Origin of the sequence: Hymenobacter sp. J193 (assembly GCF_024700075.1) — a bacterium.
Lineage (GTDB): Bacteria > Bacteroidota > Bacteroidia > Cytophagales > Hymenobacteraceae > Hymenobacter.
The window spans coordinates 2,840,166-2,895,694 of sequence record NZ_JAJONE010000001.1 but is presented as its reverse complement, the minus strand read 5'-3'; the positions used below and the strand labels follow the sequence as shown (position 1 = coordinate 2,895,694).

The 55,529-nt window shown below is 56.3% G+C and carries 59 protein-coding genes, 4 tRNA genes and 4 pseudogenes (2 of these 67 cut by a window edge); 4 read left to right on the top strand and 63 right to left on the bottom strand.

Features of this window, described 5'->3' with window-relative positions; translation table 11 throughout:
- Positions 1-381, top strand: partial view of an anhydro-N-acetylmuramic acid kinase gene (locus tag LRS06_RS12725; protein WP_257871816.1) — the 3' portion only. 825 nt of this gene lie to the left of the window's left edge; only the last 381 of its 1,206 coding nucleotides appear in the window; its start codon lies off the left edge, out of view; it ends in the stop codon at positions 379-381.
- On the opposite strand, the gene LRS06_RS12720 is transcribed toward LRS06_RS12725, so the two are convergent.
- The 57 genes and pseudogenes from LRS06_RS12720 to LRS06_RS12440 form a co-directional block, all read right to left on the bottom strand.
- Positions 378-839 carry a hypothetical protein gene (locus LRS06_RS12720; RefSeq protein WP_257871815.1) on the bottom strand — a complete coding sequence of 154 codons (462 nt, stop codon included), beginning with the start codon at positions 837-839 and terminating at the stop codon, positions 378-380. The genes LRS06_RS12725 and LRS06_RS12720 overlap by 4 nt on opposite strands.
- Positions 840-978: 139 nt before the next feature.
- Complete coding sequence (locus LRS06_RS12715) at positions 979-1,695, bottom strand: T9SS type A sorting domain-containing protein (RefSeq protein WP_257871814.1); 717 nt, start codon at positions 1,693-1,695, stop codon at positions 979-981.
- Positions 1,640-5,722, bottom strand: a complete 4,083-nt coding sequence (locus LRS06_RS12710; protein ID WP_257871813.1) for a CARDB domain-containing protein — start codon at positions 5,720-5,722, stop codon at positions 1,640-1,642. Before LRS06_RS12710 ends, LRS06_RS12715 begins: the two co-directional genes overlap by 56 nt.
- 84 nt (positions 5,723-5,806) lie before the next feature.
- Positions 5,807-6,121 (bottom strand): septum formation initiator family protein, encoded by a 315-nt coding sequence (locus LRS06_RS12705; protein ID WP_257871812.1) that lies wholly within the window; start codon positions 6,119-6,121, stop codon positions 5,807-5,809.
- Positions 6,122-6,207: 86 nt separating this feature from the next.
- Positions 6,208-7,479, bottom strand: coding sequence for a phosphopyruvate hydratase (eno, locus tag LRS06_RS12700; RefSeq protein WP_257871811.1), 1,272 nt, complete (start codon positions 7,477-7,479; stop codon positions 6,208-6,210).
- Between the two features lie 174 nt (positions 7,480-7,653).
- Complete coding sequence (locus LRS06_RS12695; RefSeq protein ID WP_257871810.1) at positions 7,654-8,436, bottom strand: LytTR family DNA-binding domain-containing protein; 783 nt, start codon at positions 8,434-8,436, stop codon at positions 7,654-7,656.
- A gap of 15 nt (positions 8,437-8,451) precedes the next feature.
- Positions 8,452-9,483, bottom strand: coding sequence for a sensor histidine kinase (locus tag LRS06_RS12690; RefSeq protein WP_257871809.1), 1,032 nt, complete (start codon positions 9,481-9,483; stop codon positions 8,452-8,454).
- A 68-nt stretch (positions 9,484-9,551) separates the two neighbouring features.
- The gene (locus LRS06_RS12685; protein ID WP_257871808.1) at positions 9,552-10,859 is read right to left on the bottom strand and encodes an erythromycin esterase family protein; all 1,308 of its coding nucleotides are present in this window, start codon (positions 10,857-10,859) and stop codon (positions 9,552-9,554) included.
- A gap of 201 nt (positions 10,860-11,060) precedes the next feature.
- The gene (gene rplQ / locus LRS06_RS12680) at positions 11,061-11,636 is read right to left on the bottom strand and encodes a 50S ribosomal protein L17 (RefSeq protein ID WP_257871807.1); all 576 of its coding nucleotides are present in this window, start codon (positions 11,634-11,636) and stop codon (positions 11,061-11,063) included.
- 213 nt (positions 11,637-11,849) lie between these two features.
- The gene (locus LRS06_RS12675; protein WP_257871806.1) at positions 11,850-12,839 is read right to left on the bottom strand and encodes a DNA-directed RNA polymerase subunit alpha; all 990 of its coding nucleotides are present in this window, start codon (positions 12,837-12,839) and stop codon (positions 11,850-11,852) included.
- Positions 12,840-12,992: 153 nt separating this feature from the next.
- Positions 12,993-13,598, bottom strand: coding sequence for a 30S ribosomal protein S4 (gene rpsD / locus LRS06_RS12670; protein WP_168681475.1), 606 nt, complete (start codon positions 13,596-13,598; stop codon positions 12,993-12,995).
- 115 nt (positions 13,599-13,713) lie between these two features.
- Positions 13,714-14,106 (bottom strand): 30S ribosomal protein S11, encoded by a 393-nt coding sequence (rpsK, locus tag LRS06_RS12665; protein ID WP_022822149.1) that lies wholly within the window; start codon positions 14,104-14,106, stop codon positions 13,714-13,716.
- 81 nt (positions 14,107-14,187) lie between these two features.
- The gene (gene rpsM, locus LRS06_RS12660; RefSeq protein WP_149069415.1) at positions 14,188-14,565 is read right to left on the bottom strand and encodes a 30S ribosomal protein S13; all 378 of its coding nucleotides are present in this window, start codon (positions 14,563-14,565) and stop codon (positions 14,188-14,190) included.
- 26 nt (positions 14,566-14,591) lie between these two features.
- On the bottom strand, positions 14,592-14,708 hold the full coding sequence (gene ykgO / locus LRS06_RS12655) for a type B 50S ribosomal protein L36 (protein WP_034256541.1): 117 nt from the start codon (positions 14,706-14,708) through the stop codon (positions 14,592-14,594).
- 113 nt (positions 14,709-14,821) lie between these two features.
- On the bottom strand, positions 14,822-15,040 hold the full coding sequence (infA, locus tag LRS06_RS12650; RefSeq protein ID WP_022822146.1) for a translation initiation factor IF-1: 219 nt from the start codon (positions 15,038-15,040) through the stop codon (positions 14,822-14,824).
- Between the two features lie 4 nt (positions 15,041-15,044).
- Positions 15,045-15,815, bottom strand: coding sequence for a type I methionyl aminopeptidase (map, locus tag LRS06_RS12645; RefSeq protein WP_257871805.1), 771 nt, complete (start codon positions 15,813-15,815; stop codon positions 15,045-15,047).
- 8 nt (positions 15,816-15,823) lie between these two features.
- The gene (gene secY / locus LRS06_RS12640) at positions 15,824-17,140 is read right to left on the bottom strand and encodes a preprotein translocase subunit SecY (protein WP_257871804.1); all 1,317 of its coding nucleotides are present in this window, start codon (positions 17,138-17,140) and stop codon (positions 15,824-15,826) included.
- A 13-nt stretch (positions 17,141-17,153) separates the two neighbouring features.
- Complete coding sequence (gene rplO, locus LRS06_RS12635) at positions 17,154-17,597, bottom strand: 50S ribosomal protein L15 (protein WP_257871803.1); 444 nt, start codon at positions 17,595-17,597, stop codon at positions 17,154-17,156.
- Positions 17,598-17,611: 14 nt separating this feature from the next.
- Positions 17,612-17,791: a 50S ribosomal protein L30 gene (rpmD, locus tag LRS06_RS12630; RefSeq protein ID WP_149069419.1), complete on the bottom strand. Its 180-nt coding sequence runs from the start codon at positions 17,789-17,791 to the stop codon at positions 17,612-17,614.
- Positions 17,792-17,798: 7 nt separating this feature from the next.
- A complete protein-coding gene (gene rpsE / locus LRS06_RS12625; RefSeq protein WP_232066431.1) occupies positions 17,799-18,392 on the bottom strand; it encodes a 30S ribosomal protein S5 in 594 nt (197 codons plus the stop codon).
- 6 nt (positions 18,393-18,398) lie between these two features.
- Positions 18,399-18,749, bottom strand: a complete 351-nt coding sequence (gene rplR, locus LRS06_RS12620; protein ID WP_168681477.1) for a 50S ribosomal protein L18 — start codon at positions 18,747-18,749, stop codon at positions 18,399-18,401.
- 9 nt (positions 18,750-18,758) lie between these two features.
- Positions 18,759-19,313 carry a 50S ribosomal protein L6 gene (rplF, locus tag LRS06_RS12615; RefSeq protein ID WP_196953959.1) on the bottom strand — a complete coding sequence of 185 codons (555 nt, stop codon included), beginning with the start codon at positions 19,311-19,313 and terminating at the stop codon, positions 18,759-18,761.
- A 20-nt stretch (positions 19,314-19,333) separates the two neighbouring features.
- Positions 19,334-19,732: a 30S ribosomal protein S8 gene (rpsH, locus tag LRS06_RS12610; RefSeq protein WP_149069422.1), complete on the bottom strand. Its 399-nt coding sequence runs from the start codon at positions 19,730-19,732 to the stop codon at positions 19,334-19,336.
- A gap of 199 nt (positions 19,733-19,931) precedes the next feature.
- Positions 19,932-20,201, bottom strand: a complete 270-nt coding sequence (gene rpsN, locus LRS06_RS12605; protein ID WP_196953960.1) for a 30S ribosomal protein S14 — start codon at positions 20,199-20,201, stop codon at positions 19,932-19,934.
- On the bottom strand, positions 20,194-20,754 hold the full coding sequence (gene rplE / locus LRS06_RS12600) for a 50S ribosomal protein L5 (protein WP_196953961.1): 561 nt from the start codon (positions 20,752-20,754) through the stop codon (positions 20,194-20,196). The genes rpsN and rplE overlap by 8 nt, the downstream gene beginning before the upstream one ends.
- Positions 20,755-20,774: 20 nt before the next feature.
- Positions 20,775-21,032, bottom strand: a pseudogene (gene rplX / locus LRS06_RS12595) (50S ribosomal protein L24); the annotation flags it as partial.
- 3 nt (positions 21,033-21,035) lie between these two features.
- A pseudogene (gene rplN / locus LRS06_RS12590) lies at positions 21,036-21,403 on the bottom strand (50S ribosomal protein L14).
- 1 nt (position 21,404) lies between these two features.
- On the bottom strand, positions 21,405-21,695 hold the full coding sequence (gene rpsQ / locus LRS06_RS12585; protein WP_196953963.1) for a 30S ribosomal protein S17: 291 nt from the start codon (positions 21,693-21,695) through the stop codon (positions 21,405-21,407).
- 2 nt (positions 21,696-21,697) lie between these two features.
- A complete protein-coding gene (gene rpmC, locus LRS06_RS12580) occupies positions 21,698-21,910 on the bottom strand; it encodes a 50S ribosomal protein L29 (RefSeq protein ID WP_257871802.1) in 213 nt (70 codons plus the stop codon).
- A gap of 3 nt (positions 21,911-21,913) precedes the next feature.
- Positions 21,914-22,336, bottom strand: coding sequence for a 50S ribosomal protein L16 (rplP, locus tag LRS06_RS12575; protein ID WP_196953965.1), 423 nt, complete (start codon positions 22,334-22,336; stop codon positions 21,914-21,916).
- Between the two features lie 40 nt (positions 22,337-22,376).
- Positions 22,377-23,264 carry a 30S ribosomal protein S3 gene (gene rpsC / locus LRS06_RS12570; protein ID WP_257871801.1) on the bottom strand — a complete coding sequence of 296 codons (888 nt, stop codon included), beginning with the start codon at positions 23,262-23,264 and terminating at the stop codon, positions 22,377-22,379.
- Positions 23,265-23,377: 113 nt separating this feature from the next.
- Positions 23,378-23,749, bottom strand: a pseudogene (gene rplV / locus LRS06_RS12565) (50S ribosomal protein L22); the annotation flags it as partial.
- A 1-nt stretch (position 23,750) separates the two neighbouring features.
- Complete coding sequence (rpsS, locus tag LRS06_RS12560) at positions 23,751-24,029, bottom strand: 30S ribosomal protein S19 (protein ID WP_149069431.1); 279 nt, start codon at positions 24,027-24,029, stop codon at positions 23,751-23,753.
- 3 nt (positions 24,030-24,032) lie between these two features.
- Entirely contained in the window at positions 24,033-24,860 is an 828-nt protein-coding gene (gene rplB / locus LRS06_RS12555) for a 50S ribosomal protein L2 (protein WP_196953967.1), read from the bottom strand.
- 41 nt (positions 24,861-24,901) lie between these two features.
- Positions 24,902-25,189 (bottom strand): 50S ribosomal protein L23, encoded by a 288-nt coding sequence (gene rplW / locus LRS06_RS12550; protein WP_149069433.1) that lies wholly within the window; start codon positions 25,187-25,189, stop codon positions 24,902-24,904.
- Positions 25,189-25,827, bottom strand: coding sequence for a 50S ribosomal protein L4 (gene rplD, locus LRS06_RS12545; protein WP_196953968.1), 639 nt, complete (start codon positions 25,825-25,827; stop codon positions 25,189-25,191). Before rplD ends, rplW begins: the two co-directional genes overlap by 1 nt.
- Before the next feature lie 9 nt (positions 25,828-25,836).
- Positions 25,837-26,451, bottom strand: coding sequence for a 50S ribosomal protein L3 (rplC, locus tag LRS06_RS12540; RefSeq protein ID WP_196953969.1), 615 nt, complete (start codon positions 26,449-26,451; stop codon positions 25,837-25,839).
- 266 nt (positions 26,452-26,717) lie between these two features.
- On the bottom strand, positions 26,718-27,998 hold the full coding sequence (locus LRS06_RS12535) for an O-antigen ligase (RefSeq protein WP_257871799.1): 1,281 nt from the start codon (positions 27,996-27,998) through the stop codon (positions 26,718-26,720).
- A gap of 151 nt (positions 27,999-28,149) precedes the next feature.
- Positions 28,150-28,455, bottom strand: coding sequence for a 30S ribosomal protein S10 (rpsJ, locus tag LRS06_RS12530; RefSeq protein ID WP_044016018.1), 306 nt, complete (start codon positions 28,453-28,455; stop codon positions 28,150-28,152).
- A 21-nt stretch (positions 28,456-28,476) separates the two neighbouring features.
- Entirely contained in the window at positions 28,477-30,621 is a 2,145-nt protein-coding gene (gene fusA / locus LRS06_RS12525) for an elongation factor G (protein WP_257871798.1), read from the bottom strand.
- 109 nt (positions 30,622-30,730) lie between these two features.
- Complete coding sequence (gene rpsG, locus LRS06_RS12520; protein WP_149069438.1) at positions 30,731-31,198, bottom strand: 30S ribosomal protein S7; 468 nt, start codon at positions 31,196-31,198, stop codon at positions 30,731-30,733.
- Between the two features lie 85 nt (positions 31,199-31,283).
- Entirely contained in the window at positions 31,284-31,712 is a 429-nt protein-coding gene (gene rpsL, locus LRS06_RS12515) for a 30S ribosomal protein S12 (protein ID WP_054410986.1), read from the bottom strand.
- A gap of 216 nt (positions 31,713-31,928) precedes the next feature.
- Complete coding sequence (locus LRS06_RS12510) at positions 31,929-32,258, bottom strand: DUF3467 domain-containing protein (RefSeq protein ID WP_257871797.1); 330 nt, start codon at positions 32,256-32,258, stop codon at positions 31,929-31,931.
- Between the two features lie 346 nt (positions 32,259-32,604).
- The gene (rpoC, locus tag LRS06_RS12505) at positions 32,605-36,951 is read right to left on the bottom strand and encodes a DNA-directed RNA polymerase subunit beta' (RefSeq protein WP_257871796.1); all 4,347 of its coding nucleotides are present in this window, start codon (positions 36,949-36,951) and stop codon (positions 32,605-32,607) included.
- Between the two features lie 347 nt (positions 36,952-37,298).
- Complete coding sequence (rpoB, locus tag LRS06_RS12500) at positions 37,299-41,174, bottom strand: DNA-directed RNA polymerase subunit beta (RefSeq protein WP_257873408.1); 3,876 nt, start codon at positions 41,172-41,174, stop codon at positions 37,299-37,301.
- 324 nt (positions 41,175-41,498) lie between these two features.
- Complete coding sequence (gene rplL / locus LRS06_RS12495) at positions 41,499-41,873, bottom strand: 50S ribosomal protein L7/L12 (protein ID WP_257871795.1); 375 nt, start codon at positions 41,871-41,873, stop codon at positions 41,499-41,501.
- 64 nt (positions 41,874-41,937) lie between these two features.
- A complete protein-coding gene (gene rplJ, locus LRS06_RS12490; RefSeq protein ID WP_257871794.1) occupies positions 41,938-42,492 on the bottom strand; it encodes a 50S ribosomal protein L10 in 555 nt (184 codons plus the stop codon).
- A 19-nt stretch (positions 42,493-42,511) separates the two neighbouring features.
- The gene (gene rplA, locus LRS06_RS12485; protein WP_257871793.1) at positions 42,512-43,207 is read right to left on the bottom strand and encodes a 50S ribosomal protein L1; all 696 of its coding nucleotides are present in this window, start codon (positions 43,205-43,207) and stop codon (positions 42,512-42,514) included.
- A gap of 20 nt (positions 43,208-43,227) precedes the next feature.
- Positions 43,228-43,670, bottom strand: a pseudogene (gene rplK / locus LRS06_RS12480) (50S ribosomal protein L11).
- A 191-nt stretch (positions 43,671-43,861) separates the two neighbouring features.
- Entirely contained in the window at positions 43,862-44,428 is a 567-nt protein-coding gene (nusG, locus tag LRS06_RS12475) for a transcription termination/antitermination protein NusG (protein WP_149069445.1), read from the bottom strand.
- A gap of 13 nt (positions 44,429-44,441) precedes the next feature.
- Positions 44,442-44,636, bottom strand: coding sequence for a preprotein translocase subunit SecE (secE, locus tag LRS06_RS12470; protein WP_196953976.1), 195 nt, complete (start codon positions 44,634-44,636; stop codon positions 44,442-44,444).
- Between the two features lie 47 nt (positions 44,637-44,683).
- Positions 44,684-44,757 (bottom strand) — tRNA-Trp (locus tag LRS06_RS12465).
- A gap of 117 nt (positions 44,758-44,874) precedes the next feature.
- Positions 44,875-46,062, bottom strand: coding sequence for an elongation factor Tu (tuf, locus tag LRS06_RS12460; RefSeq protein ID WP_257871792.1), 1,188 nt, complete (start codon positions 46,060-46,062; stop codon positions 44,875-44,877).
- Between the two features lie 167 nt (positions 46,063-46,229).
- Positions 46,230-46,301: transfer RNA gene (locus LRS06_RS12455), tRNA-Thr, on the bottom strand.
- 54 nt (positions 46,302-46,355) lie between these two features.
- Positions 46,356-46,428: transfer RNA gene (locus LRS06_RS12450), tRNA-Gly, on the bottom strand.
- 65 nt (positions 46,429-46,493) lie between these two features.
- A tRNA-Tyr gene (locus tag LRS06_RS12445) sits at positions 46,494-46,573 on the bottom strand.
- A 232-nt stretch (positions 46,574-46,805) separates the two neighbouring features.
- Complete coding sequence (locus LRS06_RS12440; protein WP_257871791.1) at positions 46,806-49,388, bottom strand: M1 family metallopeptidase; 2,583 nt, start codon at positions 49,386-49,388, stop codon at positions 46,806-46,808.
- A 96-nt stretch (positions 49,389-49,484) separates the two neighbouring features.
- Between LRS06_RS12440 and LRS06_RS25395 the strand changes: the two genes are divergently transcribed.
- The 3 genes from LRS06_RS25395 to frr all read left to right on the top strand — a co-directional run bounded on the left by LRS06_RS25395 (position 49,485) and on the right by frr (position 51,479).
- Positions 49,485-49,985 (top strand): biotin/lipoyl-containing protein, encoded by a 501-nt coding sequence (locus LRS06_RS25395; RefSeq protein WP_308239902.1) that lies wholly within the window; start codon positions 49,485-49,487, stop codon positions 49,983-49,985.
- Positions 49,986-50,039: 54 nt separating this feature from the next.
- The gene (gene pyrH / locus LRS06_RS12430; RefSeq protein WP_257871790.1) at positions 50,040-50,807 is read left to right on the top strand and encodes a UMP kinase; all 768 of its coding nucleotides are present in this window, start codon (positions 50,040-50,042) and stop codon (positions 50,805-50,807) included.
- A gap of 108 nt (positions 50,808-50,915) precedes the next feature.
- Positions 50,916-51,479, top strand: coding sequence for a ribosome recycling factor (frr, locus tag LRS06_RS12425; RefSeq protein ID WP_257871789.1), 564 nt, complete (start codon positions 50,916-50,918; stop codon positions 51,477-51,479).
- A 77-nt stretch (positions 51,480-51,556) separates the two neighbouring features.
- Here frr and nadD read toward each other — a convergent pair whose 3' ends face one another.
- The 6 genes from nadD to LRS06_RS12395 all read right to left on the bottom strand — a co-directional run.
- Positions 51,557-52,135: a nicotinate (nicotinamide) nucleotide adenylyltransferase gene (gene nadD / locus LRS06_RS12420; protein WP_257871788.1), complete on the bottom strand. Its 579-nt coding sequence runs from the start codon at positions 52,133-52,135 to the stop codon at positions 51,557-51,559.
- Positions 52,132-52,716: a guanylate kinase gene (gmk, locus tag LRS06_RS12415; protein WP_257871787.1), complete on the bottom strand. Its 585-nt coding sequence runs from the start codon at positions 52,714-52,716 to the stop codon at positions 52,132-52,134. Before gmk ends, nadD begins: the two co-directional genes overlap by 4 nt.
- Positions 52,717-52,725: 9 nt before the next feature.
- Positions 52,726-53,010: a hypothetical protein gene (locus tag LRS06_RS12410; protein WP_196953983.1), complete on the bottom strand. Its 285-nt coding sequence runs from the start codon at positions 53,008-53,010 to the stop codon at positions 52,726-52,728.
- Positions 53,011-53,030: 20 nt separating this feature from the next.
- Entirely contained in the window at positions 53,031-53,669 is a 639-nt protein-coding gene (locus LRS06_RS12405) for a sigma-70 family RNA polymerase sigma factor (protein WP_257871786.1), read from the bottom strand.
- An 82-nt stretch (positions 53,670-53,751) separates the two neighbouring features.
- Complete coding sequence (locus tag LRS06_RS12400) at positions 53,752-55,032, bottom strand: O-antigen ligase (RefSeq protein ID WP_257871785.1); 1,281 nt, start codon at positions 55,030-55,032, stop codon at positions 53,752-53,754.
- Between the two features lie 5 nt (positions 55,033-55,037).
- Positions 55,038-55,529, bottom strand: the 3' end of a protein-coding gene (locus LRS06_RS12395; protein ID WP_257871784.1) for a glycosyltransferase family 9 protein. 564 nt of this gene lie beyond the right edge of the window; 492 of the gene's 1,056 nt are visible here — the last part of the coding sequence; its start codon lies off the right edge, out of view — the gene reads right to left on this strand; it ends in the stop codon at positions 55,038-55,040.

Below are 55,529 nucleotides of genomic sequence, written 5' to 3'. Positions count from 1 at the left end.
TTCAGTGCCGCTTACCTGCGCCGGGCCCAGGAACGAAGCGAAACACCAACAATGGGCCTTGAGGATTTACTGGCTACCCTCACCGAGCTTAGCGCCACGAGCGTAGCCCGGGCCTTGCAACTGGCATTCGGGCCGATGCCGGCGTTGGCTGTATATGTAAGTGGTGGAGGCGCGCATAATGCTACGCTGCTGGCGGCGCTGCAACGAAAGCTGCCCTCCTGCAGGCTGGCCAGTACTGATTTGCTGGGAGTATCTCCCGATGCGAAAGAAGCCGTTCTGTTCGCGCTGCTGGCCAATGAGAGTGTGGCTGGCACGCCTACGCAGCTGCACGCGGCCGGCACCCCGGCGGTATTGTGCGGCAAAATTTCCCTGCCGGCCTAAGGCAGCGGCAGGCTGGGCTGACCGGGCCGGGCCGGCACCGGCGTAAAATACAGCACCCGCGTAGCCACCGAGTCCCGGAAGGAAACGTCCAATTGCAGGTGGGGCGCTCCTGCCAGGGTGTCTTTCTTGAACGTGAAGGCGCAGAAATAGCGTACACTCCCGCCTTCGCCCAGCCGCAGCCCCAGCTTATATAGGTCGAAGCCGGGGCCAAAGTGCTGGGCCTGCGCATGCACCGGCCGCATCACCTCCGCAAACCGGGCTGCCGTTATCCGCTGCGTCACGCTGGCATCCAGCAAGCCGTACGCCGCCGGGTAATCGGCCCGCAATACCGCCTGCAGAAACTGCCGTGCCACCTGCACCTGCGTGGGCGGGGTGGTTTGCGTTTGCGCCTGTGTAGCCGGCAGCGCAGTGCCCAGTAGCAGAGCCAGCGCACTCAAAGAAATTTTCTGTAGCATCATTAAGACAGCGCGAAGGCTAGAGCCGCTACAACAGGCCGCCGGTGAAAATAACTCAGCGGGCGCACAAAAAATCGGCGGTACCTAGCCGGCCTGTCTGCCTAAGCTACGTACCGCCGATTCGAGCGGAAGGTTTTTTAGTTTATTCTACCACTATCCGCTGCACAACGTGCAGATTATTACCCGTGATGTGCAGCAGATAAACTCCCTGGCTGAGCGTCTGTGTGTCAAACCGGCTAACTCCTGTGCGGCCCGGCACCTGGCGTTGTGCTACTCGCTGCCCAAGGGTGTTGAAGAGCGTGAGTGTGGCATCGTCGGCAGCCGCTTTGGCCCCCGACAGGGAAACCAGGAAATAGCCCGTACGCGCCGGATTGGGGTACACCCCAATGGTGAGGCCTGCGGTTTGCTGCTGTCCGGCGGTGGCTACGGTTACCGTGAAGGCCAGGCTGGTCGTGTTGTTGTCGTTGCTGCTTTCGGTTAGGGAGTTGTCGGGGTTCAGCACCACCAGAATGTAGTAGCTGCCCGAAGCCGTAGCCGCCGGAATGGTTGCGCTGAGCTGCAGGGGGCTCGTCTGGCTGCTGGCCAGCGTAGCGCCCGTGGCGCTGCCCAGCTGTACGTCGCCGGCATCGAAGCTCTGGTCGGCCGAGAGGTAAACGGCGTAGGGCTGGCTACTGGCCGGGCCCGTGCCGGTATTGCTGATGGTGCTGCTCACCGTTATGGCTGCCCCGGCGCTACCGCTGCTGGCCGAGAGGCTGGTCGACGAAGCCACAAACGTGAGGTCGGGCATCAGTGTGGCTACCGGGTCAGTTACCGTCAGGGCTAGGCTGGCCAGGTTGTTGGTTTCGCTGCTCTCGGCCACGGCGCTGGAGTGGGTCGGCTACGAACAGCACGTAGTAGCCGCCTGCTACCGTAGCGGCCGGCATGGTGAGCGTAGCTGTGCGCGTAGCCGTGGCACTGGCCGCGAGGCTGCCGCCGGTAGCCTGCCCCAGGCTCACGTCGGTGGCATCCAGCGTCATATTTTTTGACAGGTAGAAGCCTACGGTGCTGGTTGTAGCCGCCGTGTTGCCGCCGTTGCTGATTTTCACGCTGGCCGTTACTGAGGCGCCTTGCTGTACCGATGTTGTCTGCAGTTCGGCCGCGCTCAGCGTCAGGTCGGCTATCGCCGGAACGGTTACCGACAGCGCTACGCTGGCGACGTTGTTCGTTTCACTGCTTTCGGCTATGGCCGCGGCCGCATCGGCCACGAACAGCACGTAGTAGCTGCCCGCCGCAGTAGCGGCCGGAACCGTGAGCGTAGTGGTGCGCGTGTCGGATGCCGAGGCATTCAGCGCCGCGCCCGTCACGGTTTTCAGCAGGGCGTCATTCGCGTCCCAGATGGTGTTCGACGACAGGTAGTAGCTGATGGTGCTGCTGACCGCCGAGGCCTGGCCCTGGTTTTTGACGGTAATGGAGCTGGTTACGGTATTGCCCGCCAGCACGGAAGAGCTGCCCAGCGTAGCCGCTGACAGGGCCAGGTCAGCCTGCGCGGCTTTCACCGTCAGAGCCACGCTGGCTACGTTATCGGTTTCGTCGCTTTCCGCCACAGCCGCCGCGGCATCGGCCACGAACAGTACGTAGTAGCTGCCGGCCGTGGTGCTAGCCGGAACGGTAAACGAGCCGTTGCGCGTGGCGGTGCTGCCCGCAGCCAGGCTGCTGCCGGTAGTCTGGCTCAGGCTCACGTCACTGGCATCATAAGTAGCGTCTTTCGACAGGTAGTAGCCCACTGTGCTGGCCGTGGCACTAGCCGTGCCCGCATTTTTGATGCTGACGCTGCTGGTGAGTGCCCCGCCATTGGTAACCGACGTGGCCGACAGCGTAGCCGATGCCAGCGTCAGATTGGGCTGGGGCTTGGTCACCTTCAGCGCCAGGGAAGCCAGGTTATTGGTTTCGTTGGATTCCGCCAAGGCTTCCGAGGGGTCGGCTACGAACAGCACGTAGTAGCTACCTACGGCCGTGCCCGAAGGAATGCTGAGCGTAGCGCTGCGGGTAGCATTGGCGTCGGCCGCCAGCGTGCCACCGGTGGTGGTAGCCAGCGGCACGTCGCTGGTGCTGAACTTGGTATCGGTAGAAAGGTAGTAGCCTACGGTGCTGGCGCTGGCGCTGCCCTTGCCGGAGTTAGTAACCTTCACCGACGACGTGAGGGAGTTGCCGGCATCTACGGTGCTGCCACTTAGCGTAGCGCCCGATAACGTCAGGTCTGGGTTATCGGCCACACCAATACACGATACGGTAGCTTCAAAACCGGTGGAAACGTAGTAGTCGGTGGCAAAAACGATGGTAATGGCCCCGGTGCTGCCCGTCGCCTTCACCGTACCCGGCGAGGCGTTGAAGTACGTGTAGGAGCCCAGCAGCGGAGAAGACGTGTCCGGCCCGTTGTAGATGTACAGGTAGGAGTAGTAGTTCAGGGTGAACTGCGTGAAGTCGAGCTGCACCTTGGCCCCGCTGGTAGCCGGGTAAATCGTCAGCGTGCCATTGGCGTAGGAAGTGTAGTTGTCCGTGCCGCCGTTGTCATAGATTTTGGTGCCGCAGGTGGTAATGCTGGCCATGCCCGATGTAGGCACCACAGTACCGTTGAACGGCTCCGTTATGGTAATGCCAATGGCCGTGGCGTTGTTCTGCTCGTTGGTTTCCGAAACCAGGTTGGTTGCATCGGCCACCACCAGAATGTAGTAGGCGCCCGGCGTGGCATCCGTAGGAATGGTGTTGCTGAACGAGCGGTATGAATAATCATAGGCCGACACGTAGCCGCCGGTAGATGTGGTCAGCAGCTCATCGTTGCTGTCGAGCGTGGCATCCTTCGACAGATACACCTGGGCATTGCTGGACGCGGTAGCCGTATTGCCGCCATTGTACACAGAGAACGTCGTGTTCAGGCTGCCGCCCGCTGCTACCGAGTAGCGCGACAGGGAGGCCGAGTAAATAGCCAGGTCTATGCCCGGCGTAATCACTGAGATGGTGTAAGCTGTGACGTTATTCTGCTCATTGCTTTCGGCTACCTGATTCTGGTAGTCGGCCGCAAACAGAATGTAATAGGTGCCTGCCTCGGTACCGGCCGGAATCTGCACGGACGCATACGGGTAGGCATAATAGCCTGCGCTGATGCTATTGACAGTGCTGGACGTCAGCAGCACGTCGTTGCCATCGAGCGTGGAGTTCTTGGAAAGGTAGTACCCCAGGCTCGACGCGCTGGCGGTAGAGTTGCCCTGGTTGTACACGTAGGCCGAAACCGAAACGCTGCTCCCGCTGGCTACCGACGAAGGGCTGACCCCAGTGGACTGCACCGTCAAATCCACGTAGGGGTCCACTACCTGCAGCGTAACGCTGCTGACGTTGTTGTTTTCGTTGGATTCCGCTACCTGGTCTTTATAGTCGGCCACGAACAGCACGTAGTAGGTGCCCGCCGTGGCAGTAGCCGGCACGGTAAGGTAGGAGCCGCGGTAGTCACTGGCATTGGCCGCCAGAGCCGAGCCGTTCACCGAGTTCAGCAGCACGTCTTTGCTGTCGAGCTTGGTATCCGTGGACAGGTAGTAGCCCACGTTGGAGCTGCTGGCCGATGTATTGCCCTGATTGTAGATGTAGGTGGTGCCGGTGATGGTGGTGCCGGCCGTGACGGACGTGGCGCTCAGCTGCGACTGGGTAGGCACCAGGTCGATGCTGGCTTTGGCCACGGTAATGGCTACGGCCGTCACGTTGTTGTCCTCGTTGGTTTCGGTTACCAGATCCTGATAATCGGCTGCGAACAGCACGTAGTAAGTGCCCGGTACCACGGAGGATGGGATGTTGGTGTAGGCGTTGGCGTAGTTGGAGTAGCTGGCGTAGAGCGTGCCGCCGAACGTAGACGTCAGCAGTTGGTCTTTGCTGTCGAGCTTGGTATCGGTGGACAGGTAGTAGCCCACGCTGCTGGAGCTGGCGTTGGTGTTGCCGGTATTCTGGATGTAGGAAGTCAGGCTGATGGCATTGCCGGGCGCGGTGGAAGTTGGCGTCACATTGGCCTGCGTCATCACCAGGTCCACCGCCGCCGGAATAACGTTGACGGATACGGTAGCAATGTTGTTATCCTCGTTGCTTTCCGCCACGGCATCCTGGTAGTCGCCCACAAACAGCAGGTAGTAGTTGCCGGTGTTGGTAATGGACGGAATCTGCACGGAGGCTTCGCGGTAGCTGGAGGCGCCTACGGCCAGGTTGCTGCCCGTGCTGTTGCCAATCAGAATGTCGCTGCCGTCCAGCTTCGCGTCTTTCGACAGGTAGTAGCCCACCGAGCTGCTGGTAGCTGTGGTGCCCGTGAGGTTGTAGATGGAGGACGTCACGTACACGTTGTTGCCGGCCACTACCGACAGCGGCTGCACGGAGGCGCCCTGAACGGCCAGGTCGGGCTTGGGCACCGTCGTCACGCAGCTGATGCTGGCGGCGAAGCCGGCGTAGTTGTAGTAGCTGGTGGCAAACCGCACCGTTACTGCGCCGGTGGAGCCGGTACCATACACCGTGCCGGGGTTGGAGGAATACGAGTTGGTGTACTCACCAATCAGCGGCGACGAGGTGGATGGCCCGTCGTAGATGCGCAGCACATCGTAGTAGTAAGTTGAAACGGCCGAAAAGTCCAGCTTGATTTTGCTGCCCGCAGTGGCCGGATAAATGGTAATGGTACCGTCGGCATAGGTGGTGTAGTTGCCGTTGGCGCCACCGTTATCATACAGCATGCCTTCGCACGTGGTAATGGAGGTGGTGCCCGAGGCCGGAATGGTATAGGACTGCGCGGTGGCCGAGTAGCTTAGCACCACACTGGCCAGCAGAAGAAGCAATAAAGGAAGCCCTTTAAACAGCGGGGCTGAGGCGTAGCGTTTGGTCATATAGTCAGCAAGTAAAAAGCAGGGAGCAGGCCAGTCGGCACCACGCACTGGGGCAGGCTGGCGGGCAAAAAGGAAAAGGCAAGGTTATTCTTCTTCCTGGGGCACAAGCAGGAATACGTCTTCGCCGGGGCGCTTCATAATGTATTTTTCCCGGGCAAACTTTTCGAGCAGCTCCGGGCTGCTGAGCAGCTCGGCGCGGTCTTTCTTTACTTTATCAATTTCACTTAGATAATACTCCTTTTCGGTATTGAGCTCCCGCCATTTCGAATACACATCGTACTGTTTGATCAGGTCATTGGCATCGAACAGGAACATCCAGGCCAGGAAAGCTACTCCGGCCAGAAAGTAAAAGCTGCGCAGAAAACCGGGCACCCGCTCCAGCATCGTAGTCAAATACATAGGTTTCAAAGGTAAAGCAAAGGAGCCGATCTGTTGGCAGACCGGCTCCTGAAAATTTTACGCGTAAGGTTGTACTATTCTGTGCCCTACATCTTGCGGCCGGGGAAGTAGGCCACTTCGCCCAGCTCTTCCTCAATGCGCAGCAGTTGGTTATACTTGGCCATGCGGTCGGAGCGGGAGGCCGAGCCGGTTTTGATCTGGCCGGTGTTCAGGGCCACGGCCAGGTCGGCAATGGTGTTATCCTCGGTTTCGCCCGAGCGGTGGCTCATGATGCTCTTGTAGCCGTTGCGGCGGCCCAGGTTGATGGCGTCAATGGTTTCCGACAGCGTACCAATCTGGTTTACCTTGATGAGGATGGCGTTGGCAATCTTCTCATCGATGCCGCGCTGCAGGCGGTTTACGTTGGTCACGAACAGGTCGTCGCCTACCAGCTGGGTGGTGCTGCCGATGCTGTCGGTGAGGGCCTTCCAGCCGGTCCAGTCGTCCTCATCCATGCCATCCTCAATGCTGATGATGGGGTATTTCTTCGTCCAGTCGGTCCAGTACGACACCATTTCCGAGGACGTGAGCTTGTCGCCGGTGCTTTTCTTGAAGTGGTAGTGACCATCCTCGTAGAACTCCGACACGGCCGCATCCATGGCAATCATCACGTCGTCGCCGGGCTTGTAGCCGGCCTTCTCGATGGCCTGGATGACAATCTTGATGGCGTCTTCGTTGCTCTTGATGTTGGGGGCAAAGCCGCCTTCGTCGCCCACGTTCGTGCTGAAGCCCTGCTTCTTGAGCACGTCTTTCAGGTGATGGAAGATTTCAGTCCCCCAGCGCAGCGCCTCCGAGAAGGTAGGTGCGCCCACCGGCATAATCATGAATTCCTGGAAGTCGATGCTGTTGTCGGCATGCGAGCCGCCATTCAGGATGTTCATCATGGGCACGGGCAGCGTGGTGGCATTTACGCCGCCCACGTAGCGGTACAGCGGCATGCCTGCCTCAGCAGCGGCAGCGCGGGCAGCAGCCAGCGAAACGCCCAGAATGGCATTGGCACCCAGGTTGGCCTTGTTGGGCGTGCCGTCCATTTCCAGCATGATCTTGTCGAGCCAACCCTGCTCGTATACCGAGAAGCCCACCAGCTCTTCGGCAATCTTGCTGTTCACATTCTCTACCGCCTTCAGCACTCCCTTTCCCATGTACTTCGACTTGTCGTCGTCGCGCAGCTCCACGGCTTCGTGCTTGCCGGTACTGGCCCCCGAGGGCACGGCAGCACGGCCTACGGTGCCGTTTTCGGTGGTCACGTCAACTTCCACGGTGGGGTTGCCGCGCGAATCAAAAATCTGACGGGCGTGGATTTCGGTGATAATGCTCATAAGAAGAAGTTTGGGTTGAGAAATGAAAACGCTCCGAGCAACGCCGCGCCAAACCGAGCCCGGCCGCCGCGTTGCGGCAGCAAGGTACTCAATCAGGTCTTTTAGCCCAGCGCAATTTCCGGCACTTGCAAAGCCAGCACCGAAAAATGCGCACGCAAGCGTAGCTGGCCGCCCCTACCCTTCCAGCCACCGCCGGAACTCGGGCGTCTGTGCGGCGCTGGTAGTGAGTACCACATCGGCTTTGCCGCGCAGCTTCACGGCCAGCCGGTTGTTGAAGTACGGCTCCACTTTCTCCACGAAGCCAATGTTGACCAGCTCCGAGCGGTTCAGCCGTCCGAAGTGCGCAGGGTTTAGCTGGCGCTCTACCTCCGTAAGCGTACCACTAAGCGGGTAGCGCGTCCCCGCAACATCCACCGCGAAGGTCACGCCCTCGTCGGCTTGTACGTAAGCCACGTCCTCTACCTGCAGAATGTAGAGGCCATTGCGCATGCGCACCGAAAAGCGCTGCCGGTACTGCGGCTGACCTCCCTGCCGCAGAGCATGGCTTAGCTCGCGCACCACCTCCGGACTAAGCACTGGCGCGGTGGGTTGCGCAAAGCTCCCCTGCAGCCGCTGGTACTTGGTCAGCGCCTCCTGAAACTGCTCGTAGGTGAAAGGCTTGAGCAGGTAAGCAATGCCGTTGCCCCGGAAGGCAGGTAGCAGAAACTGGTCGTAGGCCGTGGTGAAGATAATGGGGCAGGTGACTTGGAACCGCTCATATAGCAAAAACACGTTGCCATCAAGCAGCTCAATGTCTGAGAAAATAAGATCGGGCATGGGGTGCGTTTGCAGCCAATCCAAGGCCTTGCCCACACTGCGCACCACCGGCGGGGCTGGGGGTGCTAGGCCGGCCTGCGTCAAAAACTGCAGGGTTTGGCGGGCGGCGGGCTCTTCGTCTTCCAGAATCAGGATACGCACAACACTGATATTATTTTATGCTGCCGAGTATGCCCGCGCCGCTGCCACCAGCGGCACCATCACGGCGAAGGTAGCGGCCGTATCCGTCACCGCAATTTCCCGGTTGCCGAGCAGCCGGTACCGCTCCCGCAGGTTGGCCAGGCCGGTGCCAGTCGAGTCGACTGCGGTGAGCTTGGGCCGGCGCGGGTGCGTCACGGTCAGGGTATTTTCAGTGACGTCGATAGTTATCAGCAGGGGCGCGTCATCGTTGCCAGCGTTGTGCTTGATGGCGTTTTCGACCAGCAGCTGCAGCGTGCCCGGCACCACCAGCAGCCGGTCCAGGTCTACGTTTTCGGGTAGCGTCTGCCGGAAGTCGTAGGCCGTGCCGAAGCGGTGGCGAAGCAGGTAGATGTATTCTTCCACGAAACGCAGCTCCTCCGTCAGCGGCACAAAGTCCTCGTCCTTGTAGCGAATCAGGAAGCGGTATAGTGCCGCAAAACGATTCAGGTATTCGTTGGCCTCGGCTGGGTCGTGCTGGATGAGGGCGCGCAGCACGTTAAGGTTATTGAAGAGGAAGTGCGGGTCCAATTGCGCTTTAAGATTGCGCAACTCGCTTTCTGTTTGCGCCTGGCGCACCTGCAGCAGCTTTTGCTGCAGATCGAAGTAGCGCTTGGCCGTGAGCAGTACCGCCAGCAGGCCGTAGCTTTTGGCGTGGGCTACGGCTCCCAGCACAATGCGCATACCCGACAGATCGATACGGTGCCCGAGCAGGCTGCCGTACACAATCAGGTATAGTCCCCCGCTCAGCAGCAAAAACACCGGCACCTGCCCCAGCCGCGACCAGTGCTTACGCTCCAGAAACAGCGGCAGAAATTGCCCTACGATTACCGCCACCGTGGTGGTATCGAACAGCACCGTTACCATTACCACCGGCAGAACCCGCCACCAGCTCCAGCCGGTATCCGATATGTACTGGAGCAGAAGCACCGGCGCCACCACGGCCCAATATGCCAGAATCAGCCGGACGTCGGAGCGCGTGAGGCGGTGCTTAAGCAGAAATGAGGTCATACTGCGAATGTAAGGCAAGGGGCGGGCCAGGCAAATATGCTTTTCGGGAGCTGAATGCAGGAGCATGCTCATGGCTGCAGGGCCTGCACGGCGGCCGAGTTGCGTACCAGAATCAGGTATTGCACATAAGCCGTAGCCGGCAGCTCCGGCCGGAAGTGGATCTGCTGGCCCCTGGGCACGCCCGGCGCATAGCTTACCTGAATGGGTTGCTGGGTGGTAGCGGCAGCCGGGGCATTCAGCTGAAACAGAGTAGTACTGCCCGGCTGGGTCTGAGCTGTCAGCTCCGCCATCCCATTAATGAGGGTCAGGGGGCCGTCGTGGTTGAATTTATCGGATTGAACGTAGCGCTGGGCGGGGCCGGCCGTGGGCAGGAAGTTGCCCGGCAGCAGCATCTGGCAATCGGCAAACACGCACATCAACGACACCACTTTGTTGTGCACCGGCAGAGTGCTCTGGCGCACCATCCCCGCAAACAGGGTGGCGCCGCTTTGCAGGGGACTTTGCAGCACGTGCGCCAGTCCCCAGAAGCCGTATAGCTTCTGCCCGGCCAGGTGCTGCGCCTCATACAGCGCCTGGAAGTTGGCGAAGATATTCTTTTCCCGCACCAGCATGTTGCTGCGGTTCTGCGTAGCGCCTACCAGCAGGTGCCGCACATCCTCATACCGACTGCCAAGAGCGGTTCGGTGGTTTCCTTCGGGCTGCTGCAGGGTGCGCAAAGCGCGTTGAGCTACGGCCGCCAGCACCGCCCCGGCTTGCTGCGGCTGCCGGAGCAGCATTGTTACCGAGTCCAGCTGCCCGCGCAGGGTCGGGTTCAGACCTTTCAGCGGTAGCAACTCCGTGAGATAATCTGCCGCCAAAGGCAGGTCCTGCAGCTGGTCGAGGCCCAGGAACCGAACCTGCCGCTTTTTGGGCAGCGTCTGGTTCCAGCTGCGAATCTGCTGGAACTTGGCCCGCAGCTCCTGGTTGGCCCACTGCGAAGTTTCAGCATTCCAGCTGCGGAAGATCAGGTCCAGCGTAGCCTCCTGCCCGGTGCGCAGGTACTCGTTCAGGTAGTATGCTTTGGCGCAGTCCACTTCGGCGACATAGGTTCGCACGCCGGCCCGCTCGTTCAGGTGCTTGAGCAGCGCGAGGTCAATTTCCTGCGGCCGCTGCACCCCGTGGGCTTCCCCCAGCAAAAACAGCTCGTTCCGGTAAAAGGCCGCATCGAAAGCCGGAAACGCGTCTTTGCTCCCAAGCTTTATGGTTGATGCTGGCACGTTCGCAAAACGCGCCGTCGGCTGCACGGCTTCTGCCGATTGAGCGTGAGCTTGGGCGGCTCCCAGCCAGATGCTGGCGGCACAAACCAAGGTTTTCAGGGAAAAGCGGGTTGTAGTCATGACGACGAAAGGATTAGCGTGAAGGAATGCCTCAAAGCACGCCGTTCAGGCCGCTGCTACCGCCACCTATCCTGCCAAGCCGCTGAAACTATCGGTGAACTGCGGGAAAAATCCATTGAACAGCCCGTACGCTCCGGGCAAAAAAGGGACGCACCTTGCGGCACGTCCCTTTTCAGTTGTAAGCTCAGCTTATCAATTCAACTACTCAGCGGCTTTTTCCTCGCGGGTTTCGGCGTTGTGCAGCGTTTCAGTAGCCGTATCTTCCGGAGCCGATACCTCGGTGGTAGCAGCGGCAGCAACCGGAGCAGCTTCAGCAGCCGGAGCAGCGGCTTCAGCACCAGCAGCCTTCTTCTTGCCACGCGAACGACGAGTCGTCGTCTTGGCTTCGCCGGCCGATTTGGCTTCCAGCAGGGCTTCGTTGTAGTCAACCAGTTCAATCACGCACATTTCGGCGTTGTCGCCCAGGCGCGAGTCGCTCAGCTTGATGATGCGGGTATAGCCACCGGGACGGTTGGCAATCTTGCCGGCTACCGCGTCGAACAGTTCCTTAATGGATTCTTTGTTCTGCAGGGTCGAGAAGACGGTACGACGCGAGTGCGTAGTGTCGCTCTTGGCCTTGGTGAGCAGGGGCTCGATGAACTTACGCAATGCTTTGGCTTTGGCCACCGTGGTGGTGATGCGCTTGCTCACGATCAGCGAGGATGCCATGTTCGACAGCATCGCGTTGCGGTGAGAGGCCGTGCGGCCGAGGTGGTTGAAGGTTTTACCGTGACGCATAAAAAGAGAAAATGTACGCTTGCGGGCAGCAACCACGGCGGAGAGCAAACTTGTTGCCCTCACATTAGAACCGCTGCCCCTGGGGCGTACTGGTGAAAAAAGTTGAATGTGAAAAATGTGCTGATGTGCAGAATGTGCTAAAATGAAAAAATGTGCTGATGTGAGTTGTGCGGGTAGCACATGCATCACATTAGCACATTTTCACAGTAACAACTATTCTTCGTCGAGCTTGTACTTGCCCAGGTCCATCCCGAAGGTCAGACCTTTTTCCTCCACGAGGTTTTCCAGCTCCGTCAACGACTTCTTACCGAAGTTGCGGAACTTCATCATGTCGGCCATGTCCAGCTGCACCAGGTCGCCGAGGGTTTTGATATCGGCGGCTTTCAGGCAGTTGTAAGCCCGCACGCTCAGGTCCATATCCGCCAGCGGCGTCTTCAGCACCTTGCGCATGTGCAGGGTTTCTTCATCAACCGTCTCTTCTTCTTCGGCTTTGGCCGTTTCGAAGGTCATGGTGCTGTCGGAGAACAGCATGAAGTGCTGAATCAGGATGTGGGCAGCGCCCTTCAGCGCGTCTTCCGGATGAATAGAACCGTCCGTGTGAATCTCGATGAGGAGACGCTCGTAGTCGGTTTTCTGCTCCACGCGGGTGTTTTCGATGCTGTACTTCACGTTCTTGATGGGCGTGAAGATGGCGTCGATGGCAATCTGGCCAAATACCTGATCGGCGGGCTTGTTATCCTCGGCAGGAACGTAGCCACGGCCTTTCTGGATGGTAAACTCAAACTCCAGTTCGGTAGCCGAGTCAATGTTGCAGATCACCAGGTCCGGGTTCAGCACCTGGAAACCGTTGGTGAACTTGTTGATGTCGCCGGCCGTGAAGGTTTCCTGGTTCTTGATGCGAACCGTGATTTTGTCCTCAATGGCGTCGCTCACCTTTTTGAAGCGCACCTGCTTCAGGTTGAGGATGATTTCGGACATGTCCTCAATCACGCCTTCGATGGTCATGAACTCGTGCAGTACGCTGCTGGTCCGAACCGACGTAATAGCGTAGCCCTCCAGCGACGACAGCAGGATACGGCGCAATGCGTTGCCGATCGTGACGCCGTAGCCTTTCTCAAGCGGTTTAAATTCAAACGTTCCGTAGAAGTCGTCGGATTTCTCCATCACTACCTTCTCCGGCATTTGAAAAGCTAAGATTGACATAAGTGGGGCGTTTTTTAGTATGGAGCAATGGGTATCAAGTAAAAAGCGCTTCTAGCTAGCTGCTTTGTACTCAATACCCAAACGCAATTCCAGTTTGTAACAAGGAAAAAAATCGAAGTAGTAGCCGGCCCAGCCGTAGCTGAGCCGCCAATATTACTTCGAGTACAACTCAACGATGAGCTGCTCCGTGATTTTCTCCGGAATCAGGTCACGCGAGGGGGCGCTGATGAACTTGCCCACCATTTCCTTGCCGTCCCACTCCAGCCACGAGAAAGCACGGGCGTTGCGGGCGCTGAGGCTGGTCGTAATGGCTTCCAGCGACTTCGATTTTTCACGTACGGCAACTACGTCGCCGGCGCGCAGCTTGTAGGAAGCAATGTTCACTACTTCGCCATTCACGGTGATGTGCTTGTGCAGAACGAGCTGACGAGCAGCGCGGCGCGTGGGCGCAATACCCAAACGGTACACCGTGTTGTCGAGGCGCGACTCCAGCAAAGCCAGCAGGTTGTCACCGGTAATGCCGGGCAGCGTAGCAGCTTTGTGGAACAGGTTCTCGAATTGCTTTTCCAGGACGCCGTACATGTACTTCACTTTCTGCTTTTCCATCAGCTGGACAGCGTACTCGCTCTGCTTCTTACGACGACCACGGCCGTGCTGGCCGGGGGGATATGCTTTCTTGGTGAGTGCCTTGCTCGGGCCGAAAATCGGCTCATTGAAGCGACGGGCAATCTTGGTTTTAGGACCAGTATAACGTGCCATTTCGGGGTTGTTGTGTGTTGAGGGGGTTGAACCGCGCGCGTTGGGTAATTACTCTAAGCCAAAGGGCTTCAACTAATCTCCAGCACCGCTGGCCAATAAAGGCCAGTTCGCTAAATCAAACGCGACGACGTTTGGGAGGACGGCAGCCGTTGTGGGGCAGCGGCGTCACGTCCTTGATGGTCGTTACCTCAATACCCACGTTACCCAGCGTGCGGATAGCCGACTCACGGCCAGCACCCGGACCCTTTACGAACACCTCGGCTTTGCGCATGCCCAGATCGTGGGCTACTTTGCCGCAATCCGTGGCAGCCATCTGAGCTGCGTAGGGGGTGTTCTTTTTAGAACCCCGGAAGCCCATCTTACCAGCCGACGCCCAGGAAATAACCTGACCATTGTTGTTGGTGATGGAGATGATGATGTTGTTGAACGAGGCTTTGATGTGTACCTGGCCTACGGGCTCAACAACAACAACGCGCTTCTTGGCTTTGTCTTTTCTCTTTTGTGCCATTTGGTTATCGCGAAAAACTGCGGAAGGTGTTGAAACCGGCTAGCCAATTTGGAAAGCCTGTGCTTCGATTCCCGCTACAGATTATTTAGTAGCCTTCTTCTTGCCAGCAACGGTCTTACGCTTGCCCTTGCGGGTACGCGAGTTGTTCTTGGTACGCTGACCACGAACCGGCAGACCTTTGCGGTGACGCAGACCCCGGTAGCAACCGATGTCCATCAGGCGCTTAATGTTCAGCTGCACTTCTGAGCGCAGCACACCTTCGGTTTTGAACTCAGCAGCAATGATGCTACGAATTTCACCGGCCTCTGCTTCCGTCCAGTCTTTCACCTTCTTGTTCAGGTCGATGCCTGCTTTGGTAAGGATCTGCTGGGCCGAAGGACGACCAATGCCGAAAATGTAGGTCAGCGCGATTTCACCGCGCTTGTTGTCTGGGATATCTACCCCTGCAATACGAGCCATGTGCTTTTTTAAAAAGTCTGGTGCTACTACCCCTGACGCTGTTTGTAGCGGGGGTTCTTTTTGTTGATGACGTAAAGCTTGCCTTTGCGGCGAATTACCTTACAGTCGGCGCTGCGCTTCTTAACGGACGCTTTGACTTTCATGGGAATGGAATTGTTAGGAGCTTAGGGTCTTGGGGTCTTGGCTAAGGAACCGAAGTCTGATTGTCCGGCTGAGTTTCAACCAAGACTCTAAGACCCCAAGTCCCTAAGACCCGCTACTTGTAACGGTACACAATTCGTCCCTTCGACAAGTCGTAGGGCGACATTTCCAGTTTTACCTTATCTCCCGGCAGAATCTTGATGTAGTGCATCCGCATCTTGCCCGAAATGTGGGCAATCAGTTGGTGACCGTTCTCCAGCTCCACGCGGAACATGGCGTTGGAAAGGGCTTCCAGGATGACTCCGTCCTGCTCAATGGAAGTTTGTTTGGCCATAAGGCTACTGTAAGGCTTTTTCTATGTATTCGAAGGAGGTAAGGATTTCCGCCTTGTCTTTTCTGACTACTACTGTATGCTCAAAGTGCGCCGAAGGCTTAAGGTCCTTGGTTCGGATGGTCCAGCCATCTTTCTCCTGAACCACACTCTTGGTACCGAGATTTACCATCGGCTCGATGGCCAGCACCAGGCCCGTCTGCAGCTTCAGCCCCGAACCACGCTTTCCGTAGTTCGGCACATCCGGCCGCTCGTGCAGCTTTTGGCCAATACCATGACCAACTAGTTCCCGAACGACCCCGTAGCCACGCTTTTCCACGTGATTCTGGATAGCGTAGCCCACGTCGCCCATTCGGTTGCCAGCCACTGCCTGCTCGATGCCGAGATACAGCGACTTTTTGGTTTCAGCCAGCAACTCCAGCACTTCCGGCGCCACTTCCCCTACTGGGTAGGTATAGGCACTGTCAGCATGGTAACCATTGAGCTCTACTCCACAGTCTACCGAGATAATATCGCCACTTTTCAGCACTACGTCACTCGGAAAACCATGCACCACTACCGAGTTAGGAGAGATGCATAGGCTGAAGGGAAAGTCCCTATAGCCCTTGAACGAAGGCTTCCCGCCATGATCCTTGATGAACTCCTCCGCGCGACGGTCTAGTTCCCGCGTTGTAATTCCTTCTCGAATCATGCCCGCAACCTCTCCGTGGGCCTGAGCCAGCACTCGCGCGCTGGCCCGGATCAGTTCTATTTCTTCTTCGGTCTTGTAGAAGATCATGACCGAATTTAGGATGCCAAGGCAATAGGCGTCGACCGACCGCGCACTTTACCTGATTTCATCATGCCATCGTAATGACGCATCAGCAGATAGCTCTGAATCTGGTTGAGCGTATCCAGCACCACACCTACCATGATGATAAGCGAAGTTCCGCCGTAGAAGGCTGAGAACGGACGCGTCACCCCAAACAGTAGAGCAATAGCTGGGAAGATGGCAATCAGGGCCAGGGCCAGCGCACCCGGTAGGGTAATTCGGGTCAGTACTTCGTCGATGTACTCCGAGGTATCAGCTCCGGGCTTTACACCCGGCACGAAACCACCGCTCCGTTTTAGGTCGTCGGCAATCTGGTTGGGGTTCACGCTGATGGCCGTGTAGAAATACGTGAACAGCAGAATGAGCGTCCCAAACACCAGATTATATTCCCACGAGGTATAGTCCGAGAACTTCACACCGATGGTATTTGCCAGGTCGCTTTCGCTCTGCCATACCGACGCTACAATAGCAGGCACGAACATAAGCGACTGCGCGAAGATGATAGGCATTACCCCGGCGGCATTCACCTTCATAGGGATAAACTGCCGCTGCGAGTTCAACTGCGCCGTACCACCAATCTGCTTGGCATACTGCACCGGAATCTGACGTACTGCCTGGGTTAGCACGATTACGGCCATTACCACGAAGAACAGCACCACCAGCTCCAGCAGGAATATTAACGCTCCGTTCAGGCCTTTAGCTGCTGCTTCGCCGATAATAGCACCGGGGAAACGCGACACAATCCCGATCATGATGATCATGGAAATGCCATTGCCAATACCCTTGTCCGTAATCTTCTCCCCCAGCCACATGCAGAACAGCGTGCCAGCCGTGATGATTATCATCGATGACACGGTGAACAGCGCCCCTGGGTTGACAATAGCGTCAGCGTTGATGGTAGCAATAAAGCCTACCGACTGCGCCAGTACAATTGGAATGGTAAGGAAACGGGTGTATTGGTTGATCTTCTTCCGGCCAGATTCGCCTTCCTTCTGCAGCTTCTGAAAGTACGGTACTGCAATTGTCAGCAGTTGCAGTACAATAGAAGCCGAGATATAGGGCATGATGCCCAGGGCGAAGATCGAAGCGTTGCTGAAAGCACCACCAAGCAGCGTATCCAAGATGCCGAAGATGCCTGCGGCGCCATCTTTCAGACGAGTAGCATCAACACCGGGCAGCACCACAAAGGAGCCTAGCCGATAGATGGCAATGAAAAAAAGCGTATTGAAGATCCGCGTACGCAGATCTTCAATCGCAAAAATGTTCTTTATCGTTTCGATAAACTTTTTCATCGCCGAAAAGACGTTACAGCGTCACTGCTTTACCGCCGGCCTTCTCAATAGCTTCAACAGCCGATTTCGAGAAAGCGTGGGCATGAACTTCCAAGGCGGTGGCAATTTCGCCGCGGCCGAGGATTTTAATCTTGGCGCTTTTCGAAGCCAGACCAGCGTTTACAAAGAAAGCGGAGTCCAGGGTGGTAGCACCACCTTCGGCGAGGCCAGCCAGCACATCTAAGTTGATGGCTTTGTACTCCACGCGGTTCAGGCTCTTAAAGCCGAACTTAGGTACACGGCGCTGCAGGGGCATCTGGCCACCTTCGAAGCCCGACTTTTTGGAGTAGCCCGAACGGGACTTGGCACCTTTATGACCGCGCGTTGACGTGCCGCCACGGCCGGAACCCGTACCACGACCTACGCGCTTTTCATTGCGGGTAGCACCAATGGCGGGTTTGAGATTGCTGAGATTCATAATCGAGATACTTCCTACAGTTCGGTTACTTCCAACAGGTGTTTCACGGCGTTTACCATGCCAGCAACCTGAGGCGTATTTTCCACGCTTTTGGTGCTACCCATTTTGCCGAGGCCAAGGGCCTTCACCGTGCGTTTCTGACGCTCTGGGCGGTCGATAACGCTTTTCACGAGTTTAATTTGGATCTGCGCCATCTGACTCTTAACCGTTAAATACTTGGGCGAGTGTGATACCGCGGGCCTGAGCAATCTGCATCGGGTCACGCATTTTCAGCAGCGCATCGAAAGTTGCCTTTACCACGTTGTGGGGGTTCGACGAGCCTTTCGACTTAGCCAGTACGTCTTTAATACCGGCGCTTTCGAATACGGCACGCATAGCACCACCAGCAATTACACCGGTACCAGCAGCAGCTGGCTGAACTAGTACGAAGCCACCGGAGTACTTGCCTTCCATTACGTGAGGAACGGTGTGCTTGTACAGCGGCACCTTCACCAGGTTTTTCTTGGCGTCGTCAATGCCTTTGGCAATGGCGTCAGTTACTTCGTTGGCTTTGCCAAGGCCGTAGCCTACGGTGCCGTTGCCGTCGCCTACTACCACGATAGCAGAGAAGCTGAAGCGACGACCGCCTTTTACCACTTTCGCTACGCGGTTGATGGCAACCACTTTTTCTTTCAGGTCGGACTCGGCCGCGCGGGGAGCCTGGTCACGGTTACCGCCTCGGTCGTTTCCACCACCACGACGGTCATTGCCGCCCCGGTCATTACCGCCACCACGGTTGTTGTTGAATTCTGCCATGATGCGTTAGAAATTAAGGCCGCCTTCGCGGGCTCCTTCTGCCAATGATTTTACACGGCCGTGGTAGAGGTAACCCGAACGGTCAAATACCACTTTCGTAATGCCTTTTTCCTGAGCACGGGCGGCAAGCTCTTTGCCGACTGCGGCGGCGAGGGCGACTCCGTTGCCCCCTTCCACCGAAACGTGCTTCGAGGAAGCAGCTGCCAGCGTGCGGCCAATGGTGTCGTCAATAATCTGGGCATAAATGCCCGTATTGCTGCGAAACACCGACAGACGCGGGCGCTCGGACGTGCCAGCCACCTTAGTGCGGATGATGCGCTGGATCCGTTTTCTTCTAGTTGCTTTATCGAAAGCCATGGTGTGATGTTATTTCGAAGCCGTTTTACCAGCCTTACGACGAATCTGCTCGCCCACGAAGCGTACGCCTTTGCCTTTGTAGGGCTCAACTTTACGCAGCGAACGAATTTTGGCGGCTACCTGTCCCAGCAACTGCTTATCAATGCTGGTGAGGGTTACGATGGGGTTCTTGCCTTTTTCGGTAACAGCAGTAGCCGTTACTTCCTTCGGCAGCGCCAGGAAGATATTGTGCGAGTAGCCCAGAGCCAGCTCCAAGGTGGTACCAGCCATGGAGGCTTTGTAACCTACACCTACCAACTCCAGTTTCTCTTCCAGACCGTTGCTAACACCGCTTACCGCGTTGTTCAGCAAAGAGCGGTAGAGGCCGTGCATAGCTTTGTGACGCTTCTGCTCCGTAGGGCGGGTTACCACCAGCTGGCCGTCTTCCTGCGCCACGATGATGTCGCGGTCTACCGGAACAACCAGCGTGCCTTTTGGGCCCTTTACGGTTACCGTATTTTCGTTGCTCACTTCAACCTGCACGTTGGCGGGCAGGCTGATGGGCAGTTTACCAATGCGTGACATAGTCTCGTTTTCCTTTCAGATTAGTAGACGTAGCACAGCACTTCGCCGCCCACGTTTTCGGCTTTTGCCTCTTTCTCCGTCATCACGCCTTTCGACGTCGACAGAATTGCAATACCCAGACCGCTCAATACGCGGGGCAGGTTCTCCACGTGAGCATACGTACGCAGACCAGGCGAGCTGATGCGCTCCAGCTTGGTGATGGCAGGAGCCTTCGTGGTTGGGTTGTACTTCAGCGCGATTTTGATCGTGCCTTGTACTGCTGCATCATCAAAGCGGTAGCTCTGAATGTACCCTTTCTTGTAGAGCACTTTCGTGATTTCCTTTTTGATGTTGCTGGCCGGAATCTCTACTACCCGGTGGTTTGCCTTGATGGCATTGCGTACCCGGGTCAGGTAGTCGGCAATTGGATCTGTATTCATTGAGAATGTAGAAAAGAAGCTCCTAATTCTAGGGGCCGCAAAGATAGGAAAATTTCGCCGCCACGGAAAGCGGCGACGAAATTTTCAGTTAAGACTACTCGGCTCGGCTTGTTAAGGCTCGGCCAATGGTTTCTTTTGGCAACCTGCCATGTATCATTGTCTTGCGCAGGCGAACTGCTTTAAGACAATAGCAGTGGTACTACCAGCTGGACTTGGTCACGCCGGGAATTTTGCCGGCGAGGGCCATTTCGCGGAAACGCACCCGGCTGATGCCGAACTTGCGCATGTATCCACGGGGGCGGCCGTCAATTTTGTCGCGGTTGTGCAAACGCACGGGCGAGGCATTGCGGGGCAGTTTGTCCAGGCCTTCGTAGTCGCCGGCCGCTTTCAGGGCTTTGCGCTTCTCGGCGTAGCGGGCAACGACAGCAATGCGCTTCCGCTCCCGGGCTTTCATCGATTCCTTAGCCATTGTTTTGTTTCTTGGCGTTAGCGAATGGCATACCGAAGGCGCGCAGCAGCTCGTAGCTCTGTTCGTCGTTTTCGGCCGTCGTTACGAAGGTGATATCCATACCGGCAATCGACTTGATCTTGTCAATCGAAATTTCCGGGAAGATGATTTGCTCTTTGATGCCCAGGGTATAATTACCGCGGCCATCGAAGCCTTTGTCGTTGATGCCTTTGAAGTCACGCACGCGGGGCAGCGCTACGGTCAGCAGACGGTCGAGAAACTCGTACATCTGATTGCCACGCAGGGTAACGCGGGCACCGATTGGCATACCTTCACGCAGTTTGAAGTTCGACACCGAACGCTTGGCAATGGTAGGAACAGCCTTCTGACCAGTTATGGTCGTCAGTTCATCCACACCGTTGTCCACCAGCTTCTTGTCGGCTACCGCCGCGCCAATGCCGCGGTTGATGCAGATCTTGGTGATGCGTGGTACCTGCATGATGCTCTTGAACTGGAATTTCTCCTGGAGCGCCGGTACTACTTCTTTTTGATATTTCTCTTTGAGTCGAGCCATTGTGGTAGGGCAGGTTAGCGGGTGGTCGATTCCACCGCCTTCACGTTGCTCACGTGAATGCCGGCTTCAATCTTCGTGATGCCGCCCTGGGGGTTCTTCGCACTGGGTTTGTTGTGCTTGGTTGCCAGGTTCAGGCCTTCCACGATAACACGCTGCGTCGAGCGGTTCACCGATTTGATAACACCGGTTTTGCCTTTCTCGTCGCCGGCAATTACCAATACGGTATCACCAGTTTTTACGTGCAGTTTCGCGGGCGTTGCTTTCGTTTTCGTTGCCATTGCTTAGAGAACTTCAGGAGCCAGCGAAACAATCTTCATGAACTGCTTTTCGCGCAGTTCGCGGGCCACGGGGCCGAAGATACGCGTGCCGCGGGGCTCGTCGTTGTTGTTGAGCAGTACGGCCGCGTTGTCGTCGAAGCGGATATAGGAACCGTCCTTGCGGCGGATTTCCTTCTTCGTGCGAACTACCACGGCTTTGGATACAGCGCCTTTTTGGCGTTGCCGGACGGAATAGCCGATTTGATGGCTACTACGATCTTGTCGCCTACGCTGGCGTATTTCTTGCCCGTGCCACCGAGGACACGGATGCAGAGAACTTCTTTGGCGCCGCTGTTATCAGCGACGGTCAGACGGGATTCTTGCTGTATCATCTTACTTGGCGCGTTCTACGATTTCTACCAGTCTCCAGCGTTTGTTCTTGCTCAGCGGACGGGTCGACATGATACGCACGGTATCACCTTCGCCGCATTCGTTATTCTCGTCGTGGGCCATGAACTTGGTCGACTTGGTAACGAACTTACCGTAGATCGGGTGCTTCATTTTGCTTTCCACAATCACCGTAATGGACTTGTCCATTTTGGAGGAGGAAACGCGCCCGATGATTTCTTTGCGCAGGTTCCGCTCTTCGGCGGCAGGGGCCTGCTGTGCTTCGTTGCTTGCCATCGTTAGTTAGCAGTGTTAGTTGCCTGCTCGTTCTCGCGACGCTTGAGCTCGGTCAGCAGACGGGCGACATTCTTGCGGCTTTGGTTCAGGCGGAGCGGGTTTTCCAGGGGCGAAATAGCGTGCGCGAAACGCAGGCTCTGGCCATTGGCTTGCTCGGTCTTGATCTGGTTTTTGAGGTCCTCTAGGGAGAGGGCGCGGATATCGGCGTTCTTCATGGTTTATGCTTCTTGATAGTCGCGACGAACAATGAATTGCGTACGAACCGGCAGTTTCTGCGCGGCCAGACGCAGCGACTCCTGCGCTACTTCCAGGGTTACCCCGTCCGACTCGAACATGATGGTACCAGGCTTCACAACGGCTACCCAGTACTCGGGCGAACCTTTACCCTTACCCATCCGCACTTCGGCTGGCTTCTTGGTAATTGGCTTGTCGGGGAAAATTCGGATCCACACCTGGCCTTCACGCTTCATAGCGCGGGTCATGGCGATACGGGCCGCTTCGATCTGTCGTGCCGTAATCCAAGCCGTTTCGAGCGACTTGATAGCAAACGAACCGAAGTCAATGGAGCTGCCGCGGTAGGCTAGGCCATGCACGCGACCCTTTTGCATCTTGCGATACTTGGTCCTTTTCGGCTGTAACATGAGTTATTCTTGAATTGAGATTCGAGAGAAAGGAAAAGGACTAGCGGCGGGGGCCGCCACCCTGACCACCACGGTTCTGACCACCGGGACCTCCACCGCTACGGCGAGGAGCGCCACCACCAGCACCCTGACCACCGCCGCGGTTGTCACCGCCACGATTGTCGCCACCCCGGTCATTCCGGTCGCGACGCGGGCCACGGTCACCACCACGGTCACCACGCTCACCGCGTGGGCCACGGTCATTGCCACCACGGGTGTCGTTGCCTTGGTTGGCAGGAACCTGGTTGGGCGACAGGTCGGGCTTGCCGAATACCTCACCGCGCATGATCCACACCTTGATGCCGATCTTGCCATACACGGTCTGAGCTTCCGACAGGGCGTAGTCGATATCGGCGCGCAGTGTGTGTAACGGCGTACGACCTTCCTTGTACTGCTCGGAGCGGGCAATTTCAGCACCACCCAAACGGCCACCGCACTGGATTTTGATGCCTTCGGCACCAACGCGGATAGCAGCCTGGATAGACATCTTCATGGCGCGACGGAACGAGATACGCGCCTGCAGCTGCTGGGCAATGCTCTCCCCTACCAGCTTGGCGTCGAGTTCCGGACGCTTAATTTCGAAGATGTTGATCTGAACGTCTTTGCCGGTAATCTGCTTCAGCTCGTCCTTGATCTTATCCACCTCAGCGCCACCTTTACCGATTACCACGCCCGGACGGGCCGTGTTGATGGTGATGGTGATACGCTTCAGGGTACGCTCAATCACGATGCGGCTAATGCCACCTTTCGGGATACGAGCCATGATATACTTGCGGATCTTTTCGTCCTCCACCAGTTTGTCGGCAAAGTCCTTGCCGCCGTACCAGTTCGAGTCCCATCCTTTGATGACGCCCAGACGGAAGCCAACCGGATTTACTTTCTGTCCCATAGTGCTTATGCGGAGGCTTCTGCCTTGGTTTCGGTGGATTTCTTAGCCGAGCTGCGACGAGTGGTTTTCTTCGGAGCGGCGGCGTTATCGGCAGACGTAGTTTCGGAAGCTTGCTGGGCGGCAGCTTTGCTACCGAGCGGTTCTACCTTCGAATCCAGGATCAGCGTCACGTGGTTGCTGCGCTTGCGGATGCGGTGGCCACGGCCTTGGGGGGCGGGGCGCAGACGCTTCAACTGGCGGCCTTCATCCACGAAAATCTCTTTGATGTAGAGGTTCGCGTCTTCGATACGCTCGTCCTCGTTCTTCTGCTGCCAGTTGGCCAGAGCCGACAGGAGCAGTTTTTCAACGCGGGCGGCACCGGAGTTTGCCTCGAATTTCAGCAAGCCCAGAGCACGGGTCACTTTCTGACCGCGTACCAGGTTGGCCACCAAGCGCATTTTGCGCGGCGAGGTGGGCACATTACGGAGTTTAGCTACTGCTTCCATCTTAGCGCTTGCCTTTATCTTTCTTGGCGATGTGGCCACGGAAGTTACGGGTGGGGGCAAACTCACCGAGCTTATGGCCAACCATGTTTTCCGTCACATACACCGGAATGAACTTATTGCCGTTGTGAACGGCGAAGGTGTGGCCTACGAAGTCTGGCGAAATCATCGAGCGGCGAGACCAGGTCTTCACCACCGACTTTTTGCCGGAGTCTTCCATTGCCGAAACTTTCTTCTCGAGCCGGAAGTCAATGTACGGCCCTTTTTTTAGCGAACGTGCCATTGCTTACTTCTTGCCTTTACGGTTAACGATGAGCTGCTCAGAGTACTTGTTCTTGTTGCGCGTCTTCTGACCCTTAGCGAAGATGCCGTTACGGCTGCGGGGGTGACCACCCGACGAACGACCTTCACCACCACCCATGGGGTGATCTACAGGGTTCATAGCCACACCACGTACGCGCGGACGACGGCCCAACCAACGGTTACGACCAGCCTTGCCGAGACGTACGTTCATATGGTCGCCATTCGAAACGGTACCAACCGTAGCCATGCAGGTAACGAGTACCATGCGCATCTCGCCGGAAGGCAGCTTCAGGGTAGCGTAGCGGTCTTCGCGGGCTACCAACTGAGCGTACGTACCAGCCGAGCGGGCCATAGCGGCGCCGTTGCCGGGGTGCAGCTCGATGTTGTGAACGATAGTACCCAGGGGGATTTCGCGCAGCGGAAGAGCATTACCTACTTCTGGGGCTACACCCGTACCCGATACCACCGTGGCTCCTACCTCGATGCCAGCGGGCGCTACGATGTAGCGCTTCTCGCCATCGGCGTAGTTGAGCAGGGCGATACGCGCCGTGCGGTTTGGATCGTATTCAATTGTCTTCACCGTGGCCGGAACACCGGCTTTGTCACGCTTGAAGTCAACAACACGATACTTTTGCTTGTGTCCACCACCGATGTAACGGTTGGACATTTTACCCGCTGCATTGCGGCCACCGGATTTTTTCAGGGGTGCCAACAGCGACTTCTCCGGCTCCGACGTCGTAATCTCGTCGAAGGCCGGGGCGATGCGGAAGCGCTGACCCGGTGATGTTGGTCTTAGTTTTTTGAGTGCCATTACGCTAGCTTAGAAATGCTCTATTGCAGGAAGGCCAAGCCTTAGATGCCGTTGTAGAAGTCGATAACGTCGCCTTCCTTCACGGTTACAATGGCTTTTTTGCCATGTGCCCGACGGCCGGCTACGGCGCCAGTCTTCGTGAACTTGGACTTGAGCTTACCGTTGGTGCGGATCGTGCTGATGCCCGTTACCGTCACGCCGTACAACTGCTCGATGTCCTTTTTGATCTGAACCTTGTTGGCGGTACGCTCCACTTGGAAAACGTACTGACCTTTCTCGTTCAGGCCCGTGGCCTTCTCGGTCACGATGGGTTTTTTCAGCGTGCTCATTATTCAGCGGAGGTGTAGAGTTGTTCCAGAGCCGTGAGACCAGCTTCCGACAGCAGCAGCGTATCGGTGTTCAGCAGATCGTGCGTGTTTAGCGCTACGGGTGTAGCTACTTTCACTTTCTGCACGTTGCGGGCCGACAGCACGACGTTTTTGTCTACTTCGCCGGTTACCAGCAGGGTCTTTTTGCCGTTGTTCAGCTTCAGGCCCGACAGGATGTTGAGGAAGTCTTTGGTTTTGGGGGCGCTCAGGCTGATATTTTCTACCAGCGCGATTTTGCCGTCCTGTGCCAGCGACGACAGCGCCGAGAGGCGAGCCAGACGCTTGGTCTTTTTGTTTAGCTTGAAGCCATAGTCGCGGGGCTCGGGGCCGAACACACGACCACCACCGATGAACACCGGTGACTTCATGCTACCTGCGCGGGCGCCGCCCGTACCTTTCTGCTTTTTCAGCTTCTTGGTCGTGCCGCTTACTTCATTACGCTCCTTCGACTTGTGCGTGCCCTGGCGCTGGTTGGCCAAGTACTGCTTCACGTCGAGGTACATTACGTGCTCGTTGGGCTGGAGGCCGAAAATAGCGTCCGACAGCGTTACCTTACGGCCGGTGTCTTCACCCTTGATGTTTAATACTGACAGTTCCATCTCTCGGGGTTATTTTTCAAGTACCACGTAAGAGTTCCGGGAACCGGGAACCGAACCGCTTACTACGATTAGGTTTTTGTCGGCTACCACGCGCAGCACTTTCAGGTTCTGGATTTTCACCCGGTCGCCGCCCATACGGCCTGCCATGCGCATTCCTTTGAACACACGCGAGGGCCAGGAGCAAGCACCGATAGAACCAGGGTGACGCAGACGGTTATGCTGACCGTGGGTCTGCCCGCCTACACCTGCGAAGTTGTAACGCTTCACAACGCCCTGAAAACCTTTGCCTTTAGAGGTACCTACTACGTCAACGAATTCGCCTTCCTCGAAGAGGGTAGCGTTGATTTCGCTGCCAGCAGTGTACACCTCGTCGGTGCGAAACTCAACGAGTTTGTGTTTGGGCGTAGTGCCCGCTTTAGCAAAGTGGCCAGCCAAGGGCTTATTAGTGTTCTTGGCTTTTTTCTCGCCGTAGCCGAGTTGGATGGCTGCATAGCCGTCCGTTTCGATGGTCTTAACCTGCGTCACTACGCACGGACCCGCTTCGATGAGCGTGCAGGGAATGTTTTTCCCGTCCGGAGTGAAGAGGCTTGTCATACCGATTTTTTTACCGATGATGCCAGGCATTCGTTTGGGGTTTAGAAAATGACACAGCGAAAACGCCCGAACGGCGTTTTCGGAATGGGAGTGCAAAGCTAGGAAATTGTTGGCGCATTTTCCAACCCCTTTCTAAAATATTTTCAGGGAGTTACGGGCTGGTTTGCAGTCGGCGTTGTTGTTCAGCCTCAGCTGCTTTATTCCAGCTGCTGCCGGCAGTTCTGGCTTTGTATCTGCCAGTGTTGGCTTTTTGGGTACCTGTCGAGCCCCGACATAATACAATCCAAGTGCAACAGCTACCGAGGGCGCCACTGCTGCTCGGGCACTAGGGGTTTTTCCTGCCCATTAAGCGCCAGCAGCAGAAAAAGCAGGGAAAACGTCAAGCCCACCTGCATTTCCAAGGTGTATTCAACCAGGAAGGAGAGCGTAACAATAATGTACTGCGCCAGCAGCAAAGGGGCGTAATGCGGCCAGATCCGGATACCTGGAAAATAGAAGCACACCACAAACAGCAACACCCCAATACCGCCGTATGCTACCAAATAAAACAGAAACTGGTTATGCGGCAGAATATAGGCATCCTCCTCAATGGCCGGAAACTGGCGCTGGTACTGGCGCGCTACCGCGGGCCGGATATTGGCCCGTCCTACTCCCAGCAAAGGATGTTCTTCGATAATCTCCAAGGCCACTCTATAGGAATACACCCGGCCCACGAGCGAATAATTGTTGGCCGAGGTAGTTTGCTCTACCCGGCCCATGTCCTCTTGCGTGTTGAGAAACTTGTTGCGGAACGTCGGAAACGTCACGTAGCTTAAGGATGGGACAGCCAGCATAGCCGCTGCAATAATAGCCGCCACCTTGTAGTTGCGCCGCCAGAATACCAGCCAGATGATAGCCACTCCAGCCAGGGCATACAGCGTGAGCAAGCCGCTACGTACTGCCAGCATATGCTGATACAGTACCAGGAACAGCATCGTCAGCCACAGCACCCCGTGCCAGCGTACCGGCAGTACCCGACGACTTACCAGCACCACAGCAGCAGCTACCGCGTAGGTCACCATCAAGCTGAACCGGATATGATCCGGCGCTGTAGGCATAATCTGTGACTGCAGATACAGTTGATTTATGTGGTCGAAGTGCAGGAGGTAGTAGCCTGTACTGCCCAGCGCCGATACCAGCACCAAGCCAATAAAGAGCAGGTTCAGTCGTACCAGATACTTCCCTGGCAAACCCGGCAGCCAGAGAAAAGCCAGCGGCAGCACCAGGAAAGGCAGCTGCAGCACTACCCCGCGCCAGAACTCGGCGCCGTAGCCGGCCTGCGTTTGCAGACCGGATGCCAGATTCAGCGCGAATACGCCCATCAGACTATAGTATACCACCGGAAAACGACTGGACGATGACCGGGGCTGACTGGCCCGGTAGCACCCGGCTGCTATCAGCAACCCGATGATGCCAATGCTGGGCAGGATGCGCAAAAACTCAAACGTGAATAAGCCAGCCATGATGACGCCACAACTCAGCGCGGCCAGCCGCTGCAGAAGAAGAGGGTCTTGAAGAAAAGCTGGCAGAAAACGCATAGATGTCGGTAAGAGGCTTGCTACCGGTCAGGCGTTGCATGGGGCCTGATAAGCGGCAAACGAACTGCTAAGTTGGCGGATAAAAAGAAAACACCCCGCAGATGTATCCATCTACGGGGTGTTTTCTTAGCTAGCGGAAGAAGTCAGGTCCTCAGACTTTGATTTCAACGTCTACGCCGCTGGGCAGCTCAAGCTTCATCAGGGCATCTACGGTCTTCGACGAAGTCGAGTAGATGTCCACGAGGCGCTTGTAGGTGCAGAGTTGGAACTGCTCCCGGCTCTTCTTGTTCACGTGGGGCGAGCGAAGAACGGTGAACTTCTCCTTGATGGTCGGCAATGGAATCGGACCGCTTACGATAGCGCCCGTAGCCTTCACCGCCTTCACGATCTTCTCCGACGATTTGTCCACCAGGTTGTGGTCGTAGGATTTGAGTTTGATGCGAATTTTCTGGTTCATGTCTTTTGAATGAAAGCGGTGTTAGCGAATGGCGTTACCCTTTTGCTTGGCGATGATGGCTTCTGCCAGGTTGGAAGGCACCTGGTCGTAGTGCGAGAACGTGAGCGAAGCTGAAGCACGGCCCGAAGAAATCGTGCGCAACGTAGTTACGTAGCCAAACAGCTCCGACAGCGGAACATCCGCCTTGATAACGTTGGCACCACCTTTCGTGTCCATCCCTTTCATGATACCCCGACGACGGTTCAGGTCACCCGTTACCGAGCCGGTGTATTCGTCCGGCGAAACTACCTCTACCGCCATGATGGGCTCGAGCAGTTTCGGGCCAGCCTGCTTGCCAGCTTCCCGGAAACCACCGCGGGCCGCGAGTTCGAACGACAGAGCGTCCGAGTCAACGTCGTGGTAGGAACCGTAGAACAGGCGCACGCGCATGCCTTCGATGGGGAAGCCCGCCAGCGGACCGTTCTTCATGGCTTCTTCGAAACCTTTCTGAACCGGTGCAATGAATTCGCGGGGGATAACACCACCCGTGATGTCGTTTACGAACTCCAGACCGGGTTTCTCCGGATCCGTCAGTTTCGGACCGAGTTCGAATACGATATCACCGAATTTACCACGACCACCCGTCTGCTTCTTGTAGGTTTCGCGGTGTTCAACCGACTTCGTCAGGATTTCCTTGTAGGCAACCTGCGGAGCACCCTGGTTGATTTCTACCTTGAACTCCCGACGCATCCGGTCGATGATGATTTCCAGGTGAAGCTCACCCATACCTTTCAACACGGTCTGGCCGGTTTCGGGGTCGGTTTGCACCACCAGCGTGGGGTCTTCTTCCACGAGTTTGGCAATAGCCATACCCATCTTGTCCACGTCAGCCTGCGTTTTGGGCTCAATGGCGTAGCCGATTACGGGCTCAGGGAAGCTCATCGACTCCAGTACCACGCGTGACTTCTCGTCGGTCAGCGTGTCACCGGTTTTAATGTCTTTGAAACCCACGCCGGCAGCAATGTCTCCAGCCTGGATTTTGTCGATGGGGTTTTGCTTGTTGGAGTGCATCTGCATCAGGCGCGAGATACGCTCCTTCTTGTTCGTGCGGTTGTTGTGCACGTACGAGCCAGCATCGAGCACGCCGCTGTAGCAGCGGAAGAAGCACAGACGACCAACGAAGGGGTCAGTGGCAATTTTGAACGCCAGCGCGGTGAAGGGCTCCGAGTTGTCGGGGTGACGCTCGATTGACTCACCGGTATCGGGGTTGGTACCGATAATGGCAGGCATATCCAGCGGCGAAGGCAAGTAAGCCATTACGCCGTCCAGCATCGACTGCACACCTTTGTTTTTGAAGGCCGAGCCGCACATTACGGGCGAGAACTTCATGTCGATAACCGCTTGGCGGATTACGACCATCATTTCCTCGCGGGTGATGGAGTCCGGATCGTCGAAAAATTTCTCCAGCAGCGCGTCGTCGTACTCGGCAACGCTTTCTACCAGTTTCTGACGCCATTCAGCAACAGTTTCCACCAGATCCTCGGGAACCGGGATTTCGTGGTACGATTTGCCTTGGGTAGCATCATCCCACACAATTGCCTTACCGGTCAGCAGGTCGACAACACCCTTGAAGGTGTCTTCGGCGCCAATCGGAATCTGCAGCGGCACGGGGTTAGCGCCCAATTTATCCTTAATCTCAGCTACGGCCTTGAAGAAGTCAGCACCGGCGCGGTCCATCTTGTTGACGAAGCAGATGCGGGGCACCTTGTACTTGTCAGCCTGACGCCATACGGTTTCCGACTGAGGCTCTACGCCCGATACGGCGCAGAACAAAGCAACGGCACCGTCGAGTACACGCAGCGAGCGTTCAACTTCTACCGTGAAGTCAACGTGGCCGGGGGTATCGATAAGGTTGATCTTGTACTGCTTGGTGTCCGGGGTCGGGTCGCCTTGGGCGTCGGTCGGGTAGTTCCAGAAGGTGGTCGTAGCAGCCGAAGTGATGGTGATACCACGCTCCTGCTCCTGCTCCATCCAGTCCATCGTGGCAGCACCTTCGTGCACTTCCCCGATTTTGTGGGTCTTACCGGTGTAGTAGAGAATGCGCTCCGAAGTCGTGGTCTTACCGGCGTCGATGTGCGCCATAATCCCGATGTTCCGGAGGTATTGCAGGTCTTTATTAACAGCCATGATTTTTGTTGGGGTCTTAGGGTCTTAGGGTCTTAGGGTCTTGGTTATCGCTCTAAATCATTCTAGAGCGTAAACCAAGACCCCAAGACCCTAAGACCCCAACAACTGATTAGAAGCGGAAGTGCGAGAAGGCCTTGTTGGCTTCGGCCATCCGGTGCGTGTCGTCCTTTTTCTTCACGGCGGCACCTTCACCTTTGGCGGCGGCAATGATTTCGCCGGCCAGCTTGTCTTTCATGGTTTTCTCACCACGACGACGAGCATATTGAATCAGCCACTTCGAGCCAACGGCGATACGACGGTCGGCGCGAACTTCGATCGGCACCTGGAAGGTAGCACCACCTACGCGGCGGCTCTTCACTTCTACGGTCGGCATCACGTTGTTGAGGGCTTTGCGCCACATTTCCAGGCCGCTTTCCTTCGTGCGCTGCTCAACCAGTTCGCAGGCATCGTAGAAAATTCCGTAGGCCAGGTTTTTCTTCCCGTCATACATCATATAATTGACGAAACGGGTAACCAGCGTCTCCTTAAACTTGGGGTCGGGCAGGAGGATGCGCTTTTTCGGTTTTGACTTTCTCATGGGTTCAGATGGGAGTAGGCGGTAGCCGGGAGTGGGATAAGAACCATATGCTATCCAGCACGGGAGGCTACCACACTCGTATCAATTACTTTTTCTTGCCGGGTGCGGGTTTGCCGCCTTTGCCGGTAGCCACGGGCTGACCGGGCTTCGGACGCTTGGCGCCGTATTTCGAGCGACGCTGCAGACGGCCGTTTACGCCGGCGGTGTCCAGGGCGCCCCGGATGATGTGGTAGCGTACGCCGGGAAGGTCTTTCACACGGCCGCCACGAATCAGCACGATGCTGTGCTCCTGCAGGTTGTGGCCTTCACCAGGGATGTAGGCATTCACTTCTTTGCCGTTGGTGAGGCGCACGCGGGCCACTTTGCGCATAGCCGAGTTCGGCTTCTTAGGCGTGGTGGTGTACACACGGGTGCAAACGCCACGGCGCTGCGGGCACGAATCAAGAGCCGGCGACTTCGACTTGGTCGTCAGCTTCTCGCGGCCTTTTCGTACTAACTGGTTGATGGTAGGCATTTACGGAATGGTTTGTCTAGGGGGGGTTCACTCCCAAAAAATTAGGCTTGCAAAGGTATCTACTTGCTTTTGAAATAGCAAACAGGTTGAAATAGTTAATTTTAGGAATTCGGCACAGCCCAGCTCCTGCCCGAAAATCGGCCGACAGCTACAGGTAGGCGCCAACAAAAAAGGCTCCTGCTGGGTGCAGAAGCCTTTCCTAGAGCGGAGGGTAGGCTACGCCTCCCCCATCGTGCCGCCAAAGCCCATGGGGTAGCTCGGCGTATCGTTCTGCACCTTCACCGGCCCGAACGTCTGCTCGAACCGCTCAATATTCTCCTGCAGCGCCGACAGCAGCCGCTTGGCGTGCTCCGGCGTGAGGATAACGCGGGACTTCACCTTGGCTTTCGGTAGTCCCGGCATCAGCCGGATAAAGTCGATGACGAACTCGCTGCTACTGTGCGCAATCATGGCCAGGTTGGCGTACTCGCCCTCGGCAATGGCTTCCGACAGCTCAATGTTGATGGCGTTCGGGTCCTGGGGTATGTTGGGGTCAGTTGGTTGCATCTTCTCTCAAAAGCTGAATGATTCGGACAAAGGGTATGATAAACAAGGCCGCTACTGTAACTGCTAATGCTAGAAAAATTAACTTATTAAAATAGGGCTCTATTTGCTGGACTATCACAAAGCGACTGGCGAACTGCCATAGCTTTTGCGACAATTTAACCATCAAAACCAATCCTGATATGTGCAGGCATAAGTGTAGTATAAACCGTATTACTTCAGGTAGTTTCTGATAATACTCGTAAAACGTTCTTCTAAACGAAAGCAGCTGTTTCATGCAGGTAAATAAAATCAAAATCCCCGACTGACGTAAGCCAGTCGGGGATTTTGATTACCAATACCTTAATGCTTACACCGACTCGCGGCGGGCGGCGCGGGCGGGGCGCTTGGCGGGAGCTACTACGTCGTCGGCTTTGGGCGCTTGCAGCGCTTCCAGCTCGTCCTTCGAGCCCACAATCTGACGCGTGTACTCGCGCAGACCGGTACCAGCCGGGATGAGGTGACCTACGATTACGTTCTCCTTCAGGCCCAGCAGTTCGTCGGCCTTGCCACGGATGGCGGCCTCCGACAGCACCTTGGTCGTTTCCTGGAAGGAAGCGGCCGAGATGAACGACTGCGTACCCAGCGAAGCCTGCGTGATACCCTGCAGCGTGGGGCGCGATACCGACGGTTGCGCGTCGCGTACCTGCACCAGCGTCAGGTCCCGGCGCTTGAGCGACGAGTTTTCGTCGCGCAGACGGCGGGCCGTCACAATCTGGCCGGGCTTCAGGTTGGTCGAGTCACCGGCATCCGTTACCACCTTCATGTCGATGATGGTATCGTTTTCCTCCATGAAGATAATCTTGTCGATTACCTGGTGCTCCAGGAAGGTCGTGTCGCCGGCATCGAGGATAACCACTTTCTGCATCATCTGGCGAACGACCACCTCGATGTGCTTATCGTTGATTTTCACCCCTTGCAGGCGGTACACTTCCTGAATCTCGTTCACGAGATACTCCTGCACGGCGCCCGGGCCCTGAATGCTCAGGATATCGGACGGCGTGATGGCACCATCGGAAAGCGGCGAGCCAGCGCGGATGAAGTCATTGTCCTGCACCAGAATGTGCTTGGACAGCGGCACCATGTATTTTTTCTTCACGCCGTCTTTCGACTCCACGAAGATTTCACGGTTACCACGCTTCACCGTACCGTAGGTTACTACACCGTCGATTTCAGCCACAACGGCCGGGTTCGAGGGGTTACGGGCTTCGAAGAGTTCCGTAACGCGGGGCAGACCACCGGTAATGTCGCGGGTTTTACCCACGGCACGCGGAATCTTGGCCAGAATTTGACCAGCCTTGATTTTCTCCCCATTCTCCACGTTCAAGTGCGAGCCAACCGGAATGCTGTAGGCCTTATGGCCTTCCATGTCGCCTTTCTTGCCGGGACGAATGATGATGGCTGGGTTCTGGTCCTTGGCCTTCGATTCGATAATCACTTTCTCGCGGTGACCGGTCTGTTCGTCCGATTCCTCGCGGTAGGTGATGCCTTCGGTGATGGCGTCGTACTGAACGGTACCGTCGAACTCAGCCAGAATAACGGCGTTGTACGGGTCCCAGTTGTTCAGCTCCTGGCCTTTCTCCACCTCCTGGCCTTCGTTCACCAGCAGGAATGACCCGTAGGGCACGTGGTTGGAGATAAACACCTTGCCGGTGCCTTTCTCCACGATGCGAATTTCGCCCGAACGACCCATTACCACTTTCACCAGCTCCCCATCAGGGTTAGCGGTTTCCACGGTCCGGATGTCTTCGAACTCCACTACACCGGCGAACTTAGCTTTCAGGCTGGCTTCAACAGCAATGTTGGAAGCCGTACCACCTACGTGGAAGGTACGCAGGGTCAGCTGGGTGCCGGGTTCACCGATAGACTGCGCAGCAATTACGCCTACAGCCTCCCCTTTCTGTACCATGCGGCCCGACGACAGGTTACGGCCGTAGCACTTGCCGCAGATACCGCGCTTCGATTCGCAGGTCAGTACCGAGCGGATTTCTACCGACTCAATGCTGGTGGCATCAATACGACGGGTAACCTCTTCCGTGATTTCGTCACCAGCGGTTAGGATAACCTCGTCGGTCAGCGGGTCGATGATATCGTGCACCGCTACACGGCCCAGGATACGCTCAGCCAGCGGCTCTACCACGTCCTCGTTGTCCTTCAGGGCGAAGGTTTCGATGCCACGCAGCGTACCGCAGTCAACCTCGTTCACGATTACGTCCTGCGAAACGTCTACCAGACGACGCGTCAGGTAGCCGGCGTCGGCCGTTTTCAGAGCCGTATCGGCCAGACCTTTACGGGCACCATGGGTCGAAATGAAGTACTCGATTACGTCGAGGCCTTCTTTGAAGTTCGACAGAATCGGGTTTTCGATAATCTCACCAACCGAACCCTGCAGCGACTTTTGCGGCTTGGCCATCAGACCCCGCATACCGCCGAGCTGACGAATCTGCTCACGCGAACCACGGGCGCCGGAGTGCATCATCATGTAAATCGAGTTGAAACCCTGGTTCTCCTTTTCGAGGCGACCCATGAGGGTTTCAGTGATTTGGTTGTTGATGCGCGTCCAGATGTCGATAACCTGGTTGTAACGCTCGTTGTCCGTAATCAGACCCATCTGGTAGTTCTGGGTTACAGCTTTCACGTCGGCTTGCGCCTGCGCTACGAGGATGTCTTTCTCGGCGGGAATGTTGATGTCACCCAGACCCATTGACAGACCACCTTTGTAAGCCGACTGGAAGCCCAGCGTCTTGATGTCGTCGAGGAACTGCGCCGTGCGGGCCATGCCCGTACGCTTGAACACCATCGAAATGATCTGCTGCAGCTTCTTCTTGGTCAGCAGTTCATCCACGAAACCTACCTCTTTCGGAACCAGCTGGTTGAACAGCACGCGGCCGGCAACCGTCTCGATGATCTTCGTTACGAGGTTATCATCCTCGTCGCGAATCTGCGTGCGCACCTTGATATACGCGTGCTTCGAGAGCTGCTCTTCGTTGATGGCAATAACAACTTCCTCATCGGAGTAGAAAACACGGCCTTCGCCCTGGATCTTCTCTTCATCGGTGCTGCGCTTGCCTTTGGTCACGTAGTACAAGCCCAGAACCATGTCCTGCGACGGTACCGCGATGGGCGCGCCGTTGGCCGGGTTCAGGATGTTGTGCGAGGCCAGCATGAGCATGGAGGCTTCCAGGATAGCGGCCGGTCCCAGGGGAACGTGCACAGCCATCTGGTCACCGTCAAAGTCAGCGTTGAAGGCCGTACAAACGAGCGGGTGCAGCTGGATAGCCTTGCCCTCGATGAGGCGCGGCTGGAATGCCTGGATACCCAAGCGGTGCAGCGTAGGAGCCCGGTTGAGGAGCACTGGATGGCCTTTCAGCACATTCTCCAGGATATCCCATACAACAGCGTCCTTGCGGTCCACAATTTTCTTGGCCGATTTTACCGTCTTCACAATGCCGCGCTCAATGAGCTTGCGGATAATGAACGGCTTGAACAGCTCGGCCGCCATGTTCTTAGGCAGTCCGCACTCGTGCAGCTTCAGTTCAGGACCAACGACGATAACCGAACGACCGGAGTAGTCGACGCGCTTACCGAGCAGGTTCTGACGGAAGCGGCCCTGCTTGCCTTTCAGCATGTCGGACAGCGACTTCAGGGCACGGTTGCCTTCGGCGCGCACGGCATTCACCTTACGCGAGTTGTCGAACAGCGAGTCGACGGCTTCCTGCAGCATGCGCTTCTCGTTCCGCAGAATCACTTCCGGAGCCTTGATTTCAATCAGGCGCTTAAGGCGGTTGTTGCGGATAATAACGCGACGGTACAGGTCGTTCAAGTCGGACGTAGCGAAACGGCCACCATCGAGCGGAACGAGCGGACGTAGCTCCGGGGGAATAACCGGCACCATGCGGATAACCATCCACTCGGGCTTGTTTTCCACGCGGGTTGCGGCATCACGGAACGCTTCTACTACGCGCAGACGCTTCAACGCCTCAGCCTTACGCTGCTGCGAAGTTTCGTGGGCAGCGGAGTCACGCAGCGAGTACGACAGCTCATCCAGGTTGATGCGCTCCAGCAGGAGTTGAAGGGCATCGGCACCCATGCGGGCAATGAACTTGTTGGGGTCCTCGTTCGGCAGCATCTGGTTTTCCCGGGGGAGCTTGTCGATGATGTCGAGGTATTCGTCTTCGGTGAGGAAGTCGAGCTGCTGCACGCCCTCTTCGCCCAGTACGCCCGGCTGTACGACTACATACCGCTCGTAATAGATAATCTGGTCGAGCTTCTTGGTGGGCAAACCCAGCAGGTAGCCGATTTTATTGGGCAGGGACTTGAAGTACCAGATGTGCGCAACGGGCACCACCAATTCGATGTGGCCCATCCGCTCCCGGCGTACTTTCTTCTCGGTCACCTCCACGCCGCAACGGTCGCAGATGATGCCTTTGTAGCGAATCCGCTTGTACTTGCCGCAGTGGCATTCCCAGTCCTTCACGGGACCGAAAATCCGCTCGCAAAACAGGCCGCCCATCTCGGGCTTGTACGTCCGGTAGTTGATCGTCTCGGGCTTTACTACTTCACCGTTCGACCGCTCCAGAATGGATTCGGGCGAGGCCAGCGAAATGGTAACTTTCGAGAAGTCCTGTACCAGTTTCTTGTTTTTTGCAAACGCCATGTAATAAGCTGTTAGCTGTTGGCTTGTGGCTGTTGATTGGTTCCGCCGGTCTTAAGACAAGTCGGAAAGAATCGAACAGTTCGACTCTGCGAAAAGTGCTCTGCGGGTCGGATAGGTACGCCGCGCAGTAGGTTTTGCTAGGTCTGATTAGGTACTGGCTCGGGCTTGGGCAAACCCGAGCATATGTGCGGCCACTTGCTGCCAGAGGTTGATGCCGTGCTGACCATATCTCGGAACGGCGCCGGCGGCAGGTGTTATCGGTTTCCCGAACCGCGTACTCTTTATTATAGAAAGACCTGAAAAGTGGCTGCCGATACCTAAGCACCAGCAGCCACCTGTTTCAAGCCTTAGTCAAGCGTGATTTCCAGGGCCAGACCGCGCAACTCGTGGATGAGTACGTTGAATGACTCGGGGATATTCGGCTTGGGCAGTACGTCGCCTTTTACAATGGCTTCGTACGCCTTGGCGCGGCCTACCACGTCGTCCGACTTCACCGTGAGGATTTCCTGCAGCACGTTGGACGCCCCGAAGGCTTCCAGCGCCCACACTTCCATCTCACCGAAGCGCTGACCACCGAACTGCGCCTTACCACCCAGCGGCTGCTGCGTGATGAGCGAGTACGGCCCGATGGAACGGGCGTGCATCTTGTCATCCACTAGGTGACCCAGCTTCAGCATGTAGATAACACCCACCGTTACCGGCTGGTCGAAACGCTGACCAGTCAGACCGTCGTGCAGGTACGCGCGGCCGAAGGTTGGCAACCCGGCTTCCGTCAGTTCCTTCGATACTTCCTCTTCGGTAGCACCATCGAAAATGGGGGTAGCGTAGGTGCGGCCCAGCTTGAGGCCGGCCCAGCCCAGTACAGTTTCGTAAATCTGACCGATGTTCATCCGGCTAGGTACACCCAGCGGGTTGAGCACGATGTCCATTGGCGTGCCGTCGGGCAGGAAGGGCATGTCCTCATCGCGCACGATGCGGGCTACTACCCCTTTGTTACCGTGACGACCAGCCATTTTATCACCCACCTTCAGCTTGCGCTTCTTGGCGATGTAGACTTTAGCCAGCTGCACAATACCAGCGGGTAGTTCGTCACCTACTTCCAGCGTGAACCGGTCGCGCTTGAAGCGGGCCGTGATGGTGTTGCGCTTCTTGGCGTAGTTCTTCACCAGGTCCGTCACCATGGCATTCACACGGGCATCGGCGGTCCAGCCTTCCAGCACGAGGTCCTTGAACATGTTCACCTCCTCGGGCACGGCATAGTTGCTCTCGTCCTTGTAGGGGTTCTTATCGGGGAAGAGGTTTTCGGCAATGTTCTTCTTGCCGAATTTCACACCCTTCGAAATGATTTCGTCGCCGAACTTGTGCTTTACACCCTGGGAGGTTTTGCCTTCCAGCAGCTGCACCAGCTTTTCTACCATCACGGCTTTGATGCCGCGCAGCTCACGAGCGTACGTATCCTTCAGCTCTTCCACTTCCTTCTTCGACTTGGCCCGGAGGTTTTTGTCTTTCTTCGGACGCGAGAACAGCTTGGTACCGATAACTACCCCATTCAGGGACGGTGGCGCCTTAAGGGAGGCATCCTTCACGTCGCCGGCTTTGTCGCCGAAGATGGCGCGGAGTAGCTTCTCTTCCGGGGTCGGGTCGGTTTCGCCCTTGGGCGTAATCTTGCCGATGAGGATGTCGCCTTCCTTCACTTCAGCGCCCAGACGGATGATACCGTTGTCGTCGAGGTTGCGCACAGCTTCTTCGCTCACGTTCGGAATTTCCGAGGTCAGCTCTTCTTCGCCGCGCTTGGTTTCGCGTACTTCCAGCTCAAACTCCTCGATGTGAATCGAGGTGAAGATGTCGTCGCGCACTACTTTCTCCGAAATGACAATGGCATCCTCGAAGTTGTAGCCCTGCCAGGGCATAAATGCCACCTGCATGTTGCGGCCCAGGGCCAGCTCGCCTTTGTTGGTGCCGTAGCCTTCGCACAATACCTGGCCCTTACTTACCCGCTCGCCCTTCTTCACGAGGGGCGTCAGGTTGATGCAGGTGTCCTGGTTGGTGCGGCGGAACTTGATCAGGTCGTACGAAATCTTCTCGGCATCGAAGCTTACAAGGATGTCGTCTTCCGTCAGGTCGTATTTCACTACGATGCGGTTGGCATCCACATAGTCAATTACACCGTCGCTCTCCGCTACTACCAGCGTACGGGAGTCGGTAGCCACGCGGCCTTCCAGCCCGGTGCCCACGATGGGCGCCTCAGCCTTCAGCAGCGGTACTGCCTGACGCTGCATGTTCGAGCCCATGAGGGCGCGGTTGGCGTCGTCGTGCTCCAGGAACGGAATCAGCGAAGCCGCCACCGACACAATCTGGTTCGGGGCCACGTCCATGTAGCTGTATTCGCCGGGACCTACTACCGGGAAGTCGCCTTCGAAACGGCCTTTTACCAGTTCGTTGATGAAGTTGCCCGACTCATCAATGCGGGCGTTGGCCTGCGCAATGTGGTGGGTATCCTCTTCCTCGGCCGTCAGGTACTTCACGTTCTCCGTGGTGTCTACCTTGCCGTTTTCCACGGTGCGGTAGGGAGTTTCGATGAAGCCCATCGAGTTCACGCGGGCATGCACGCACAGCGACGAAATCAGACCAATGTTCGGGCCTTCCGGCGTTTCGATGGTGCAGAGGCGGCCGTAGTGCGTGTAGTGAACGTCACGTACTTCGAAACCAGCCCGCTCGCGCGACAGACCTCCCGGCCCCAGTGCCGATACGCGACGCTTGTGCGTCACCTCGGCCAGCGGGTTGGTCTGGTCCATGAACTGCGACAACTGGTTGGTGCCGAAGAACGAGTTGATAACCGACGACAGTGTGCGGGCGTTGATCAGGTCAACCGGCTTGAAGTCCTCGTTGTCGCGCACGTTCATACGCTCCTTGATGGTACGCGCCATCCGGGCCAGGCCTACGCCGAACTGGGCGTAGAGCTGCTCCCCTACCGTGCGCACGCGGCGGTTGCTCAAGTGGTCAATGTCATCGACAATGGCCTTCGAGTTGATCAGACCGATCAGGTATTTCACGATGAGAACAATGTCCTCATTGGTTAGTACGCGGGCGTCCCAACCGGTATCGATACCCAGCTTCTTATTGATGCGGTAACGGCCTACGTCGCCGAGGTCGTAGCGCTTATCCGAGAAAAACAGCTTCTGGATGATGTCACGGGCAGTTTCTTCGTCGGGCGCTTCGGTATTCCGCAGCTGACGGTAGATCTGTTCCACAGCTTCCTTCTCCGAGTTGGAGTTGTCTTTCTGCAGGGTGTTGTAGATGATGGCGAAGTCGGCGATGTTGACGTTCTCGCGGTGCAGGATAACCGATTTGGCTCCGGCATTCAGGATGGTGTCAATATCTTCTTCCTCGATGGTCGAGTCGCGCTCCAGGAGCACCTCGTTCCGGTCGATGGAAACTACCTCGCCGGTGTCCTCGTCCACGAAGTCTTCCGTCCAGGTGCGCAGCACCCGCGCGGCCAGCTTGCGGCCGACGGCTTTCTTCAGGATTTTCTTATCGGCTTTCACCTCTTCCGACAGCCCGAACAGGTCCAGGATGTCTTTGTCGGTGCCGTAGCCGATAGCGCGCAGCAGTGTGGTAACCGGGAATTTCTTTTTCCTGTCGATGTACGCGTACATCACGTTGTTCACGTCCGTGGCAAACTCAATCCACGAGCCTTTGAACGGAATGATACGCGCCGAATACAGCTTGGTGCCGTTGGTATGCTTGCTCTGGGCAAAGAACACCCCCGGCGAGCGGTGCAGCTGCGACACAATAACCCGTTCGGCGCCGTTGATAACGAATGAGCCTTTTTCGGTCATGTAGGGAATATTTCCCAAAAACACTTCCTGCTCAATCGTCTCGAAGTCCTCGTTGTCCGTATCATTGCAGACCAGACGCAGCTTGGCTTTCAGCGGCACCGAGTACGTCAGGCCCCGGTCGATGCACTCGTCAACCGAGTACTTGGGCGGGTCGACGTGATAATCGATAAAGGTCAGCACGAAGTTTTCGCGGGAGTCCGAAATCGGAAAGTTCTCCGCGAATACTTTGAACAGCCCCTCATCGGTCCGGTTTTCGGCAGCCGTTTCCAACTGGAAGAAATCCATGAACGAGCGAACCTGCACGTCCAGGAAATCCGGATACTCAATAACCTTTTTAATCTTGGCGAAGTTGATCCGCTCGTCAGCGGCCTGCAGTTTTTGCAGTCCTGTCTGTGCTTTCGGTGTAGCCAATGTATGTGGGGTTAGGAAATGGACACTGAGAGAATCCAGCCCAGCGTAACGGCAAAACCGCTACCTTGGGAATCAGCCGAAAGCCCGTTGCCCCCTCAGATTTTTTCTGACCGGGTAGCCTGGCGGGCGCACGAAAGCGCAAGGCAGAACCTTGCGCCGTACTCACCGTAGGCACGAAAAGCCGCAAAGCGGCGTGCAAACGAACTTCCGTTCTAGTTGTTGCCTACAAACAGGAAAAGACCTGGCTTAGTTGCCAGGCCTCTCCCTATTTGCTGGTGTTAGAGCAGGCAGCAGAAATTACTTAACTTCTACTTCAGCGCCGGCTTCTTCCAGTTGCTTCTTCAGGCCTTCAGCCTCGTCCTTGGTTACGCCTTCTTTCAGGGCCTTGGGAGCACCGTCAACCAGTTCTTTGGCTTCTTTCAGGCCCAGACCGGTCAGGTCTTTCACCAGTTTCACCACAGCCAGTTTGGCAGCGCCAGCCGACTTCAGGATCACGTCGAACGAGGTCTTCTCCTCAGGAGCTTCGGTAGCAGCAGGACCAGCAGGACCAGCCACAACTGCAGCAGCAGCCGGCTCGATGCCATACTCGTCTTTCAGGATACCAGCCAGTTCGTTTACTTCTTTTACCGTCAGGCTAACGAGCTGCTCGGCGAATGCTTTCAAATCTGCCATTTCTGTAGATTGTTAAAAAGGGGGGTTGTTGAAGGAAATTGAAAGGGAAAAAGATGAGCAGCGGTTAGCCTGCAACCTCTTCTTTTTCGGAAAGTGTTTTGAGGATACCAGCCAGCTTGCTACCGCCGCTCGTCAGAGCAGAAATAACATTCTTAGCAGGCGACTGAAGCAGACCGATAACATCACCGATAAGCTCGTTTTTGCCTTTCAGCGTGCTCAGCGTTTCAAGCTGGGTAGAACCCAGGTAGATGCTGGCATCGATGTAAGCGCCTTTCAGAACGGGCTTGGGCTCAACGCCGCGGCCGTAGTTCTGCGCCTTGTAGAAGTCTTTCAGCAGCTTGGCAGGAGCATTGCCCGACTCTTTCGAGAACAGCACGCCCGACTGGCCTTTCAGCGCCTCGTCCATTTCCGCCGTGTTGCCATCGAGGGTGTCGAGGGCTTTGCGGATGAACGTGTTTTTGTAGACTTTGAACTCCAGGCCGCGGTTAAAGCACAGGCGACGGAATTCGTTGATTTTCGCCACTGACATCCCCGACGCATCGGTGATGTAGAACGCGTTGTGCGATTGAAACTTCTCGCTCAACTCGTCGACGAGGGCTTGTTTTTCTTCCCGGATCATATCGTCGTGTTGATTTTAGTTATGCGGAAGTTACCGTGGTGTCAACCGGAACGGCGGGCGACATCGTGCTCGAAAGCGTGATGCTGCGGATGTACGTTCCTTTAGCCGACGAAGGCTTCAGACGGTTCAGGGTCTGAATTACTTCGATGGCGTTTTCGGCCAGCTTTTGCGGGTCGAACGACACTTTACCAACCGAGCAGTGGATGATGCCGGTTTTGTCGACTTTGAAGTCGATTTTACCTGCTTTCACTTCCTGCACAGCCTTGGCTACGTCGGTGGTTACGGTGCCCGACTTGGGGTTCGGCATCAGGCCACGAGGACCTAGTACGCGACCCAGACGGCCTACCTTAGCCATTACAGCCGGCATCGTGATGATTACATCGATATCCGTCCAGCCTTTCTCGATTTTCGAGATGTAGTCGTCCAGACCAACAAAGTCAGCACCAGCAGCGGTAGCTTCGGCTTCTTTGTCGGGCGTAACGAGGGCCAGAACGCGTACCGTTTTGCCAGTACCGTGGGGCAGCGTTGCTACGCCACGTACCATCTGGTCGGCTTTGCGGGGGTCTACACCCAAACGAACGTCGATATCAACCGAGGCGTCGAACTTGGTATAGGTGATGTCCTTCACCACGGTAGCAGCCTCTACGAGGTTGCGCACCTGGGTCAGATCGTGCTTGGCAAGGGCTTCCTTGCGCTTTTTGCTTACTTGTGCCATCTGATTCTTCTCCGTTAAGATTATTCAGCGAAAGGAGAATCTCCCTTGATGGTGATACCCATGCTGCGGGCCGTACCAGCTACCAGCTTCATGGCCGATTCGATTTTGAACGCGTTCAAATCAGGCATTTTCACTTCGGCAATAGTGCGGATCTGGTCCCACGTTACCGACCCTACCTTGTTCCGGTTAGGCTCTTTGGAACCGCTCTGAATTTTAGCGGCTTCCTTCAGCATTACCGGTGCTGGGGGGTCTTCACCACGAAGTCGAACGACTTGTCGGTGTACATGGTGATGAGAACAGGACAAACTTGGCCGGCCTTATCCTGGGTGCGCGCGTTAAACTGCTTGCAGAACTCCATGATGTTAAGGCCTTTGCTACCAAGTGCAGGTCCAACCGGCGGCGCGGGGTTCGCGGCGCCTCCCTTTATCTGAAGCTTCAGATAACCTCTAATTTCCTTGGCCATTTGGATTGAAAGGCTGCGGACGACACGACGTAACTCGCATCCTCCTCAGATGAATGTATTTGCTCCTGGTGGAAGCACCGCCGGCCCGGAGCGAATGGCCTGCGACGATATTGAAAGAGAACTTAGAAATCAGAGCTTAGAACTTAGATGCGTTGGCGGCTAAGTTCTAAGCTCTCCTGATCTAAGCTCTGTTATGACTCTTTCTCGACCTGGGTGTAGCTGAGCTCCATAGGAGTGCTACGCCCAAAAATTTTGACAATGACGTTCAATTTCTTGCGCTCTTCGAAAACCTCCGAAACAGTGCCCGACATACCGGCGAAACCACCATCTACAATCTTCACCAACTCACCAGCAACGAAAGGCGTCTCCAGCGTGGCCGTCTGTTCTTCGGCTTCGTCCACAATCCCGAGAATGCGGTTTACTTCCGAAATGTGCAGCGGAACCGGCTTGGTATTCTGATTGGCTGCTTTGCCTTCCTTATCACTCAGAAAGCCGATAACGCCCGGAGTGCTGGTGATGATGTGGTCAACTTCGCCGTGGGTCAGGTCGGCGTGGATGATGATGTAGCCGGGATACAGGTTCCGCTCACGCACGCGCTTCTTGCCGTTACGCATCTCGAATACCTTCTCTACCGGAATCAGCACCTGCGGCACTAAGTCAGAAAGGCCGTGACGCCCTATCTCGGTTTCGAGGTAGGTCTTAGCCTTTTTCTCCTGCCCGCTGACCGAACGGACAACGTACCATTTCAACTCTCCCATTAGTCAGTAACGCTTAGCGGAAGGAGTTGTAGAACGCTTCCAGCCCCGTTTTGAAAACCAAGTCCATCACGCCAACGATAATCGCAAACACGAGCGAGCCAATAAGCACCAAGCCAGCGCTCTTCTGTAGCTCTTCAAAGGATGGCCACGTTACTTTGTAGCGCATCTCCTCGGTCGTTTCGCGGAAATAGTTGGTCAGCTTGCTCATGGTGTCGCCGATTTGGCTGGTGGTACCTGCTGCCGGAGCAGCTGTAATGGCACGGGCGGAGAGATTCGAACTCCCATCAAAGGTTTTGGAGACCTCTATTCTACCCTTGAACTACGCCCGTGGATGCGTCTCAAAACAGCCTGGGGCCGGATTGGGACTGCAAATGTACTGAACTGCTTGGACAAAACAAATCCGCCCCCGAAAAAATCGAGGGCGGATTGCATTGATCTAGTGGAAACTAGTCGAGGATTTCGGTAACCTGACCAGCACCTACGGTACGACCACCTTCGCGGATAGCGAAACGCAGGCCCTTTTCCATAGCTACTTTGTTGATCAGCTCCACCGTGATGGTGATGTTGTCGCCAGGCATTACCATTTCAACACCTTCGGGCAGGGTGATGATACCCGTTACGTCGGTGGTGCGCAGGTAGAACTGGGGACGGTAGTTGTTGAAGAACGGCGTGTGACGGCCACCTTCTTCTTTCGACAGTACGTACACCTCAGCCTTGAACTTTTTGTGAGGCGTTACCGAGCCGGGCTTGCAGATAACCATACCGCGACGGATGGCTTCTTTTTCAATGCCACGGAGCAGCAGACCTACGTTGTCGCCAGCTTCGCCACGGTCGAGGATCTTGCGGAACATCTCAACACCAGTAACGGTCGACTTCAGACCTTCAGCACCCATGCCGAGGATGTCAACCTGCTCACCCGAGTTGATGATACCACGCTCGATACGACCAGTTGCTACCGTACCACGACCCGTGATAGAGAATACGTCCTCTACGGGCATCAGGAAGGGCAGGTCAGTCAGACGGGCAGGAATCGGAATGTAGCTGTCAACAGCGTCCATCAGCTCCTCGATCTTGGGAACCCAGTTGGCGTCGCCGTTCAGGCCACCCAGAGCCGAACCTTGGATTACGGGGATGTTGTCACCGTCGAAGTCGTAGAACGACAGCAGCTCACGGATTTCCATTTCCACCAGCTCGAGGAGCTCGGGGTCATCTACCATGTCTACTTTGTTCATGAACACCACCAGCTGAGGAACACCTACCTGGCGAGCGAGCAGGATGTGCTCACGCGTCTGGGGCATCGGGCCGTCGGTAGCAGCTACCACGAGGATAGCACCGTCCATTTGGGCAGCACCCGTTACCATGTTCTTCACATAGTCAGCGTGACCAGGGCAGTCAACGTGAGCATAGTGACGGTTTACGGTCGAGTACTCTACGTGCGCGGTGTTGATGGTGATACCACGCTCTTTTTCTTCCGGAGCGTTGTCGATAGACGAGAAGTCACGCTTCGCAGCCAAACCTTTGTTCGCCAGTACCGTGGTGATAGCAGCAGTCAGGGTGGTTTTGCCGTGGTCGACGTGCCCGATCGTACCGATGTTCACGTGCGGCTTGGAACGATCAAAATTTTCTTTGGCCATTGTAAAGAGATTAAGAGGAATTTTAGAAAGAAGAGAAAACGCGACTTGACTATACCGCAAGAAAGCGAAACGCAGCTCCACTGAGTGGCAACAACTGCACGTCGCTTTACTTAGCTGACAGCTCCGAACGGGGCAGTCGCGCTGCTCCGTTGACAACCGTAATTGTGAGCCATTTATGGGATTTGAACCCATGACCTCTTCCTTACCAAGGAAGTGCTCTACCACTGAGCTAAAACGGCTTATTCTTCTTTGAGGTAATAGCTAGCTAGCCAATGGCTGCTGACTATTAAGAGAGCGGGAGACGAGGTTCGAACCCGCGACCTGCAGCTTGGAAGGCTGCCGCTCTACCAACTGAGCTACTCCCGCGAATGGTGAGCGGTGAAATGGTGAGCTCAACTCAACAACTCACCATTTCACTACTTACTGAACTGTGGGGGTAACAGGACTCGAACCTATGAACCCGAAGGAGGTGAGTTACAGTCACCCGCAATTGCCGCTATGCGATACCCCCAGTTAGTTTTATCAGCACCGTTTGCACTGAACTTGCTCCTCTTAAACCGCCCTCGGTAGAAGGCCGATTGCTAAAGGAGTTGCAAAATTAGCCGCTTTCAGACGCAAGTCAAGCTATTGAGCTTAATTACTGCAATATTTTTTCATCGGTTTAGCCTCATGCTTGGATATCCGATTCTACTTCAGCAGCTTACTGGCCCGGTTTTCAGGCAGAATTATTCCTCGCAAATCAGTTACAGCAGATTATACATCCCTTTCAGCCCTTCATCCTTTTCCTTGGCACGGATATCCTGGAGTATCGTTTTTAACTCCTGGCTGCGTTCGGCTACAGCACTCAACCCTTTGTAGGCGCCTAGCCGTACCAGATAGGAAGGGTTGTTGCGGGCTAGTACCTCCAGCCGTTTGATGCCTTTTTCCCGCTCGATCGGCGGCATACGCTGCATGAACTGCCCGAAGTTGGGCAGGAAGGTATATAAATCGGCATCCTGGAGTGTTTCCAGGTGGCGCAAAAACCATTCGTATTGGTCTAAATGCCCATTTAGTGCGTAATAGCCGCCCAAAGCGGTAATTACCCGGCTGCTGGGGGTTTCCTGCAGAGTGGCAATTTTCGGCTGCGATGCTACGGTAGGATTACGGGTAAGAGCAGCCAGCGCCGCACTTACCACTGTATACGAGCTGTCGTTCAGCGCCGTGTCGTAGACCTGGCCAAAGTCTTCGTTGCTGAAGGAGTTCAGCGTAGTAATGGCGGCGGCTCGTACGTCGCTCCGGGTATCGGTGGTAGCTACGCGCTGCAGCTCTTTCCGTACTGCGCCGCCTTCGGGGCCTTTGTAGCGCCGCAGCGCTTCAGCGGCGGCCACGCGCACACCCCAGAATTTATCATTAAGAGCGTTTCGCAAGGTAGCCGAAACAGCAAGGTCTGCTACTTTAGGGCGCAGCCCTTCAATGGCCTGTTGCTTTTGCTGATAGTTGCGGGCGTGCTGAAGCAGGTATACCAACTCATCCTGGGAAAGCTCCTCCTCTATTTTCGCCAGCAACTGGGACTCATCATCAAACTTTACCAGACTGGGGCGCTGCGACGAAGGCAGCAGGAAGGTCTGATCGGCTTTGGTAACGGTAATACGGTGCGTGGCCGACTGATTATTGTTTCCCCAAATGGCTACCGTAACGGGCAGACGATAGATAGGCGTGAACGTGGAATCCTGGGTTTGCTGCACGCGCAGACTTACCTGTCCGTTGGTGTAGCTATGAGTGATGCGTAGCTCGGGGTGGCCACGCTGCAAAAACCACTGGTCGAAAAACCAGTGCAGATCTTCGCCGGTCACTTCCTCAAAGGTCATCCGTAGCTCATCTATTTCTACTGCCGAGAACTTGTAGCGGGTGAGATACTGATTGAGCGCCAAGAAGAAGGCCTCATCCCCCACGTGCTTACGCAGCATGTGCAGTACGCGGCCGCCTTTCTGGTAGGAGTGCCGATCAAACATGTCTTCCTTTTCCCGGTACTGATACCGGATAAGCGGCACGCGCTTGTCTTCGGCTTCCTGCAGATAGTGGTTCAGGGCCGTTGCCTGCACCATTGAGGCCGCATCGGCGCCGTACTTGTACTCCGTCCAGAGTAACTCGCCGTAGTCCGCGAAGGACTCGTTGAGCGGCAGGTTAGCCCAAGACTCGCAGGTGACGTAGTTGCCAAACCAGTGGTGTACCAGCTCGTGCGCAATTACCCAGTCGAAGTTCTGATCCAGCAGTTCCCGGCGGGTGGCCTGAATGCCTTCCCCATGCACCACGGCCGTGGTATTTTCCATGGCACCCGAAACGTAGTCGCGCACGGCAATCTGGGCGTATTTTTCCCAAGGAAACTCTACCCCGAATTTCTTCGAGAAAAAGTCCAGCATCTGGGGCGTGTTCCCGAAAACTGCTTTGGCGGTGCCGGCAAACTTTGGCTCTACGTAATAGTCGACGGCTTTGCCGCGCCAGGTGTCATTCACCACGGCAAAGTCGCCCACCGCAATCATGGCCAGGTAGGGCGCGGCGGGCTGCACCTGCTTCCAAGTATCCGTGCGGGTGCCGTCGGCATTCTTTTTGGAGGTTACCAGCAAACCGTTCGACAGAGTTTTGTACTGCCCATCCACCGTCAGGGTGATTTCCTGCGTCATCCGCTGGTTGGGCTTGTCGATGGTCGGAAACCAGTTGGAGTTGTTTTCCATCTCGCCCTGCGTCCAGATCTGGCGGGGCTTGCCCTTCTCCGTACCCAGGGGGTTGATGAAGAACAATCCTTTATTGCTAGTAATGGCATCGGAGCCGCTGGCGGGCAGCTCGTTGGGCTTGGCTATGTAGGCAATGCGTACCTGGTAGGTTTCGGTGCGGGCATACGTGCGGTCGAGGTTGACGGTGAGTTGCCGCCTGTCGTAGCCGTAAGTCAGGGCCTTTTCCTTGCCGTTGCCCGTCAGCAGCCGGATATTCCGGATATCAAACCCTTTTGCATCCAGCACCAGCTGGTTCTGCGGATGAAAATGCGGCCGCACCGTCAGGGTAGCCGAGCCGATAACCTGCTGCTTGGCCCAGTCGAAGCGCAAGTCCAGCGCGGTATGCTGCAGGTCACTGAGGATTGTAGCGGCGGGCTGCGTGGAACCCGACGAGGGCAGCCACGAGGGGATAATGACCGTGGCTGTTTCGGTGGTAGAAACAGCTTCGGCGGGCTGGGCTTTTTTGCGCGTACTAGCTTTGGGTACCGTCTCTTGATTTGGTCTGACGTTCTGGGCCAGTGCTACCACATGCAGTACGAGTACTAAACTAAGGGTGCCGAGAACCGGGTATTTCATGCGGGTGGCAATAGGGTAATGTGGCTCAATTTCCGAAATAAGTTTGAGATTTGGCCTATCTTTAGGCCCTTTTCCGCCCACCTTATCCCCGCTCAGATGCTCCAAGTTACCACCGGTTCCGACAAGGTTTGGGAGGTAGATTTTCGCCCCGGTTCTATTACGGTTCAAGATCAGCCCTTTAACTGGGACATTATGCCCTTGGGCAACGAGCGGTATCATGTGGTGCACGAAGGACGGTCTTTTTCAGTCGAGGTTGTTCAGGTAGACCGCCCCGGCAAAACGGTCCAGCTGAAAATCAACGGCCAGCAGATGGAACTGACGGGCAAGGACCGCTTCGATCTGCTCTTGGATAAAATGGGGCTGGGCGCCGCTGCCACCCAGAAAGTAAACCAGTTGAAAGCGCCCATGCCGGGCCTCATCGTGGACGTTCGGGTAGAGCCGGGCCAGACTGTGCAGAAAGGTGACGCGCTGCTGGTGCTGGAAGCCATGAAAATGGAAAACATTCTGAAAGCCCCGGCCGACGGCACTATCTCAGACGTCAAAGTGCGTATGCGCGACAACGTCACCAAAGGGCAGATTCTTATTCAATTCGGCTAAACCCGGCCCTGGCTGGTTGGCTCCGCTTCTTTTCTCACGCTAATTTTCTCCGTTTTGAAATATACCCGAATCCTGCTCAAGCTCAGCGGTGAGGCCCTGATGGGCAACCAGCAATACGGCATCGATGCTGAGCGCCTGATGCAATACGCCGAAGAAATCAAGGTTGCCGCCGCTACCGGTACCCAAGTGGCCGTCGTTATCGGCGGGGGCAACATCTTCCGGGGCGTGCAGGCCGAAGCCTTCGGGCTCGACCGGGTGCAGGGTGATTATATGGGGATGCTGGCTACGGTCATCAACTCTATGGCCCTGCAAAGCGCCCTTGAGAAGCTGAACGTGAACACCCGCCTGCTGTCGGGCGTGACGATCCAGCGGGTGTGCGAGCCGTATATCCGGCGGCGCGCCCTGCGGCACCTGGAGAAAGGCCGCGTGGTTATCTTCGGCGCCGGTATTGGCTCTCCCTACTTCACTACCGATTCGGCCGCGTCGTTGCGCGCCATTGAAATTGAGGCCGATGTGGTACTGAAGGGCACGCGCGTGGATGGCATCTATACGGCGGACCCCGAGAAGGATCCGTCGGCGGTGCGGTACCCCGAAATCACCTTTGATGAGGTAATGGCCAAAAACCTGAACGTGATGGACATGACGGCCTTCACGCTGTGCAAGGAAAATAATCTGCCCATTATCGTGTTCGATATGAACAAGCACGGGAACCTGCAGCGCCTGCTGGCCGGCGAAACCGTAGGTACGCTGGTAAAAATAAACAACGCCCCGGTGCAGGCACCTGAGCCCAGCGGCCTGCAACCGGCTGCTCACAAGGCATAGTATACTTCCGCTGCACGGCTGAATGGTTAAATGGTTGCCGTGCAGCACTTTTCTCAGAACCTCAACCACTTTCCTCACTCAGCCATTTAACCATTCAGCCTACATACAATGGACGAAGAAATTAAATTCTACCTGGACGAAGCGGAAGAATCAATGAGCAAGTCGCTCCAGCACACGGGCACGGAGCTGAGCCGTATCCGCGCCGGCAAAGCCTCGCCAGCCATGCTGGAAGGCCTGCGCGTCGATTATTACGGCACGCCTACGCCCGTGAGCCAGGTAGCCAACATTGCTGCCCCCGATGCCCGCACGCTCTTCATCAAGCCCTGGGAAAAGAACATGGTAGGCGAAATTGTGAAAGCCATCAAGAACAGCGACCTGGGCCTCAACCCGCAGTCGGACGCGGAAGGTGTGCGCCTGAATATTCCACCCATGACGGAGGAGCGTCGCCGTGACCTGGTGAAGCAGGTGAAAACTGAATCGGAGAGCGGCAAAGTGCGCATCCGCGGCATCCGTAAAGATGTGAACGACTCCCTACGCAAGCTGCTGAAAGAAGGCGCTTCGGAAGATGCCGTGAAAGACGCCGAAGCCAAAGTGCAGAAAGCCACCGACAGCTACATCGTCAAGATAGATGACCTCGTCAGCAAGAAGGAAGCTGAAATCATGACCATCTGAGGTCAGCCAGTCCCCATAGAAAAAGCCCCTGTCAAGCAAATGGCAGGGGCTTTTTCTATGGGGACTGTAGCAAGACACTACGCTTGCCAGTACTTGTTGCGTTTGATAAGCTCATCGACGGCGGCCGGTACCATATACCGGATAGAGCGGCCAGCGCGCACACACCCACGAATAAAGGTGGCGGAAATATCCAGTAGCGGCGCCTCTACTATTCGTACTTGTGCTGTCACTTCGGCTATAGGCGTTCCGGGCCGGGGATACACGTAAATATTATACTCGGCCATAATCCGGCTGGCTTCTTTCCAGCGGGGCAGACCCGGCAGATTGTCGCCCCCCATCAGCAGCACAAATTCTTGTAAAGGGTATTGCTGCCGCAAGGCATCCAGCGTGTGAATGGTGTAATTGGGTTTGGGCATTCCAAACTCAATATCCAGCACCCGCAACCGGGTATTATCCGAAATAGCCGCCTGCACTAAGGCGTAGCGCTCAGTTTCAGGCAACAGCTCCTCTCCTACTTTAAACGGGCTCTGCGGCGAAACCACCAGCCATACGGCATCCAGATCGGTATGCGTGGCCATAAATTCGGCCAGGATGAGGTGGCCGGTATGTATAGGATTGAAGGAGCCGAAAAGCAGGCCTACTCTAGCCTGACTCACAGAATAGCTGGCTCGGCCGTGATAAACTCTCGCACCAGCTTTTCAGCCTGGGCCGTAGCGGCGTCTAGGTCATCATTGATGACAACCTCATCGAAACGGTCCTCGAATGTCAGCTCAAACCCGGCTTTGTAGAGGCGTGATGAGATACTGGCCGCTGAATCGGTAGCACGGGCGCGCAGGCGCTGTTCCAGCACCTGCATGGAAGGCGGCTTCACGAAAACAGCCAGGGCCCGGTCCTTGTAAAACTCCTTGATACTTAGACCGCCTTTCACGTCCACATCCAGCACGGCGTGTTTGCCGCTGGCCCAGATGCGCTCAATTTCCGATTTCAGCGTGCCGTAGAAAGCACCTTCGTAGACTTCCTCCCACTCCACGAATTCTTCGTGACGAATCTTGTCCTGGAATTCCTGGACGGAGATGAAATAGTAGTCCTGCCCGTTGGTTTCGCTCCGGCCGCGCCGGTCGCGCGTACACGCCGAGATAGAAAAGCTTAGCTCCGGAATGCGCTCCAGCATCCGGTGAACAATGGTGGTTTTACCGGCTCCGGAGGGAGCGGAAAAGGCAATGATTTTCCCCTGCATGGGGCAAAATTAGGCCATTTCTACATTTAACCGTGCCATGATGCTTTCCGACAGCGAAGAAGGTGCTCCTTTACGACCTACATGCTGGCCCAGGAAGTGAATAAACACCTGCTGTTTCTCAATGGTGTCGAAGCACGGAGAGCAATCCTCGGCATGATTTATGAAGTAATCTTCGTCCTCCTCACTGGGAGAACGGCCTTCAACGATTTGATCCAGAATTGTATTCACTCGTTCACAGTCGGTACCGTTAGCGTCGGCAGCCGGTTGGTCTTGTTTTGTAGAGGTAACATCCATAGTCTTTAGGGAAGAGAGGGTTATTCGTGGTCTTCCGCATCCTCATCGGCCTCGGGGTTGCCACCGTAGCCGATTGATTTTGCGTATTTTTCAAGTTTGTCTTTCAAAAAGTTACGTGCCCGGTGCAGCCTTGAGCGAACAGTACCAATGGGGATGTCCAGTACTTTGGCCATTTCCTCATAGGTGAAGCCTTCCAAGTCGCAGAGGATAATCACGGTGCGAAAATCCACCGGCAGCGAGTTCAGCGCGCTGGCCACTTCGTCGCCGATGAGGTCACGCACGGATTGCTGCCGCAAGTCAGACGATGTGCTTCCCGCATCGCCCTCAGCCTCCACATCCTCCGTATTGTAATAGCCTTCAATTTCGCTGTAGTCGACTTTGGCAGGCTGTTTACTTTTTTTACGGAAGTCGTTGATGAATGAGTTTTTCAGGATGCGAAACAGCCAAGCCTTGGCGTTGGTTCCCGGCTCGAAGTATTCGAAGAAGCGGTAGGCCTTCAGATACGTCTCCTGCACCAGATCATTGGCATCGTCCTCATCCAGCGTAAGCCGGTAAGCAAAGTTGTACAAAGAGTCGATTACCGGCATCAGTTCAGCCTGGAACCGGCGGTCCTTCTCTTCTTTGGATAATTTGGAAACCCGTTCGGGAGAATCGCTCATGGGGTGCTAGGGAGTTACGCGGTAGCGGATGGAAAAACACCCGCGTAGGCAGCAGCTAAATGTACGGATTATGACGAGTCCTTCAAGCAGAATCAGCCGCAGAAGCCGTCAGCAGCCTCCTTTCGGCAGCTACCAGCAGAAATCCGTAACAAAATATAAACAGGTTAAAACTTATCTGAAGCTCCAGCAGCGAGTCCGTCAGCATGGCCACGGCGTGCAGAGTCAGGAAATGATACACGTACGCGTTTTGCCACTGCCCGGGTTGCACCATTGGCCCAAAGAGCATCAGCAGCCATAAAGCCAGCCCAACTATGCCACCGCCTACCAGCTGATGCAGGTACTGGTTGTGCACCATCACCTGATTGACGGGCCGCAAGCCGAAACTCTGGCGGGCATACTGTGCCTGCATAGCCTGGCGGACATCGGCGGGGGCAGCGCCCACCCACGGATGCTGCCGGCTAACGGCCAGCGCCGTGTGCCAGGCAGCCAGTCGCTTGGAAAGGGAGTAGTCGTTGATATCGTGCCGAAGCGTGAACTGCTCTAGGTCGTACAGGGAAGCCGCCACCCGGTTGCGCACGGGTAGCAAGGTGTGGTATGCTACAATGGGGCCCAGCACCAGCAGCACCAGCAGCCCAGCCCCCAGCAGCCAGCGCCGCCGGGCCACCAGCACTCCGGCCCTCAGCAAAAGTGTAGCGTAGAAAACAAACAGCCCGGTGCGGTAGGCCAGCATGTGAAGGACCAGCACGCATACTGCCGCACTGCCGACTGCCAACCACCGCTGCCAACTGGCTGCTTGGGTTTGCTGCCCCAGCAGCCAGCCGAAAAATGCGGCCAGCGCGAGCATAACGCTGAAGTGAATGTGAAAAATACCCGTAATGGAAGGCAGGTTCTGCCCCAGCGCAAACAGCTCGTTGGCGTGCGCATACTGCCGAAAATACTGCCCAAGCGTGCCCAGTGCCACCAGCGCCGTGCTCACTGTGAATAACACCCCCACCCCGTAGCGCTGCCGCCCACTGAGCGGCACACTTAGCCCAAAGGCCAGCGGCAGCGCCAGCAAGGGCAGCTGGCGGTACACTTCGTGGCGCCACACCGGCCAGTCGGAGGTATAGAGGGCACTAACCCACCAGAACAGATAAAGTAGCGCAGGAAACCACACAGTACGCAAGCGCCAGTAACATCTCCACGCCTGTCGTAGCCCCGGATTGGCCAGCACGGCCGCAATGCCTACCAGCGGACTAATAGCCACCAAAGCCCGCGACGCCAGCAAGCCCGCCACGCCTGCCACGCAGGCCAGCAGCAGCAAGTACTGGGAAAGCTGGCCGCGCCCATACAGCCGGGATATCCGGAGAAGCTGCCTGTTCATCATCTTCAGGCAGACATGCCACGTGAGGCATTGCCCGGCGTCAGTGGCTGCCACCTGGCAATGTGGGCTGCTACCTCCACTGGTTCAATGGCTAGCATGCAGGAGCAGCCCACCGGATTTTGCCGGCACTCCGAACAATCAGGCTTATCAAATACCAGATACTCGGCGTGCGGGCCTAGCGGAGCCCAGCGCCCCGAATGCACCGGGTGAATAGGTGGAAACAAGCCCAGCGCCTGCCGGCCCAGCGCGGCGGCCAGATGCAACGGCCCCGTGCCAGCCGCTACCATCCCATCGGTGGCGGCAATGAAGGCCAGGAACTGCGGTAAGGACAGCTGCCCCGTGAGGTCCGTCAGCAGGCCGGCGTGGGCCTGCAGCCACTCCCGCATGGTATCAGCCTCGGCGGCCGTGCCCGTGACGAACACCTGATGCCCCTGCGCGTGCAGGAGTCGGGCTAACGTACCGAAATGCGCCAGGCCCCATTCGCGGCCGTGGCCGCG

What these genes read in the sequence shown, in the direction of transcription:
- rpsC (WP_257871801.1), bottom strand. Translation starts at nt 23,264, where the DNA reads ATGGGACAGAAAGTAAATCCGGTTGGCTTCCGTCTGGGCGTCATCAAA.
- LRS06_RS12410 (WP_196953983.1), bottom strand. Translation starts at nt 53,010, where the DNA reads ATGGATGTTACCTCTACAAAACAAGACCAACCGGCTGCCGACGCTAAC.
- rpsS (WP_149069431.1), bottom strand. Translation starts at nt 24,029, where the DNA reads ATGGCACGTTCGCTAAAAAAAGGGCCGTACATTGACTTCCGGCTCGAG.
- rplJ (WP_257871794.1), bottom strand. Translation starts at nt 42,492, where the DNA reads ATGATCCGGGAAGAAAAACAAGCCCTCGTCGACGAGTTGAGCGAGAAG.
- secY (WP_257871804.1), bottom strand. Translation starts at nt 17,140, where the DNA reads ATGAAAAAGTTTATCGAAACGATAAAGAACATTTTTGCGATTGAAGAT.
- rpsE (WP_232066431.1), bottom strand. Translation starts at nt 18,392, where the DNA reads ATGGCAGAATTCAACAACAACCGTGGTGGCGGTAATGACCGGGGCGGC.
- ykgO (WP_034256541.1), bottom strand. Translation starts at nt 14,708, where the DNA reads ATGAAAGTCAAAGCGTCCGTTAAGAAGCGCAGCGCCGACTGTAAGGTA.
- rpmD (WP_149069419.1), bottom strand. Translation starts at nt 17,791, where the DNA reads ATGGCGCAGATCCAAATTAAACTCGTGAAAAGCGTTATCGACCGCCCA.
- rplE (WP_196953961.1), bottom strand. Translation starts at nt 20,754, where the DNA reads ATGGCTCGACTCAAAGAGAAATATCAAAAAGAAGTAGTACCGGCGCTC.
- rplQ (WP_257871807.1), bottom strand. Translation starts at nt 11,636, where the DNA reads ATGCGTCACGGTAAAACCTTCAACCACCTCGGCCGCACGGCCTCTCAC.
- LRS06_RS25395 (WP_308239902.1), top strand. Translation starts at nt 49,485, where the DNA reads ATGCTCCAAGTTACCACCGGTTCCGACAAGGTTTGGGAGGTAGATTTT.
- rpsL (WP_054410986.1), bottom strand. Translation starts at nt 31,712, where the DNA reads ATGCCTACCATCAACCAGTTAGTACGAAAAGGCCGCGAGAAGCTGACG.
- gmk (WP_257871787.1), bottom strand. Translation starts at nt 52,716, where the DNA reads ATGCAGGGGAAAATCATTGCCTTTTCCGCTCCCTCCGGAGCCGGTAAA.
- rplR (WP_168681477.1), bottom strand. Translation starts at nt 18,749, where the DNA reads ATGGCTTTCGATAAAGCAACTAGAAGAAAACGGATCCAGCGCATCATC.
- nusG (WP_149069445.1), bottom strand. Translation starts at nt 44,428, where the DNA reads ATGGGAGAGTTGAAATGGTACGTTGTCCGTTCGGTCAGCGGGCAGGAG.
- rpoC (WP_257871796.1), bottom strand. Translation starts at nt 36,951, where the DNA reads ATGGCGTTTGCAAAAAACAAGAAACTGGTACAGGACTTCTCGAAAGTT.
- LRS06_RS12720 (WP_257871815.1), bottom strand. Translation starts at nt 839, where the DNA reads ATGATGCTACAGAAAATTTCTTTGAGTGCGCTGGCTCTGCTACTGGGC.
- rpsK (WP_022822149.1), bottom strand. Translation starts at nt 14,106, where the DNA reads ATGGCACAAAAGAGAAAAGACAAAGCCAAGAAGCGCGTTGTTGTTGTT.
- LRS06_RS12400 (WP_257871785.1), bottom strand. Translation starts at nt 55,032, where the DNA reads ATGAACAGGCAGCTTCTCCGGATATCCCGGCTGTATGGGCGCGGCCAG.
- LRS06_RS12510 (WP_257871797.1), bottom strand. Translation starts at nt 32,258, where the DNA reads ATGCAACCAACTGACCCCAACATACCCCAGGACCCGAACGCCATCAAC.
- rpsH (WP_149069422.1), bottom strand. Translation starts at nt 19,732, where the DNA reads ATGAATACAGATCCAATTGCCGACTACCTGACCCGGGTACGCAATGCC.
- rpsM (WP_149069415.1), bottom strand. Translation starts at nt 14,565, where the DNA reads ATGGCTCGTATTGCAGGGGTAGATATCCCAGACAACAAGCGCGGTGAA.
- LRS06_RS12710 (WP_257871813.1), bottom strand. Translation starts at nt 5,722, where the DNA reads ATGACCAAACGCTACGCCTCAGCCCCGCTGTTTAAAGGGCTTCCTTTA.
- rpsD (WP_168681475.1), bottom strand. Translation starts at nt 13,598, where the DNA reads ATGGCACGTTATACTGGTCCTAAAACCAAGATTGCCCGTCGCTTCAAT.
- tuf (WP_257871792.1), bottom strand. Translation starts at nt 46,062, where the DNA reads ATGGCCAAAGAAAATTTTGATCGTTCCAAGCCGCACGTGAACATCGGT.
- rplW (WP_149069433.1), bottom strand. Translation starts at nt 25,189, where the DNA reads ATGAGCACGCTGAAAAAACCCATCGTGACCGAGAAGGCCACGGGCCTG.
- rpsG (WP_149069438.1), bottom strand. Translation starts at nt 31,198, where the DNA reads ATGAGAAAGTCAAAACCGAAAAAGCGCATCCTCCTGCCCGACCCCAAG.
- rpsJ (WP_044016018.1), bottom strand. Translation starts at nt 28,455, where the DNA reads ATGAACCAGAAAATTCGCATCAAACTCAAATCCTACGACCACAACCTG.
- LRS06_RS12440 (WP_257871791.1), bottom strand. Translation starts at nt 49,388, where the DNA reads ATGAAATACCCGGTTCTCGGCACCCTTAGTTTAGTACTCGTACTGCAT.
- eno (WP_257871811.1), bottom strand. Translation starts at nt 7,479, where the DNA reads ATGAGCATTATCACCGAAATCCACGCCCGTCAGATTTTTGATTCGCGC.
- LRS06_RS12685 (WP_257871808.1), bottom strand. Translation starts at nt 10,859, where the DNA reads ATGACTACAACCCGCTTTTCCCTGAAAACCTTGGTTTGTGCCGCCAGC.
- LRS06_RS12405 (WP_257871786.1), bottom strand. Translation starts at nt 53,669, where the DNA reads ATGAGCGATTCTCCCGAACGGGTTTCCAAATTATCCAAAGAAGAGAAG.
- LRS06_RS12535 (WP_257871799.1), bottom strand. Translation starts at nt 27,998, where the DNA reads ATGCGTTTTCTGCCAGCTTTTCTTCAAGACCCTCTTCTTCTGCAGCGG.
- rplD (WP_196953968.1), bottom strand. Translation starts at nt 25,827, where the DNA reads ATGGAACTGTCAGTATTAAACATCAAGGGTGAAGACACCGGCCGTAAG.
- rplL (WP_257871795.1), bottom strand. Translation starts at nt 41,873, where the DNA reads ATGGCAGATTTGAAAGCATTCGCCGAGCAGCTCGTTAGCCTGACGGTA.
- map (WP_257871805.1), bottom strand. Translation starts at nt 15,815, where the DNA reads ATGATCTTCTACAAGACCGAAGAAGAAATAGAACTGATCCGGGCCAGC.
- rplB (WP_196953967.1), bottom strand. Translation starts at nt 24,860, where the DNA reads ATGGCACTCAAAAAACTAAGACCAACATCACCGGGTCAGCGCTTCCGC.
- frr (WP_257871789.1), top strand. Translation starts at nt 50,916, where the DNA reads ATGGACGAAGAAATTAAATTCTACCTGGACGAAGCGGAAGAATCAATG.
- rplA (WP_257871793.1), bottom strand. Translation starts at nt 43,207, where the DNA reads ATGGCACAAGTAAGCAAAAAGCGCAAGGAAGCCCTTGCCAAGCACGAT.
- LRS06_RS12690 (WP_257871809.1), bottom strand. Translation starts at nt 9,483, where the DNA reads ATGACCTCATTTCTGCTTAAGCACCGCCTCACGCGCTCCGACGTCCGG.
- infA (WP_022822146.1), bottom strand. Translation starts at nt 15,040, where the DNA reads ATGGCCAAACAAACTTCCATTGAGCAGGACGGAGTCATCCTGGAAGCC.
- rpmC (WP_257871802.1), bottom strand. Translation starts at nt 21,910, where the DNA reads ATGAAGAACGCCGATATCCGCGCCCTCTCCCTAGAGGACCTCAAAAAC.
- rplO (WP_257871803.1), bottom strand. Translation starts at nt 17,597, where the DNA reads ATGAATCTCAGCAATCTCAAACCCGCCATTGGTGCTACCCGCAATGAA.
- secE (WP_196953976.1), bottom strand. Translation starts at nt 44,636, where the DNA reads ATGAGCAAGCTGACCAACTATTTCCGCGAAACGACCGAGGAGATGCGC.
- rpsN (WP_196953960.1), bottom strand. Translation starts at nt 20,201, where the DNA reads ATGGCTAAGGAATCGATGAAAGCCCGGGAGCGGAAGCGCATTGCTGTC.
- LRS06_RS12675 (WP_257871806.1), bottom strand. Translation starts at nt 12,839, where the DNA reads ATGTCAATCTTAGCTTTTCAAATGCCGGAGAAGGTAGTGATGGAGAAA.
- fusA (WP_257871798.1), bottom strand. Translation starts at nt 30,621, where the DNA reads ATGGCTGTTAATAAAGACCTGCAATACCTCCGGAACATCGGGATTATG.
- rplP (WP_196953965.1), bottom strand. Translation starts at nt 22,336, where the DNA reads ATGTTACAGCCGAAAAGGACCAAGTATCGCAAGATGCAAAAGGGTCGC.
- LRS06_RS12705 (WP_257871812.1), bottom strand. Translation starts at nt 6,121, where the DNA reads ATGTATTTGACTACGATGCTGGAGCGGGTGCCCGGTTTTCTGCGCAGC.
- rplC (WP_196953969.1), bottom strand. Translation starts at nt 26,451, where the DNA reads ATGCCTGGCATCATCGGTAAAAAAATCGGTATGACAAGCCTCTTCACT.
- rplF (WP_196953959.1), bottom strand. Translation starts at nt 19,313, where the DNA reads ATGTCACGCATTGGTAAACTGCCCATCAGCCTGCCCGCCAACGTGCAG.
- rpsQ (WP_196953963.1), bottom strand. Translation starts at nt 21,695, where the DNA reads ATGGCAAGCAACGAAGCACAGCAGGCCCCTGCCGCCGAAGAGCGGAAC.